Genomic DNA, 57,671 nt, shown 5'->3' on the forward strand with positions numbered 1-57,671 from the left:
GCCTGTACCGCCTCCAAGACCTGCAATTACAACGAATGCATCTATATCGTGGGTTCCTCTCGAATCAATTGTGTTGATAATGCTGTCAATCTCATCAGCAGTTATCTTTGCACCGGTGACATTATCAGTGCCTACACCGTGGCCCTTGACAACCGTCTGTCCGATAAGTATTCTGTCCTTGAGTTCGATATTTCTCAGGCCCATCAGATCTGTTCTTGCAGTATTTACTGCAATACCTCTGAAGCTTCTAACCGGGGCTTTTTTGTCCTGTTCGATGAACATATCGACAATTTTGCCCCCGGCCTGGCCAAATCCTATGAAAAAGACTCTCATTTATTATACACCATCCAGTGAGTGAAGATTATTCCTGTTTCCTTCTCTTCGGGATATAAAAATGTAGTACTCATAACTTCAAAAGCTTTCTTATGCGCCTCCGCCGGAAAATTAAATGTTTTGTTTTGAGCAATGGCGTAATAATGAAAAGGATAAAATCATTTTCAGTAAAAATATAGAACAGAATGAATATCTGCATTATTGGAGGAGGACTTTCCGGGCTTTCTGCGGCATACATGCTGAAGGATTTTGCGGATATTGATATTTTTGAGAAAAATACAGTGCCCGGAGGGTGCCTCTCCTCATCACAGGCAGCAAACGGATATATTGAGGATTTTTATCACCACTGTTTTTCCGGGGATGAAAACCTCATTTCACTTATGGAAAAACTTGGCCTGAAGGGAGATCTCGAATGGCTTAAAGGCAGTACTGGTTATCTGATTGACGGTACAATCCACCCGCTTACAACACCTCTTGACATTCTTAAATACCGGCATCTTTCATTATCTGATAAATTCAGGCTGGGTATGCTCACTCTCAGGGCAGGAAAGATAAGTGCAGAAGATCTTGACAGCATTACTGCGAGGGAGTATATTGAAGAGAAATGCGGCAGATCTGTATATTCCGGTTTCTTTGAACCTCTGCTCAGGAGCAAATTCGGGGATATGTCAGATAAGGTCTCTGCGGCGTGGCTTATCTCAAGAATTGCCATCAGGTCTGATCGCGGAGTTGAGGGTGAGAGGCTTGGCTATCTTAAAGGTGGATATGTAACACTGATAAAGAGGCTTACAGAAGAGATTAAGTCCTCAGGTAAGAGCTGTAATGTTTATACCGGAACATCTGTCAGTTCATTGATGGAGAATACGTCCGGAGGGTGGACTGTAAACGGGAAGGACTATGGTGCTGTTGTATCAACTGTCAGTCCGGCAGAACTGAAGAGGATTGGCGGGCCTGATCTCGGTAATCTCCCGTATCAGGGTGCGGCATGTGTCACAATCGGAATGACGCGTGATGTTCTTGACGGCATATACTGGGTAAATGTCAGGGATAAAGCACCTTACGGTGCTGTAATCGGGCATACAAATTTTGTTGATAAGGATAGGTATGGGGAGCATATAGTGTACCTTGCCTCATACTTCTCAGAAAGACCTGCTCCTGAGATTAAGGATATTATGGTTGGGGATTTCTGCTCAAGGTTTGGCGTAAAGGACTCTGAGATTAACTGGTCTATTATAAAGACTGAACCATATGCCGGGCCTGTCTATGTTACCGGATATCACGATATGATCCCTGGAAATTCTTATGGCAGCCTCTATCCGGCAGGCATGTTTTCAGAATCAAATTACCCTGAAAGGAGTATGGAAGGTTCTGTTGTGGCAGGTTACGATGCAGCAGAGAGAATTATGAGGGATTTCTCTTGAACAGCAGTGTGGAGGTTTCAGCGGTAATTCCGGTATTCAACGATGTTGATTCACTTAAAACCGCAATTCCCGAATCAATAAAAGTCCTTGAAACTGTCTCAGACTCTTTTGAGATAATAGTTGCAGAGGATGGCAGCACAGACGGCAGCCGTGAACTTGTCCTTGAATGGGAGGAGAGGGATAACCGTGTCAGGCTCTTTCACAGTGATGAGAGGCTTGGCAGGGGACGAGCGCTTAACCGTGCCTTTGAAGCGGCGAAGGGTGAGATTGTCTGCTACTATGATGTCGATCTTGCAACTGATATGTCGCACCTGTCTGAACTTATTACCCACATCAGAGACGGTGCAGATGCTGCAACAGGTTCACGCCTCCTTCCGTCAAGTGATATCGTCCGGACAGCCGGACGCGAGGTTGCGAGCCGCGGCTACAATATGATGGTCAGGTTAATTCTCAAAAGCCGGTTGTATGATCACCAGTGCGGATTTAAGGCCTTCAGAAGGGCTCAGATCCTGAAGCTTATTCCGGATATACAATCCGGACACTGGTTCTGGGATACTGAGGCTCTTGTTATTGCACAGAAGAGGGGATACCGTGTTGACGAATTTGCGGTGAAATGGAGAACCGGTTCGGGAACGACTGTCAGGCCCAAAGATGTCTTTTCAATGGGATCTTCCGTCTTAAAACTCTGGTGGCGGCTTTATGCTGAAAAAAATTAGTGCTATTGTAATTCCGACATTATTCGCAGTCGGAATTATAGCCATAATGCTTGCAAGGGTCTGGGACGATCTTATAGTTGCTCTTGAGAATGCAGATCCTGCATATCTTGTAATTTCGGTTGTTATCTGTATTATTGCCTGGTTTGTCCGTGGCTACAGGTACAGGAATATCCTTGAAAATCTCGGTGAGAGGATCACTGTGCTGCTCTCAACCGCATGTATCTTCATATCACAGACTGCCAATCTGATAATCCCTGCAAGGCTTGGCGATCTTGTCCGGCTGCTGATCTTAAAACATGAGAAGGGAACCAATTATCCTACCGGACTTTCATCCCTTGTTGTTGAGCGGTTCTTTGATATTGCTGTTATTGCGCTGCTTGGTGCTGCAACTGTGCCGTTTATCCTCAATATTCCGGACTGGTTTATCACTGTTATATATGTAACTCTGGCGCTCTGTGCGGCATTTGTTCTCTTTTTACTGTTCAGCGGAAATTTTGCTTCTGAGAACAAATATCTGGCACTGCTTATAGGCCTCTTAAATGAGGTCAGGGGTGCGTCTTTAAAACCCGTTTCTCTGATATATCTTGGTTTTATCTCACTGGTCATATGGCTTATGGACAGTCTCATCTGCTATGTGATTGCCCTGATGTTCAACGTCAATATACCATTTCTTGTTGTTATTCTGGCAATTGTCATCGGCAATCTGGTAAAGGCTGTGCCCCTCACTCCCGGAGGTGTGGGCACTTATGAGGTTGCCCTTGCGCTCACTTTTGAGATCTCTGGTGTTGCCCCGGCGGTTGCAACGCTTATTGCAGTCATTGATCATCTGGTTAAGAATCTTGTAACTCTCGGCGGCGGCATAATCTCGATGTATCTCTTTGGTGAATGGTCTGTAAAGCTGTTAAAGAGGGCTTTTTCAAAGGGCATTGATAAAGGTGAGGTTGTTTGACACCGGAATTTCAGATATTTTCGGTTATATCCTGGCTGATTGTCTTAAAGATTATTCAGACCGGGTTATGGCCGGTATTTAAAGGGACTTTTAAGGAGTATGCCTACCCTGTCTCATACCCTCTCTCCCTGATGCTCTTTGCACTATTCTCCTGGTATGCCGGAATTGCCGGAATTCCGGTGCAGGCCGCTGTTATACCCTTCGTTGCTGCGATAGTATATTTTGCATTTAAGGGTGAATACAGCAGAGATGCCTTTGAGGGCGTGCTGAAATGGGACCTTGTATTTCTCATTCTCTTCCTCTTTATGCTTGAGGTAAGGTACTTAAACCCGTCAGTATCATATGCTGAAAAGTTTATGGATCACGCTTTTTTGGCATCCGTTATGAGAAATCCGGTCGTTGTGCCGCTTGATCCCTGGTACGCCGGCGGAAGCCTGAATGTCTATTATTATCTGGGTCACTGGATGATGGGAGCTCTTGGGCTTACGGCTTTTACAAAGTCTGCAATAGTCTTCAATCTGATTTTACCAACTGTCCTTGCCAATGCCGGGCTTTCGCTCTATGCCTTTGGCAGGCTGATGCTGAAGAAGTACTGCTGGCTTCCTCTTGCTGCGCTCTTCCTCGTAAACCCTTCATTTATTCATCTCGCACTTACAGGTTCTGATATAAACGGAATTATGTGGGGGAGCACACGGACTATTGAAGGTGCTATCACTGAATTTCCGATCTTCTCAATGCTCTGGGGCGATCCGCATGCCCATGTCATATCGATAATGAATCAGTGTCTCTTCATCTTCATAATGGCATTCATCCTTAAAAGATGGAGCAGAATGGAATGGATGGAGAAAGTTTTCTGTGGGCTTGCCGCTGCTCTCTCCCTTGGCACTATGCCTCCTGTGAACAGCTGGGATGTGCTCTTCTATGCACCGCTCTTTCTGCTGTTTGCAGGCTATATTCTGTACCGGGATTATTCGTCCGGAGTAAACATCCGGAATGCCCTGTATTTTCTTGTCACTGTTCCGGTAGTCTCGGTTCTGATATATGCCCCGTTTTATCTGATGATGGACAGTGCCGGCATTGAGGGTGTCGGCATAGTGAACACTCCGACAGATATTGTTCCTTTTATGCTGGTCTGGGGAATTTTTATTGTCATACTGTATGCGGAAACAGCCCGTGATATCTGGAAAGAAACCCGGATTCTGATTCTTGCGATTCCGTTTTTATTACTGGGTTATCTCAGTGCAGCGGTTGCTGTTATTCCTGCCTTTGCATTGATTAAAAGAAAGAACAAATCTCCTGCTGATCTCTTTGCGATTGCCGGACTTCTGCTCATCACCCTTGTTGAGATTATTTATCTGAAGGATAATATGGGGGACACTTATTACCGGATGAATACGGTATTTAAGTTTTCAATTGTTGCCTGGCTGATGCTTGCTGTCTCATCCCTGTATTATATTGGTGCGGGGCTTATCCGGCTTTATGAACGGAGAAACGGCGGGCCGGATGCCGGATTCTCAGAAGAGGGCGATCTGCTCTTATGCGGAAGGGATGAGTTATCTCCCTCAGGAGTTCCTGAAGTTCCGGGATTTGGATCTGTGTCTGATTCTGTCTGTTCATCCGGAAGAAGGACTGCTCTGCTGGTAATTGTCCTTGCAGTAATCTTTGCTGTGCCGGTTATACTTCCGGATATGAACTACGGTTACGGCGGAAAGACTCTTGACGGCACTGCGTGGATGAAAGTTCAGCAGCCATACGATTATGACGCTGTTTCCTTCTTAAACGGCCTTGAGGGCAACCTGACAATCGTTGAGGCTGAAGGCGGGGACTATACCTATTATTCAAGAATTTCGTCAATGACCGGAATTCCGTCTGTAATCGGCATGCCCTTCCATGAGCAGATGTGGAGGGGTGATGAAGGCAATGTCGGAGCACGGATGGGTGATGTCAGGAAAATATATGAAAACCCAGCTGATACTGTGGCACTGATGCAGAAATACGGCGCGGGACTATTATACGTTGGAGAGGCAGAGCGGGAAGCCTATGATGTTAATATTCCGGAAGATTCTCTAAGGGTAATCTTTGAAAATGAAGAAGTAACAGTCTATTCTTTATTGTAGGATTTAACCGGATCTGGCTGTGAATTAATATCTGTAATCCGGGTGTGCCTCTTTAGGTTTCACTTCTCATTTTTTTCCTGCCGGTATAGGTGTTTGGCAACCTTTATTTCATCCGGTGGTGAATAATAATAGCTACATCAAGGCTACTGATGAGTGATGAAGGAGTAACACGCTACCTGAATCGTAAATAGGAAATTTTTGTTTCCAATTTATTCTTGCTCCTGAATGAGGTGAGTTATGTCTAAAGTATATGCAAAATTTGAAGCTCCTGAAGAAATTCAGAATAAAGCTCTTGAAGTTCTTGAATTATCAAGAGATACCGGTAAAATCAAGAAAGGATCAAACGAGGCAACAAAAGCTATCGAGAGAGGCATTGCGCAGCTTGTACTTATCGGCGGCGATGTCAAACCTGAGGAGATTGTAATGCACCTGCCGGCAATCTGTGACGAAAAGCAGTGCCCATACGTCATCATCAATAAGCAGAATGATGTCGGTGCAGCAAGCGGCCTCGATGTAGGCTCAGCAGCAGCAGCAATTGTAAAGCCGGGCAAGGCAAAAGAACTTATAGAAGAGCTTGTCGGACAGATCGCCGAACTCAGACAGTGAGGTGAACTGAAATGGCAGACGGAACGCCGGCTGAAGTCATTGAAGTAATCGGTGCAACCGGAATGCATGGTGAAGCCCAGCAGGTTAAGTGCCGCATTCTTGATGGCTCAAACAAGGGAAGGATCATTACCCGCAATACAGTAGGCCCTATACGCGAGGGTGATGTCCTTATGCTCCTTGAAACTGAAAGAGAAGCAAAGAAACTATCGAGGCGGTAAAGATGGTGGACACATATATCTGTTCATTCTGCGGTGAGACTCTCGAACCGGGAACGGGCAAGATGTTCGTAAAGAAGGATGGTAATATTCTCTTCTTCTGCAGTTCAAAGTGCCAGAACAACTTTAAACTGAAGAGAGTTCCACGCCGTGTAACCTGGACAAAGGCAGGTCGCAAGGCTCTCGGAAAGGAGTGATCCCCAATGGATCGTACCTTTCTGATGATTAAGCCTGACGGTGTTCAGCGCGGACTTATCGGTGAAGTAATTGCACGCCTTGAGGCAAAAGGTCTCAAGATGGCAGCAGGCAAGTTTGAAATGCTTCCTGAAGAACGTGTAATGAAACACTATGCAGAGCATGCTGAAAAACCGTTCTTCCCCGGTCTTAAGAGTTATATTATGTCCGGGCCATGCTTCCTTATGGTCTTTGAAGGAAAGGATGTCGTTGCAGTTACACGCAAAATGATTGGCTCCACAAACCCTGCTGAGGCAGAGCCGGGCACAATCCGCGGTGACTTAGCAATGGAGATAGGGATGAATGTCATTCACGGTTCAGACTCCAATGAGACTGCAAAGCGTGAGATTGGAATTCATTTCAGACCGGAAGAAATTATCTCATACGAGAGAGCAGATGAGAAATATCTCTATGAATAATTTTTTTCTTAAGAAATTCTGATTTTTTTTCTTAAGCAATTCTGATTTTCTGAAAGCTGATTTTTAATATCTCTGTTCTGTAATCCGGAGCAGATAGCTTTGATATGGTCTTTTTAGGATCAAAGTGTGCAATTTTAGGACATATGTCCCAAATGTAAATAATCAAAAGATTAGATATACATCTAAATGTGATGCTCCTGCATTTTGGCCTGTCATAAATAATAATTCATGCTCTAATCACGGGACAAAATATGGTTTGTTTCAGTCTTCCGCAGGTGAATTACCGGATGCCGATGGGGGGCGCTCTTAAAATAATCAAAAAAAGTATCTGTGATTCTCCTGTAAAGGAGATGATCAGTAGTGGCCCTGTCAACGGGCCGGTTAATCTTCGTCTGAACGGTACTGATTAAATTGAAGTTTTCATTTCAGACCCCTCTCCCTGCGTAAACAGGGCGGGGTAGTTTACGGGTTATTTCCTTTCAGTCGTATTCACGCCAGGTGAATTTGCACTTTGTGCATTTGAAGAACCGGACCTCGCTCTCATCAGCAGATCTCAACTGGCGAAGCCACCAGAATGCCGTGTTGTGTCCGCACTCCGGGCATCTTGCTGCGATTGTCGGGAGTGTTGCTATCTCATCTTCACTGTCAACGATTACAATCTCCTTCTCTGTCCTTGTTGATGTCTTCATTAACTGTGATTTATCAGCAATATCTTTCTCAAAACCGCATCTGATACATTTCAGCTTTCCGCCGGATGCCTTCATCAGGCTTTTGCACTCTGGACAAAACATCATTGTATAATTTTTTATTTTATCTGTGAATAATCCTTGCTAATCAGACATATTCAGGTTCTTTTTTTTGTAAAATAGCAACCTAAAAACCTTCTCAGATCAAATAATTAATGAATGGAAGCGGCCCTTGTTTTTGCGTCTGCAATATCATTTCTTATATTTCTTATAGTTCCTGAGAGGTTCAGGAAATATCCTGCGATTACAGGCTGGATTTTTATCATCGCCTCCGTTGTAGCCGATATTCCGCATTACATAAATGCCGAAAATAATTTTTTATATCCGGTTATCGGGATACTTGGGATTCCTTTTGCTGTTATTACAGCGGGGGAGCTGTTAAAGGGCAATAAATATGTCCATTATCTCAGCAGAGGCGCGGCAATTGCCTTTCTAATCTATGTGCCTTTTGCCTATATCCAGCCGGTTGGTGATGCCCTCATAAGCATAGTAACATCACAGTGCGTCTTTATTCTGAATGCAATAGGTTTTGATGTCACACAGCTTGCATGGAATCTGGTCTCGCATGACGGATTCAGGGTTGAGATCATCCTTGCCTGCACAGGTCTTCAGGCGATAGCCATTATGCTTGGGCTTGCATTCTGTGTGCCGTCAACAGCCCGTGAGAAGGTTCTCTCTTTTCTGGTTGTCGCGCCTGTAATCTATATCCTGAACCTCTTCAGGAACGTCTTTGTTATTATGGCATATACAGGACAGTGGCTTCAGGTGCTGCCTGAGATTGCATCAAACGGAGAATATGGCTATGAGAGTTTCTTCTGGGCGCATAATGTGATTGCAGAACTGGGTGCACTTGTATTTCTGATAGTCCTTGCCCTTCTTCTCTTCAGGATTAACAGAAATCTGGGTGAATTTTCAGAAGAGATTGTAAGCCTTTATTGTGGTAAAATAAAGGAGTTTACCGGAGGTTTTGGTAGAGGTAAATGATTCTCTGTATGGCGGAGAGATTTGTGCAGACCGCAACAATGATCACTGAAACCCATATAATGCCGGTAAGACCTCCGAGAATAAGGATGATTATTGTCTCAGGCCTTCCAAAGAACCCTACTCCTTCAAGCGGGTCGTTTATCTTCCCGTCCTCTCTCTCCTGAAATCCTGCCTCGGCATAGACAACCGGCTTTATGAATGTATTTATCATTGAGCCGAAGAGGGCAAATGCCGCAACTGCGAAGTCTGCAACCGGAATATACTGCGGGGGCAGGTTCATTATGCCTGAAATTATCGGTATTCCGGAGAGTCCTATTGCAATAATTACAATGCCGTCCACATATTTGTCAACAATCCAGTCGATTACAGCGCCGAACCTGCTCTCTTTTCCCTTTGCCCTTGCAACACTGCCGTCTGTGAGATCGAGCACTGCTGATAATAACAGCATGAGCGCTCCTGCCGGAAACATTCTGTTAAAGAAGAGATAAGCTGCGATAATTCCGGCAATAAGGGAGAGGGCAGTTATCATATTCGGGGAGATGCCCAGTTTTATGAAGATGCCTGCCAGAGGCTCAAGGCATCTTGTAAATTTGGGTCTGAGGGAAGTAATATTCATATCCTGATTATTATTAGTCATTGCAGTGTGAAAAAACCAACTTGACCGGTACTATTAATTTATTTATGCCTTATTGTCATATTCTTTGTTACCTGGATCTGCCGGATATACTGCTGATCCGGGTTATTTATTATGTGTGCTCTGCCATATTGGTTGGGTTATATTCTGATCAATTATTATATGCCTGCCTGTTATTATCATCAAACCTGGTGGTTAAAGGCCATTTAAATAATAATAAATGATAACTGTTTTGACTGCAAAAAGAAGATAAAACAGTAATATCTGATTATCATGTCTGAAAATAAGATGAAACCTCATGTGCTCATAATGTCAGAAATCACTGCTGATGGTAAACTGACCTTAAAGAAGGGCGCTTCAAGCAAGATACTGATGAAGTACATGGATGAGAAGACCGATATCCTGCTTCATAAGACCAGGGCCGAATATGATGCAATTATGGTCGGGTCAAATACAATACGAATTGACAACTCCTTTCTTACAGTGCGGCATGTTGAGGGAAAGAGTCCGGTGAGGGTTATTCCATGCAGCCGGGGTGATCTTCCGGCTGACTCAAATGTCCTCTTAAACGATGCAGAGACGATTGTTGCCGTTACAGAGTCAGCAGATCCTGAAAATATAACATATCTGAAGAGCCGTGGTGTGGAAGTTGTGGTTGCAGGTGGTGTTCATGTCGATTATACTCTCCTCATGGAAATTCTCGCCAGGGATTATGGAATTGAATCCCTGATGGTTGAGGGCGGGCCTACTCTGAACTATTATATGCTTCAGAACCGGCTGGTTGATGAAATAAGGCTGATTCACCTTCCGTTCATTGTAGGTGGATTTGATACTCCTTCGCTTGTGGGCGGCATGCACATTGAATCTGAGGATGAGATGTTCCGGCTTGAACTTAAGAGGCACTATCTATGCGGCACTAATCTTGTTACTGAGTATGATGTCCTGTACCGGTGATCTGAACCCATGTCCTGGTTTGAAGATGAGATGAGAAAGATAGAGAGGAAGAAACTCCGGAAGAACGGGCTGAAGTGGTTTTTAGCCGGAATTCTGATTGCTGTTCTTCTCATCATTGCTCTGGCATTCATTCCGTTTTCTGAGGAGGGCGGCGTTAAAGTTGTCCGGATTGAAGGGACCATTGTTTCGGGGAACAGCTATGGTGGCGGGTATATCGGCAGTGAGTACGCCGGCTCTCAGATCCGCGAGGCAGCGGACAACCCTCTCGTTGATGCAATAGTTCTCAGGGTCAACAGTCCGGGTGGCTCTCCGGCAGGCGCACAGGAGATCATTCAGGATGTCGAGTATGCCAAAGCAAAAAAGCCTGTTGTCGTCTCAATGGGTGATATTGCAACCTCTGCGGCGTACCATATAAGCTCGCACTCTGATCTGATCTATGCAAATCCGGATACAATGACCGGGAGCATAGGTACAATCTGGACATTTCATGACATCAGCGGCTCTCTTGAGAAGGAAGGAGTCAATGTTTCGGTTGTGAAATCCGGTGATCAGAAGGATATAGGATCGGAATTCAGGTCCATGACAGATGAGGAGAGGGATTATGTCCAGAATATCGTTGATGAGAGTTTTGAACTCTTCATTGAGGATGTGATGGTGCAGAGGAATATCACACGCTCTGATATTGAGGAGGCCCAGATTGTCCGTGGTGCGAGGGCAATTGAGCTTGGGCTTGTTGACCGGACAGGCAACCTCTATGCTGCTATGGAAGGGGCAAGGGAACTCAGCAGAGTCGGTTTTACGGGTGAAACTGCCTGAAATCTGAATACTTCTCCGGCATTATATGATGCCGGGATTTTCTGTTTTTTTTCTTAAAAGAGGGTTTTATTTTAGATCTGATTTGTTATTCTTATTGTCTGTTATCAGGCCATATCCAGCGGCTTTGTCTTCATTATCTCCCGGCATACGGTTGTTGCGTAATGTCCGGGCGGGAGGGTGAAGTCAAGCTTCATGCTGTTTTCCAGTAATTCATATGAAATATCTGCTTTTATTGCCGCAGGTCTTGTATTGCCCTTAAAGGAGGTCTCTGTAAATGCAGCCGCAGTTCTGTAGCTTTCCCTGTTTATGCCAAGTTCTGCCATAACTTCTTCAATATAGGTGTCGGTCTCACCGCAGACTCTGTACTCCTCACTGCCGGGCATAAATATTGCCGGCATGCACCGTCCCCTTTTCATATGTACCTTCGCGGTGTTGATATTCTTATCATCTGCAATATCCTCCTTTCCGCCTGTAAAGATGATCCGATCGCCGGTGACAATCTCGTCTAGTCCTGTGCCTGATTCTATTCTGTGAGAGAGTGCCCTGTTGAATATATAGGACTGGCAGGCACTGACAAGCATGGAGAGCAATTTTGGAGGCAGTACCTTCAGTGCGCCCTGATAATCTCCCGGTATCTCTGTGAGGTGATGAAGCATTGCTCTTTCATACCGGAGAAAGACCGGAATTACATTCAGGCCCTCAACAGGGTCGCGGTTTTTGTAATATATATCCCTTGCCTCCCTCGTCTCCTGCCTCTCGTCCGGAAATGACATGCCTACATAGCAGGCTACTGCTGACTCGTAGTTTCCTTTCAGGATCTCAAGCCCTGCAAGATGGGATATTGGCCTCGCTGCTCCGAAGCGCTGTATGCCGTAATAATTTGGAATGATTCCCTTCTCACCGGCAATACGGCACTCTTCAGCCGCCGCTCTCATCTTATCCTCTCCGCAGTCACAGTCGCTTATCGTAATTCCAAAGCTGTTGCCCTTAAGTTCGCCAAGTGATAGCTGTGCATTGGCTCTTCCTACTGGTTTAAGCACCATATCCTTTATGGTTAAGGCTGAGATTCTCTCCTCGTCTATGTTATACAGTGAGATGAGCTGTGTGGTGACGGCATTTTTGTCCTTTGTGCCGGCCCACCCGATTCTCCTGTGGCTGATGCCAAGCCTCTTTGAAATCTCCTTTACAGCTCTCTGAAGCTCCCAGTTTGTCTTCTCAAGCTCGCAGATGAGGTAAGGGCCGCCTGTCATCTTCTTCTCACCGTATATCTCCTTTACAATGAAGTCCTCAGGCGTTTTTCTGAGTATGCCTCCTGTCCCTGAAGAGTCAGTTATGTAATATTCTGTCCCGATTATCTTCTCGGTTTCAAATTCGCTTTTCATCATAGGAGTGAGAGGTCTCCGGTTATCTTATCGAGGTCTTCAGATTTGGCGGGGCCGAGTCCCAGTGCTGTGACTGTTCCCGGCGGAATTTCAGTCATTCCGGCATCGGTGATAATTGCGGCTGAGATTCCTGCCTCTTCCGCAATGGTCTTAAGCTCGTATAACTGCCTCTGGGAGGTTGCCTTGAGGGCTACTTTCTTCATTCCCTCATCATACCATTTCTTCTTTGTAATCTTATCGGCCTTCTCATATGCAATAACTGCGGCGTGTGCAAGCTGGGCGCATTTCTTGCCGCAGCTCATTTTAACGTCACTTCGTATGATCAGGCACTGTTTCCATGCAAATACAGGTTCAGGGGTCATTATGTCATAACTTTTTGGTTTTGTGAATGAAATAGTTACCAGATGGTGCAGTGGCAGATGATCTTTTCATCTCCGGTTTACTGTGCATTTCATCCCACTCAGTTCCCTTTATTGGATTTCCGGAATAAAATATAACCACAGATGTATGATGTGATTGTTGTTGGCGGAGGGCCCTGTGGCAGTGCTGCTGCACGGTTCTGTGCTGAGTCCGGCCTTAAAGTGCTTGTTCTGGAAGAGCATGCATCCATAGGTTACCCTGTGCAGTGTGCAGGACTTTTAAGCTGCAATGCCTTTGATGAATGCCGTGTCACTGAGAGATCAGTCTTTCAGGAAGTGTCAGGTGCAAAGATCGTCTCATCGGGCGGTTCTGTTCTGGAGTTTGACTCCGGAAAAACAAAGGCATATGTTGTTGACAGGGCGGCACTTGACCGTGAGATGGCAGAGAATGCCGCAGATGCCGGAGCAGAGTTCAGGCTTAAGTCATATGTCTGCGGTGCAGAGAACGGCAATGTCTTTGTACGCGGGCAGGCAGGCAGGGAAGAGATCCAGGCAGAGATGATTATTGCCGCCGACGGGCCAAGAAGCGTACTGTCACGTCATTATGGCTTAAAACGGCAGGAGATTATTCTCTCCGGTGCACAGGCTGAAGTCTCCTGTCCGGGCTGTCATAACCTTGTTGAGATATATCCCGGTGCATCTGAGGACTTCTTTGGCTGGGTCATTCCTGCCGGAGAAGGGCGGGCAAGGGTGGGACTCTGTGGTGGAGAGAATGTCCCGCAGAGGTTTTCTGAGTTCATAAAGCGCTTTGGCCCCGGAAATGTGCACCTTGTATCCGGCACAGTTCCGCTTGGTGTAATGCCTAAGACATATCATAACAGGACACTCTTTGTCGGTGATGCCGCAGGTTTTGCCAAGCCAACCTCAGGCGGCGGTATTTATACAGGTGTCAGGTCTGCATTTCATGCTTCTGAGACGGCACTTGAGTGCATAGAGAAGAACAGTTTTTCAGATTCTGATCTTAAAAGATATGAAGACCGGTGGAAGGGCGATTTCGGACGTGAGCTTAAGATTGGTATGATGATGTATAAGATGAGGAGAAATCTTTCAGATGAGAAGATAGACGACATCTGCCGGGTGCTCTCACGGCCGGATATTCAGGCTGACATCATACAGTACGGTGATATGGACAGGCCAGGAGTTATCATCCGGAAAGTGCTCAAAAGACCGGCAGTGATTAAGGCACTTGGTCTTGCGGCCTGTATGGAGATGAAGTCGGTATTCTCATCCTGAATTATTTTTGCTGCCTTTTTTTGTCTCACCGTTTTGGTTTTGGGTTTTTCCGGTAATCTTTCCGGCCGGAGTCAATTACTTTTATCCCGGATAAACTGCAAAAACCGTAATATGACAAGTCAGTTTGGAAAGGGTTTTTTAACCGTAATTATGCTCATCTCAAAACGTCTCAGCCTTCCACCTGCAAGGGCTTGGAACGGTCTTTCTGATCATATGGTGGGGCTGGAGATACCTGAGCAGTTCAGAGGTACTGAGATTGAGGAGATTGTTGTGTCACTGCGGCAGAAGGTTATGTGGCATCAGAACGGTCAGATGGATGCCGATGATCTCGATGGTGTCATCAGGACGATGAGAAGGCTTGTTATTGCGGTTGACAGGGAACTTGGAATAACAGATCCTGATTCCGGAAAATATGACTGAAATCTGATTTTAAAATCCTTTTTTCCGGATTTTTCCGGCACAAAATTTCCCTGAAATATCAGGTGGTTCAGGTGAGCCTGTCTGCCACATATTTCCGGTGTTCTCCTCTGTTGTGATTGAGTGATTATTCCGGCTGAAAAATCAGAAAATATCAATTATAATCTCTTTTTCCGGATAATTGTGATCCCTTTATCTATATATAAAGACAATATAATTACAGCATTTTTGCTCAGCAAATATTACATATTTTAGACGGAAGGTTTTAGATGAATTCAGGAAATCTGTTTTTGAGAATATCAGTTAAAGAGTGCTTTAACACCAGGGGGGAAATTCCGGTTGGCTAAAAATAATTACAATGCATCAAATATTACCGTTCTTGAAGGGCTTGACCCTGTACGGGAACGTCCGGCCATGTATATCGGAAGCACAGACACACGCGGTCTGCACCATCTTATCTATGAGGTGGTTGACAATGCTGTGGATGAAGCGCTCGCCGGCATATGCAATAATATATCTGTCACAATAAACAGCGATGGTTCATGCACTGTTACCGATGACGGAAGAGGTATTCCTGTTGATGTAATGGATGAGCAGGAAGGCAAGAGTGCACTTGAGGTTGTTATGACTGTCCTTCACGCCGGAGGAAAGTTTGATAAGAATACCTACCAGGTCTCAGGAGGTCTTCACGGGGTCGGTGTTTCGGTTGTAAACGCACTCTCCACATTCCTCAATGTTGAGATACACCGTGACGGTTATATTCACGAGATGGGCTTTGAGCGTGGTCTGGTTGCAAAACCTCTATCTTCAAGGGTAAATGCATCAAGCACCGGTCCTGAGCATGGGACAAAGATTACATTCATGCCTGACCCTCTCATCTTTGAGACAGTCACCTTTGACTATGATGTCCTGAGCCACCGGATGCGTGAACTTGCATTTTTAAACAGCGGAATAAGGATTGAAATTGCGGATAAGAGAGATGATTTTGAGGATGTTTTCCATTATGAAGGCGGATTAAAGGAGTTTGTACATCATCTCATATCAGGAAAAGATCCCATCCACAAGGATGTTATTTACCTTCACACCTCTGATGAGCCAAACAAGGTTGAGGTTGAGGTGGCACTCCAGTACTCATCAGCATATTCCGAAACTATTCTTACTTTTGTGAACAGTGTCAACACCCGTGAGGGCGGAACGCATCTTGAGGGCTTAAAAAGTGCTCTTACAAGAGCCATCAACAAAACTGCAAAGGACAACAACCTCCTGAAGGGGATCTCAACACCGCTCAGAGGTGAGGATGTAAGGGAAGGTCTCAATACAGTTATCAGTATCAAGATTGCCGAGCCGCAGTTTGAGGGCCAGACCAAGATGAGGCTTGGGAACAGCAATGTTAAGGGTATTGTTGATTCACTCGTCTATCAGTCACTGATAGAATATTTTGAGGAGAACCCGAAGGTTATCCAGATTATTGTTCAGAAGGCCCTTGGCGCTGCAAAGGCAAGGGAAGCTGCAAGGAAGGCAAGGGAACTTGCCAGAAGAAAGAGTACACTTGAGGGCGGCGGACTTCCGGGAAAGCTTGCAGACTGCTCTGAGAGAGATCCTGCAAAGAGTGAAGTCTATATTGTTGAGGGTGATTCTGCGGGTGGTTCTGCAAAGCAGGGTCGTTCAAGGCTTTTTCAGGCTATTCTGCCTCTCAGGGGTAAAATTCTCAATGTTGAGAAGGCAAGCCCTCATAAAATACTTAAAAATACTGAAATTCAGGCTCTTATATCTGCAATCGGCTGTGGTGTAGGAGAATCCTTTAATGTTGAGAAGGCACGGTATCATCACATCATACTGATGACTGATGCTGATGTTGATGGAGCACATATCTGCACACTTCTGCTGACCTTCTTTTACCGTTATATGCCTGATCTGATTGAGAATGGCTATATCTATATCGCACAGCCACCTCTGTACAGGATTGCGAAGGGAAAGACGGAAAAGTACGCCTTCAGGGAAGAGGAGATGAGAGAGGCTGTTGCAGAATACGGTGACAAGGGCGTTTCAATCCAGCGGTACAAAGGTCTTGGAGAGATGAATGCAGATCAGTTGTGGGACACTACAATGAATCCTGAGACGAGGGTATTAAAACAGGTTGATATCATGGATGCAACATATGCTGATGAGATCTTTTCAAAACTTATGGGGGATGATGTTGATGCCCGCCGTGAATTTATCATGAGACATGCAAAGGAGGTGACAAACCTTGACATCTGAAGATATATCTACGCTTTCATCAGGCAGGCGTATCGTCTCTGTCAATATCGAAGAGGAGATGAAGTCTTCTTATCTTGACTATGCGATGTCAGTCATCATCGGAAGGGCGATTCCGGATGTGAGGGACGGTCTGAAACCTGTCCACCGGAGAACGCTCTTTGCAATGGGTGAGATGGGCAATACCCATGACAAGCCGTATAAAAAGAGTGCCCGTATTGTCGGAGAAGTAATGGGTAAGTACCACCCTCATGGGGACGCTTCCATATATGACACTCTTGTCAAGATGGCCCAGACGTTTTCATACCGCTGCACTCTCGTTGAGGGGCAGGGTAACTTCGGTTCAATTGATGGTGATTCTGCGGCAGCTATGCGTTATACCGAGGCAAGGCTTGACCCTGTATCTGAGGCAATTCTTGAGGATATTGATAAGGATACGGTTAACTTTACACCCAACTTTGATGAGTCCTTAAAAGAGCCGGTTGTTCTTCCGTCAAAGATACCAAATCTTCTTGTAAACGGTTCTGACGGTATTGCTGTCGGTATGGCTACCAAAATGCCGCCGCACAACATAGGTGAGGTCTGCCGTGGAGTATGCAGTGTTATCGACAATCCGGAGATCTCTGTTTCTGAGATCATGGAGCATATTCCCGGGCCGGATTTCCCTACCGGAGGTGTGATTCTTGGGAGAAGCGGCATTGTAAGTGCGTATTCAACCGGAAGAGGCAGGATTAAAGTCCGTGGTGTGGCTGAAGTCGAGGATATGGGGAAGAAGAGCAGGATTATCATCACTGAGATCCCCTATCAGGTCAACAAGGCCAGGCTGATTGAGCATATCGCAGAACTTGTCAAGGATAAGAGAATTGATGGCATATCTGACCTGCGTGATGAGTCTGACAAGGATGGCATAAGGGTTGTCGTTGAGCTTAAATCCGGAATTGTGCCCCTTGTGGTATTAAACCAGCTGTTTAAGCACACACCTCTTGAGAGCACCTTTGGTATCATTAACCTCTCGATTGTCGATAGTAAACCGAGGGTTCTCGGAATAAAAGAGCTTATTGGGGAGTTCATTAAGCACAGAAAGGAGGTTGTATTCCGGAGAACCAGATTTGAGCTTAAGAAAGCTGAAGATCGCCTGCATCTCTTAAAGGGTCTGCTTCTGGCCCTTGATAATATTGACGCGGTTATTGCGGCCATCAGGGCATCCAAAGACAGTGAAGAGGCAAAGGCGGCTCTTGTTGAGAACTTTGGCCTTGATCTGGTTCAGGCTGATGCAATTCTTAAGATGCAGCTCAGAAGGCTTGCGGCACTTGAACATCAGAAGATCCTTGTCGAGAGAGACGGCCTTTTAAATGAGGTTGAGAGGCTCAACCTGATTATCTCTGATGAGGATCATATCCTTGCAAAGATTCGTCAGGAGACTGTGGAGATGGGTGAGAAGTTTTCAGATGAGAGACGGACAATGATCACCCATGATGTGGATGACTTTGATAAGGAGGATCTCATTGAGAATCGGGCAGTTCTGGTCTCACTGACTGGTGAGAACTACATCAAGTCGATGCCTCTTGATACATACAAGGGACAGAAACGCGGCGGAAAGGGCATAATCGGAATGGCATGCAAGGATGAGGATGCTGTAAAGACTGTCTTTGTTGCAAATTCACATGATTATCTCCTCTGTTTCACCTCTGCCGGAAGGGTGTACTGGCTGAAGGTCTATGACATTCCGGAAGCCTCACGTCAGAGCCGGGGCAAGGCCATTGTAAACCTTTTGAATCTTGGTGAGGAGAAGGTCAGTGCCTTAATTCCGGTATCGGAATTTAAGAGTGATGAGTTCTTCCTCTTCTCAACCAAGCACGGCATGGTTGTAAAGATTCCTCAGAATGAATTCTCAAGGCCGAGAACAACCGGCATGAATGCGATTACAATGAGGGATGACGATGAGCTTGTCGGTGTCTTAAAGATGGGTGATGATGGTGAGCTTGTGCTTACATCTGTTCAGGGCCAGACTCTCAGAATGGGTGCAAATACAATTCCTCTCAGACACAGGAATGCTCTTGGTGTGAAGGGTATGAAACTCCGCTTTATGGATGAGTTAAAGGACATCTCTGCGGTTGAGATGGATCATCTGCTGACTGTGACCGAGAAGGGATATGGCAAGAGAACCGACTTTGGTGAGTTCAGGGGACACGGGCGTGCAACAATGGGTGTTAGAAATATCCAGACCGATGTTGCAGGCGGTGTTGTTGCGTCAAGGGCTGTAAGTGATGATGACGAGATCATCCTTATGAGCAGTTCGGGTATTGTTATCCGGACAAAGGTATCAGAGATCTCCATTCAGAAACGCGGGACACGGGGTGTCCGTGTGATGAAGGTTGATTCCGGTGACTCGGTTGTCGGATTTACAGTCCTTGGTTCTGATGGGGATGAAGAGGAGAATGATGGTTTGGATGATTCCGTAAATTCCGGTGATAGTGGCAGCAGTCATTCAGAAGATAACCATGATGCCCCGGTAAAGGAGAATCATAGTTCCGGACAGTCTGAGTTGTTCTGATATTAAGTTTGAATGATTAATTTATTGGGTTAATCAATTCATTTATTTTTCTGCAATTTTTCAGGATTTTCAGAAATTCCGGTAATGACTGATAATTTATAATTGTCATTTATCTTTTTATGTGATTAAATACGTGCCAGTTACTTCTGTATCTGCTTTTTTATCGGAATTTTCTGCTATGCCGGAGTTTCAAAAATTATATATCATACTTATGTTCAAGAAATAATTATGGGGAATTCATTTTTATATGGTTGCATAACTGTGTTACTGCTCATATCTGTTGCTATTTCCGGATGCACAACCGGGCCCGTCTCTTCTTCAGGTGGAGATACAGCTGATAACACAATGACTGATGATAATTCTGCGGGAGTTTCTGCTGAAAGCACTGCTCTGCCGTCTGAGACTCCGGTTAAGATGAACAGTGTTTTTTCAGCAGATAAATCCGCAGAAACTGATGCAGGAACTTCAGCAGAGGAAACTGTGGCTGCTAAGGCAGAATCTGCTGTAAATTCCGGAGTTTCTGCGGTTACAGCAGCGGATTACTATATGTATCCTGATGCCTATGAGAAGTATGACATAGTCTATTTTGATCCATCGTCCGGAAGATCTTTTACAAGATATGATTCTTATACCAATTCATTCATTGAACTTGGTGATTTAAAGACTACTAAACTGTATCCTGTTGTTGATATGAAGAAGGGAAGAACTGTGACAGAGAATGCAGATTCCGGAAGGAAATTTGTAATGCTGGCTGTTAAGATGGCTCTTGAGGGAGATACAATAGAGACATTTATGTCGCCTTCTGCATCTGACTTTACAGTTATTGACGGTTCTGAGACATATGAGGCAAAACTGAATATCTGCCCCCCAATGGGAGCAGTTATTAAAAACAGTCAGGCAGAGGATGAGGAACTTGTCGGAAGTTATGTACTGGAGGATCTCGGTGACATCTATGTCGGGCAGACAATATATGGTAAACTACACAATATGTCAGTTGCCGGTGAGAGAACCGGATGGCTTGTATTTGATGTTCCTGAGTCCTTTAAGCTGAATAAGGATACCTATCTGAAGATGAAGGTTGGGGACAGTGGAGAGGCTTACTGGCATCTCTCATATTTACGGGCTGATGTGTCAGTTAAAAAGAGTCCTTCAACCGGAAATATTGAAGTATTTTTCAAAGGCGGAACTGATGAGAATGTCGTCGGAGGAATTGAGATTGTGGTCACAAAGCCGGACGGCACGGTAAACACAGAATTAAGAAAGATTGAGGCTGACGAATATCATATTCCTGTTGGTACAAAGGTGAGTGCAGAGGCTTCTGAACCGGGAGCCGGGACTGATCACGTTGTTGTCTATCTGATTCGTATGGACGGAGAGAAGTTTGTAAAGTATGAGGAAGATCTTAGTATTGACTCGTCAAGATGAGACCAGATAAGTCCGGATAATACTGGTGTGTGAATCAGATTTCTGGTTCACACTGATTATATGGCTCAAAAAAAACTATTCTTTTGAAAAATCTGTATTTGATGAGTTTGGCAGGATTTGCTGCCGTCCAGTTGCAGCTGGTGAAATCGAGATGAGTACTTAATTAAGATATTCTGTAATATTTTAGGTTGAACTTTATAATTTCGTTTAGTTTTTCTGGAAAAATAAAGGGATTAATTTTTAAAAATTCTTAAAGACTGCCCGTCTTTCCGGCAACATAATACGCAATCTTTGACGCATCACCGATGTCAACGGCTCCGTTGACATTAAAGTCAGCTTTCAGGTCTACCGGGGCTTTATTAATTACCATATAAGAAACTATAGCAGCATCACCGATGTCAACTCTGCCGTTGTGATTGAAATCACCTTTTGGATATACAATAATATATTCTGTTTTTGTCTCAGTGTCACTGCCGGCATTGTCTGTAACCGTCAGACTGACTGTGTAGTTTCCGGGGGATGTATAGTTATGCTCAGGATTCTGAAGTGTGGACGTTTCCCCATCACCAAATGACCAGTTCCATGACACCGGACTTCCGGTTGAGAGGTCAGTGAACTTAACAGTCACAGGCAGTGTCCCGTTAGTCTGATCCACAGTAAAACCGGCAACAGGAGCTATTTCTCCGGAATCCGGAGCAAGTTTTACGGCCCACACATCATAATCGCCATGGTTCCCAAAAACGTTACCATCATCTGATCCTGCATATCCGGCAACGATATAACCGCCATCAGATACCTGGGAAATACTAAAGCCAAAGTCCCAGTTACTTCCACCCAAACATTTCTGCCACTTTAATGTGCCCGATTCAGACAGTCTGACAATCCATATATCATAACAACCATGATTGCCGGAGACGTCACCATCGTTTGAATATGTAGTTCCGGCGACAATATAACCGCCGTCAGACGTCTGGACAATACCTGAGCCATTACTTTCATAACTGCCACCAAGGCACTTCTGCCACTCTAAGGTGCCGTCCCCGGAAAGTTTTACCACCCACATCTCACATCCGTGATTGCCGGAGACGTCACCATCGTCTGAATATGTATATCCGGTGAGAATATAACCGCCATCGGAGGTAAGAGAGATGTCATAACCAACATCCGTCTCACTGCCACCAAGACACTTCTGCCATTTTAAGGTCCCGTTTTCGGACAGTCTGACTACCCATACATCTACTGAGCCATGATTGCCGGAGACATCACCATCGTCTGATTTTGTATAACCGCCGACAATATAGCCACCATCAGAGGTCTGGTGAATACTAAAACTTTCATCATAATTACTGCCACCAAGACACTTCTGCCACTCCAGAGTCCCGTTTTCGGACATTTTAACTACCCACACATCAATCAGCCCATGATTGCCGGAGACATCACCATCATCTGATTTTGTATATCCGGCAACAATATACCCACCATCAGAAGTCCGGGAAATACTCTGGCCACTATCAGTAGAATTACCTCCAAAGCATCTCTGCCACATAAGTGTGCCTTCATCAGACAGTCTGACTACCCACAGGTCCCTGTACCCATGGTTCCCGGAGACATCACCATCCGTTGAGCATGTAAAACCGGTGGCAATATAGCCTCCGTTGGATGTCTGAGAAATACTCCGGCCTTCATCCCAGTTACTGCCACCAAGACACTTCTGCCACAGAAGTGAGCCTGCATCAGACAGTTTAACCACCCACAGGTCTCCTGAACCATGATTGCCTGAGACATCACCATCATCTGATTGTGTATATCCGGTAGCGATATAACCACCATCAGAGGTCAGGGAGACACTATTGGCAGAATCATCATTACTGCCACCAAGACATCTCTGCCATTCAATCGCCGGAGAAGGAGGAGTTTTTGTTACATTAATAGTATTATTTCCGCCAATACTGCAGATGATACCATTCTGTCCGAAGAGTGTCCCGTTCAGAGAATATATCCCTGTTTCGGCACTTTCGGGGGTTTTAAGCTGATAATTAATGCTTAAATTCTCTCCGGAAACCTCAGTCCATTCCCACTGTGCTATATCCTGACCAAAACTGAAACTGTCTGCACTGTCTATGCCCCTGCTTACCATCCACCCTGCCGGCACCTGCTCTTTTAGAACAAGCGGTTTTCCTTCGGCATTTTTTATTGATATTGTGACCTTTGTTTCACCTCCGGAAAAAAGGGCAGATGAATGTATCTCACGTGAAGTACAGACAGGGTCTGTTACCGGAGCAAATACCTGGATGCGGTTATTGTAGGAGTCTGCAACGTAGATATTCCCGGAATTATCTGCACCAATGCCCTCAGGATATCTGAACTGACCATCACCGGTGCCTTCTGACCCCCAGGTACAGATAAAGGTACCATCACTGTCAAACTTCTGGATGCGGTGATTCCTGTGATCTGCAACAAACACATTGCCTGAATTGTCAACAAAAATTTCATCCGGGTTTTTAAACTGACCTTCGCCGGTACCTTCCTGTCCCCATGTGCAGATAAAGGTGCCGTCACTGCCAAACTTCTGGATGCGGTGATTACAGGAGTCAGCAATATATACATTGCCGGAACTATCAGCAGCAGCGCCTCTTGGATAATGAAACTGACCCTCGCCGGTGCCTTCCTGTCCCCACGTGCAGATAAATGTCCCGTCACTGCCAAACTTCTGGATGCGGTGATTGTTGGTGTCTACAACGTATATACTGCCGGAACTGTCAGCAGCAATGCCACGGGGCTGTTCAAACTGGCCATCGCCAGAGCCTTTTATGCCCCATGTACTGATAAAAGTGCCGTCACTGCTGAATTTCTGGATGCGGTAATTGTAGGTGTCTGCAATGTAAATACTGCCGGAACTATCAACAGCAATATTTTCCGGATAATAAAACAGACCATCGCCAGTGCCTTTAGAACCAAATTCACTTATAAATGTGCCATCATTACCAAACTTCTGGATGCGGGAATTTTCGGAGTCTGCAACATATAAACTGCCGGAATTATCAACAGCAATACCTTTTGGACAGTCTAAATAACCTGTCAGAGGCGAAAGAAATATCCCGGAAAGCCAGGTGCCGTCACTGTCAAACTTCTGGATGCGGTGGTTCTCAGTATCTGCAACACAGACATTGCCGGAATTATCAACAGTAATTCCTGACGGGTAATCAAACTGACCATCGCCCTCACCATAAGAGCCCCATTTACTGATAAATGTGCCATTAAGGTCAAATTTCTGGACAAGGAAATTCTCATTGTCCACAACGTACACATTGCCCGAATCATCTGCAGTTATCCCTTCCGGACGACTGAACTGACCATCACCGGTACCTTCCCGGCCCCAGGTGCAGATGAAAGTGCCATTACTGTCAAACTTCTGAACCCGGCAATTGCAGGTATCCGAGACATATACATTTCCGGAATAATCAACAGCAGCACCTCCCGGATAATTAAACTGGCCATCGGCGGTGCCTTTTATACCCCATGTACAGATAAAGGTGCCATCACTGTCAAACTTCTGGATGCGGTGGTTCCAGCAGTCTGCAACGTACACATTGCCGGAACCATCTGCGGCTATCCCTTCCGGACGACTGAACTGGCCATCACCAGCACCTTCTGATCCCCATTTACAGATAAACGTACCATAGCCGTCAAACTTCTGAATGCAGGAATTGTAAGTGTCTGCGACATACACATTGCCGGAATAATCAACAGCAATCCCTTCCGGACGACTGAACTGACCATCACCAGCGCTTTCTGATCCCCATGTACTAACCAAAATGCCATTACTGTCAAATTTCCAGACGCAGTGATTCGGGAAATCTGAAATATACATATTACCGGCAGAATCCACCGCAACACCGGCAGGACTGCCATATGTACCATAAGAACCCCATTTGAACACAAATTCATAATCCGGCGAGTCAGCATTTAAAATACAGAGAGTATCTGCATCAGAAGACTCCGGCCCCTGAGCAGATGCGATACCTAATAAGGCCGATACAGAGATTACAGCCAAAACTATGAGAAAATATTTTAAAGATTTCATACCCAATCCTCCAGACCTGATGGTATGGAAATGCCTCCCATGACTTATTCACAGTGTCCTGCTACAGTCAGTCCTCCAAAGTAATTCCCGGTAATCATCAGTCAGGTCAGATAATATAAATTGTCAGTCCGGACAGGGATAAACCTATCTCCGGGAATTGTTTCCCAACCGGAAATTCAGTGAATATACTCAGTAATTACCCCACCTGTAAGCCCTGGAAAAAAAAGATATTCTTTTTGTGGGTTATGTTGTCTGTTTGGCCTTCGGGGGTATTCGTGGATTTTGTTTTTTTTGTGATCTGTGCGGCCCATATGATTTCTTCAGCCAAAGCAACAGCCCCTGAGCACACGGTAAATCTCACAGATAAGGGATTTTTCCGGCAACATAATACGCAATCTTTGACGCATCACCGATGTCAACGGCTCCGTTGCCATTAAAGTCAGCTTTCAGGTCTACCGGGGCTTTATTAATTACCATATAAGAAACTATAGCAGCATCACCAATGTCAACTCTGCCGTTGTGATTGAAATCACCTTTTGGATACACAAGGACATACTCAGCTTTTGTCTCAGTGTCACTGCCGGCATTGTCTGTAACCGTCAGACTGACTGTGTAGTTTCCGGGGGATGTATAGTTATGCTCAGGATTCTGAAGTGTGGACGTTTCACCGTCACCAAATGACCAGGACCATGACACAGGATTTCCGGTGGACAGGTCACTGAACTTAACAGTCATAGGCAGTGTCCCGTTAGTCTGATCCACAGTAAAACCGGCAGCAAGTACTTCTTCTCCGAACACAGCAGGAAGTTTCACAACCCACATATCATCAAAACCATGGTTGCCGGAAACATCACCGTCATCTGAATCTGTATATCCGGTGACGATAAAGCCACCATCAGAGGTCTGGACAATACTCTTGCCGGAATCATAACTACTGCCACCAAGGCACTTCTGCCAGACAGGGGTACCAGCCCCGGAAAGTTTGACGACCCACATATCACTAAAATTATGCTTGCCGAAGACATCACCGTCGTCTGATTCAGTAGTTCCGGTGACAATATAACCACCCTCAGAGGTCTGGGCAATACTCTTGCCGGAATCATAACTACTGCCACCAAGGCACTTCTGCCAGAGAAGGATACCACCACTATCCAGTTTCACAACCCACATATCTTCATAACCATGATTGCTGGAGACATCACCATCGTCTGAATATGTATCTCCGGTGACGATATAGCCACCCTCAGAGGTCTGGACAATACTCTCGCCTTTATCGTCATTACTGCCACCAAGGCACTTCTGCCAGATAAGGGTACCGCTACTATCCAGTTTCACAACCCACATATCCTGATCACCATGGTAGCCGGATACATCACCATCGTTTGAATATGTATGTCCTGTGATGATATAGCTACCCTCAGAGGTCTGGATAATACTCTTGCCTTTATCGTTATTACTACCTCCAAGGCACTTCTGCCAGACAAGGTTACCACCACTATCCAGTTTCACAACCCACATATCTTCACCACCATGGTTGCCGGATACATCACCATCGTTTGAATATGTATATCCGGTGACGATATAGCCACCCTCAGAGGTCTGGACAATACTCTTGCCTTTATCGTTATTACTGCCTCCAAGGCACTTCTGCCAGACAAGGTTACCTCCACTATCCAGTTTCACGACCCACATATCTTCACCACCATGGTTGCCGGAGACATTACCATCGTTTGACTTAGTAGTTCCGGTGACGATATAGCCACCATCAGAGGTCTGGACAATTCTCTTGCCTATATCGTCATTACTGCCTCCAAGGCACCTCTGCCACTCAGGAGTGCCGTTTTCGAACAGTTTCACGACCCACATATCTTCACCACTATGGTGGCCGGATACATCACCATCGTCTGAATATGTATATCCGGTGACGATATAGCCACCTTCAGAGGTCTGTGAAATACTATAACCCCCATCGTCATTACTGCCTCCAAGGCAATTCTGCCAGTCCACAGGAATATGAATGTCAGGCATCACAAGAGTTATATCCTTATTCGCAGAGTTTGAACCTACAGTCATATCCAAAGATACAATGGGACATATATATTCGGCATCATTAATTACAAACGTGACATCGTGTGGTGCAGAACCTGTTAAATCCTCAACCTTGCCCGTAAAGGTCAGCGAAAAACACTCACCTCCAACTCCGGCACCGCTTAGTTCAATATAATCATAAGCGCCTTTGGTTATCTGATATTTCTCCGGTACACCCTGAACCGGCGTATAATTATTTTTGGTCCCATCCGGTTCGGATATTTTGACAGACAGATTATCAAGAGAACTATTTCCATTAACCACAAATGTACCGCCATCCATAGTCCCGAACGGTGCAGTAAAATCTGTAAGATTTACCCTGAAAGGACCTGTAATACTGATTTTTGCATTCAGAGTAAATGTCAGGGAATTACTATTCTCAATTTCAAGGAAAGATACTGTAACTGTATCCCTGCCGACCGTTGCAGTGGAAGGGCTGACCACAATAAAATTACCAACATTAAATCTGAATTCATCACCGTTATTGGTGTCAAGACGGTTGACAGCAACATCAACAGGTTCATTCTCTGTTCCTGAAGAGTTAACATAGCGGGCTCTAACTGTAACTTCAGTACCTGATGCTATATCGTCTCCGGACGTAAGAGTAATTGTTGTATTTGCACCAGCGTATGATATCACATCTGAAACAAATGCATCTGCGTTGGCCACTTCGTAGTCATCCTCCATATCGGTTGCATATTCAATGTTACTATTTTTTACTATAATCTCAAATTTCTCATTCACTGCAAAGTCACCATCAAATGTGAATCTGAAGTTCTGTGCCTGACCGGAATCATCATTATGAAGTGAAGTTGCACTTCCGTTGAGGATATTGCCACCAATGATTCCTTTTGCAGTATCCACGGAACCGGAATCCGACCTTGTAAAGTTAATACCATAATGTCCGGATGAACCGGCTTTGACATCAACTATGTCTGCTCTGCCATCTTTGTCTCTTAAGCCAAGTGTGACAGATGTACTGGTATTGACAAATCCGCCATCAGCAACTGTAACCCTGACCCTGTTAGAAGCAATGCCAACTGTAAGGTTAGCTGCGGAGGCGGCGTAGTTGGTTACAACAGTATCATTTGTCCTGGCAGCATCCACCACACTGAAGTCTGCTCCGGCAGTTACAAGGTTTGAGAGATTAATCTCAACATAATCGCCGGAATTAAGGTCGCCGACTAAGGTAAAACCCAGATCATTAAATGTCTGGTTGTTCCTGCCTGAAGCCAGGCATGGGACTATAAGGTTCTCAAAATCTGCTTCTACTGGAGCTGCAGGATTATCTTTTATTTCTCTGTTTATGACTTCAGGGCTGGTAACATTAACGCCAGCTGTAATAGATACGCAACCGGCTCCTGTAGGTTTAAACGTAGAATTAACAGTGCAGTTCATTTCAGCAGTACCGGTTGTAACAGCTCCGGCATCAGATGATTTTACACTGATATTTTCAGCGGTTACATTTCCCGGAATTCCATACTGGTCCTCAGTTACAGCCAATGCAGGCACCGCTGCAAAAGTCAGCATAATAATCACAGACAAAAAAAAGATATTTAAAACAGGTTTTTTGAATTTCATATAATTTCTCCATATAATAATAATGATTTAAATTCTGACATTATAATATATTCAGAAAATCAACAGAATATATTAATGTCATACAACTCATTTGTTCAATATATGTACAAATGCTGATTATAGAATAATTTGGGAGAATAAAATAAGAAATATTCACGGCCCCAATTATATATGTTATATGTGGATATATTCAAACATATAATGGATCCCCAGCAATGATTTTTATTTACCGCCATATGATATAATTGTTCCTTTTTGTCGGCACTGTCGGAAAATCCAGTGATGAACAGATAAAGCTTCTGGATTACATACCTTTTCAGCTGAATAAGCTGTGTAGCCTGTTTCATGTTTTCATATAACTGAAAAATCAGTGATGACTGATCATTTTTAAGCATAGATTACTTTATCATCTGATCTAAGCTGACATTGTCTGTTTCAGATATCATATCACTGAAAAATACGATTGTGCCGTTTACCATATATTATTATATCATATCCCGCTCTAACTCAGACTATGCAAAAAGGACATATTGTGGCTATTGTGGTTGTAATTCTTGTAATCATAGCCGGAGGGTACATTATCCTGACAAAGTATCCGGATGCTGCCCGGTTTGGTTCACAGGCAGCTGATTCGGGTGCCTCCGGAAATCCTGTCAGTCCGGCAGGCACAAACACCGTTTACCAGAATTCTGCTGATGCTTCATCAGTGTCCGGCAATACCAATAATGGGGTAGTTCCGGCAGTAACAGGCTATACAACTCCCTGTTATGTGTATGCCGGAGAGGTGGCCGGAACACCATCGATGATTAAGCAGATGGATCTCTTCGGTGAGCCTGTTGACTGGGACGCAGAACCGGGAAATGATGGAATTGTCATTCACTTTACCTTCTATGATGAATATGGCAGAAAGGTCATCTTCAGCGGTTCGTCAATCAGGGCTGAAGTGACTGCATACACTCCGCTGTTTGATAAACTCCAGCGTTCGGTAAGTCCGAGAAAAGTCCTGTACAGGGGATATGCAACAATAACATCATCTGATGAAGGCAGTGACAATCCTTTAAGCGGTCTTAGGATTCCATATAATGAACTTAACACCGGAGAGTATGACCTTGGAATCGGCCAGATTAAGGTGAAGGTGAATATGCCAACCGGAGGAGAGATTACAACGGAAGAGACTTATCTTTATACGAAAAAATAACTCTTTTTATGGAGCACTATATCCTGAATATCGAGACCGCAGGTGAGGGTGACATAATTGATATCACTCCGGATGTGCAAAAACTGCTCTCTGAGAGCAGACTTTCGGATGGCATTGTAAACATCTTCTGTGAAGGCTCAACGGCCGCTATAACAACAATAGAGTACGAGCCCGGAGTCCTTGAAGACCTGAACAGGGCACTCAATGTAATCGCCCCGGCTGATGCTGAATATAAACACGATCTCGCATGGGGTGACGGCAACGGCAGATCGCACGTCCGGGCGGCAATAATCGGTCCGTCACTGACAGTGCCTTTCAGGGATAAGAGTCTTCTCCTCGGCACATGGCAGCAGATTGTTCTCCTTGAACTTGATGTCAGAAATAAGCGGTCAAGAAAAGTCCACTGTACTCTCTTAGGAGATTTAGGTTCTCTCTTTAGAAATTCAGTATAAAAGTCAGCAAAAATTTCAGATCTGCATTTTTGATCTTATACTTTTTATTTTCCGGATCTTTTGGTTAAATCGCCTTAATGGAGGATATATCCATATTCGTGGCTCTTAACTTTATATCCGGATTGAAAAATGTATTGTTTTATTGATGATTATTCAGTCAAGCGGTACTGTCTCAAGCTGTGATACCAGTCCCCAGATTCTTGTTCTTGCATGAACAGGCATATTAGGGTCGTTTGAGATCTCATCGATCATTGAAATTGCTGTTGCAGCGCGAAGGCCGAGAGTCTGTTTCTCATTGGTAAGGACTTTTTTTGTCTCGTCTGCAACCTTTCTGATGTTTCTTGGGATTGTTGAATCCTCTGTTATCTGCTGGAGCATCATTACGCAGTTACTTATGATTTTTTCAGGTTCTGCCATATTATATCACCATCTTATTATTAATTGGTGGTTGAGCATATATAAGATGTAGAGATGGTGCATAAATGAGAAAGCCTGAGGATATTATGGCCGATTACCTTTTGAAAGGTGGTAAAATGCTTGAAAAGACATGCTCTGTCTGTGGTTCGCCTCTTTTTATTGTTAAAGGGGAGACGTTATGTGTAGTCTGTGCGGAAAATCCGCCTGTTGCAGCAGAGCCTCCTGTTGTTCATGAATCTGCAAAGAAAAGTGAGATTGCCAATAATGACAGTGAATATAGTAATGGGTGCATAAGCGCGCCCGATGCCTCTTCCTACGTCAGAAATTCCGTCAGATCTTCTGCCGGAAACATGGCTGAAAATATTCCGGAAGTGAAAGATTTCCACCCGGATTCTCTGTATCTTGATATTGAGGATACAATAAAGGACTTATGTGAACGAATCAGGGATACTGCAAACCCCGGTGACTGTCTTACTTATATGAGATGTATTAAGACCGGAACAGGTGCGCTGAACGAACTGAAAAAGAGATAGTTTTTTTGGCCGGATTATTGCATTGCGGCAGTAATATTCCGGTTTAATACCTGTTTTTTGATATGTCAAGTATTGACCTGGCAATCTTTTCGCCGATACCTGGAACACTTTCCAGCTCGTCCTCTTCGGCATTGAGGATATTCTGAATTGTGCCAAACTTCTCCAACAGTGCTCTTGCATTTTTAAGGCCGACTCCCGGAAATGAAGATATGATATATTCCTGGTTCTCCCTTTTTGACCTATACGCCTTCTGCTGGTGTGCACTGCGGTGGTATGATGTATTGCTGCCTGCCTCCCTTGATGCCATGACATAGAGCATCTCTGCTGTGTCGGATGAATTTTCGGTTCTGAGGACTGATACACCCATGCCGATGGTTATAGCCGAAAGTGCGCCTCTTATTGCATTCGGATTGATATTTCTCTGTGAGTAGAGGTTCTCACCCTCAATTATCAGAACTGGCTTTGTCACTTCCTCTGACATCTTTCTGACCTGCCCTATAAGGTCCCTTTCAACGAGTGTATCGACAAAATCCCTTGCTGTCTTTCTCTCAACGAGTATTTTATCTCCTATTTTATAGTCCCCGTATTCAAGCCTTTCAATGGTGAGGGATGCACCTTTCTTATAGAGATTTTCAACTACTGCTGATGATGTCTCTCTGTCATCCGCAATTATGACCGGGCCGGAGGTTGTGGGTGGAAAGTTCTCAAATGAGGTCTGCCCTGCTGCCTGGACAGCTTCACTGTCAGTCATCTGATCTCTTGGAGTTCCTGCATCTCCTGTGCTGCCTTCACCGGCAAAGTTCAGAAGGCTGCCCTGTATCTCAGGTTTTCTGCCTATATTCTCCTTCAGAAGAGATATCCCCTTCTTCATCGACTTCTCTCTTGAGCCGCTTATGTACCGGAATGTCTCATCGGTTGTGCCTTTGGTTATCAGGACAATTATCTTTCCGCTTCCGTGCCGCCCCGTTCTGCCTTTCCTCTGTATGCTTCTGATCTCAGAGGGTACTGCCTCGTAGAATATGACAAGGTCGGTTGAGGGTACATCAAGCCCTTCCTCACCGACAGATGTTGCCACAAGCACCTTAAACTCTCCTTCCTTAAATTTGCATAATGTCTCGATCTGCTTCTTCTGTGACAGTCCCTTCTCACTGTCCCTTGAAGCCTGACCGATAAATCGTGCACATTCAAAGCCTTCCTTATTGAGTCTTTCAGAGAGGAGGTTTACAGTGTCACGGAAGTTGGCAAATACGAGTATTCTGCTCTCCGGATATTTTTCCAGCTGTGCCTTCACTATCTCAGAGACCATGTCCGGTTTGGGGTGGATCTCCTCCTTCCACCCGTCTGACTCTGCAAGCAGATCCTGAAAGGTGTGGTCTGCTGCAAGCCTTTTTCCGGCTTTGCTCCCGGAGGGTGAGAATGCCTCTCCGGCAAGTTTGTTCAGGTAACCTCTTAGAATTGTGCTGCCCTGTGACTCCCCAAGGGTTATGGCATGCCTGATCTTCATAATTTCGGCATGGATGGATGCTGCAAGGAATGCGTCAGGCTCTCTCTTCTGGATATTCCTCTGAACCTGGGCATTGATGCCGTTTAACTCCTTCATCGAGAGCTTATCCGGGCGGGGGACAGTGTAGCCCATATCTGATAGTGTATTCAGCCTCTCTTCAAGGATGGATTTGAGCATGCCAACAGACTCTCCAAGCTCTTCCGGAAGTTCAACATTTACATATTCAACTTCTCTTTCATGGATGTAGGGTTTAACATCCGGATCATCTTCCGTTCTGCTCTCGACAATTTTTATGGAGAGATTTTCACAGACTTCGTGAACTTTCTCCTCTTTGCTTCCCGGAGATGCGGTCATTGCAAGAATCAGGGGATTTTTTCCGGTCTGCATATAATCTTCCGCAATGAAGGCATAGGCATAGTTTCCGACTGCCCTGTGGCATTCATCCACTATCAGAAGGGTTACGTCCTTCAGTGAGTATCTGCCGGCTATTATATCATTTTTTATGACCTGCGGGGTTGCAAGGATAACCCTTGACTTCTCCCACATCTCCTGCCTCTGCGAGGTTTTTGTCTCACCTGTGAAGAATGCAAATCCGGAGAATTCATCGTCCGGATCTTCAGGTTCGATCAAAAGATCGGTGAACATTCTTCTGTGCTGATCGACAAGCGGTTTTGTCGGTGCCATCATCAGCATCTTTCCGCCCGCAGTCTTAAGCCTTGATGCGGTTGTTAGAAGGGCCACAGCTGTCTTTCCAAGCCCTGTAGGAAGGACAACCATGGTGTTGCCCTCCAGTGCATGCACGGCTATTGATAACTGGTATCTTCTCTCCTCAAGTGAGTCCGGTTTAATCAGCGGGTGGCTTATGTATTTCATCTGGTATCATCACTCGCAGAGTGATTCAAATTTAATTCTGCCTTTGATTAGAGAGTATAATATTGCCGGAACCTCTTTTGCGGGGACTCTTGCCTGTTTCATTGAGTCCCTGTCTCTGAGGGTTACTGTGCCGTCTTCCTTTGTGTCGTAATCCACAGTTACGGCAAATGGAGTGCCTACCTCGTCCTGCCTTCTGTAACGCCTTCCGATTGCGCCATTGTCATCATACTGGGCAAGTATGCCCTCATCGAGAAGTTCTTTTTCGATATCCTTTGCAATCTCATCAAGCCCGTCCCTGGTCATGAGTGGCAGGACTGCGACCTGCACTGGTGCAATTTTTGGAGGGAAATGGAGGACACGCCTGACTTCTCCGTCAACATCCTCTTCCTCGTAGGCATGTTCAAGTACAGAGTAGATTACCCTGTCAATGCCGTAGGATGGTTCTATTACATGCGGCATGACATATTCACCGCGGATCTCAACCTCCTCCTCGACAAGTTCATACATATCTTTGGGGACAAAATACTCCTCGCCGTCTATGACAACTTTTGCACCGTCCCCGTCAGGCACTGCCTCTGCAAGGGCTTCTGAGACTGCCTTTGCCTTGCCTCTGAATAAAGGCCCAAGCCGTCCCATATCTGCCTTTACCCTCTTCTGCATAACTTTTTTCGGCGTTTCGTATGGTATGAATACAGTGAATGTCTCATTGCTCTGTGAAGCGTGGGCACGCAGGTCATAGTCTGTCCGGTCGGCAATACCTACGGTTTCAACCCATCCAAACCTCTCTGAGAATACTTCTGCATCCCAGCAGTCGGTTGCATAGTGTGCTCTCTCGTCCGGAAGGTGCTGTCTGAACCTGACCTTATCCGGTTTTGCACCGCAGGATATGAGGAAGTCGTATGTGAGTGCGATGTAATATGCCACATATTCGTTTGCGACAATTCCTTCCTTTACAGCATCGGCCATTCCTGTAATGGCAGCTTCCTGATCATTCTCCTGCTGCTCTATCCCTCTTAAAGGGACTTTCATATCTGCATATCTGGAGAACTGGGGGTGATCCTTCTTATCCGGATGAACGAATATCTCGGCTTCTGCCTGTGTGAACTCCCTTAACCTTATCATTCCCTGCCTGGGAGATATCTCGTTTCTGTATGACTTTCCGATCTGGACTGCACCAAATGGCAGTTTGTCCCTGTAAAATCTCAGTAGGCGGTTGAAGTCCGTAAATATGCCCTGGGCTGTCTCCGGGCGCATGTATCCTGTTCTCTGTGAACCCGGTCCGATGTTTGTCTGAAACATCAGGTTGAAGTGATAGACTTCTGAACCTGCGAACTTCTCACCGCATGAGGGGCATGGCAGATCTCTTAAGATCTCTGTCAGTTCTTCTATGGGCTTTGTCTCTGCATTGCTTACGCCGTTTGCTTCTGCAACATGGTCAGCCCTGTGATATTCATTGCATGACGGGCACTGCACCATCTTGTCTGCAAATCCCTTTACATGCCCTGATGCGATATATATCGATTCTTCGCCGATTGTGGGGCATTCGATCTCGAAGTAGCCTTCCCGGATGACATAAAAATCACGCCAGACATTTTCCACTTTTCTCTTCATCATTGCGCCGAGAGGGCCGTAGTCTATAAATCCGGCCACTGATCCGTAACATTCGGATGTTGGCCATACAAATCCACGCCTCTTTGCAAGTTCCATTATTTTGTCATAAATGTCGGGCATACTAAAATTACCTGATATGTTCTTAATAATTCTGTCCGGGAATTATAAAACATATATTAAAGTGATGTGTCCGGATAAATAATTTATAATCCGGAAGATTTACTGTTGTCAGTCTCTTTTAATCAACTGAATGGGAGATTTTCCTGTTGATTGTCTGTTCAGATTTAATTCTTCTCCTGTTGTCATGTTTATGTCAAATGAGAACTTATTTATGTGATTGGGATAATTATACAGGTCTATCTGGTGTGGTAATAACATGGCAGCCGTCAGAAGAAAGAAAAAGACAAACTCTACAAACAGGAAGAAGGAGTTATTGGATTTATTTTCAAATATCTCCGGGAAAACTGAAATTGTAGAGCCTATGAAGAAGATTCATGGTACCTTGCGTGATAAAGACGCGATTGAGCGCGAAGTCGCTTTAATTATGCGTGAAATCCTTGATCAGGGTTTTTTCAAGACCAAACTGAAACCAAGGGACCTCGCCTGTCTTGTATGTGGGTACTATGAGGGACGCAACGACACCGAGATTGCACGTGATCTTGGGGATGAAAAACTCTCTAAAACTGTGGCCCGTGCCAGAGTGAGACTAAAACTATTCCGCGATCTTGATTTCAAGATGCCTTTTGAGAGGGCCAAAATGGAAGTGCTTCTCGAATCCGGGCAGACGATGAAGGATATAAGTGCAGAGCTTGGCATCAGCCCGTCAACACTTCGTGAATACAGGCATGTCATTGAACAGGAGAAGGATATTACTCTTGATCCATTCCTTGAGAGGATTAAGGATGTGATGGAGGATCGTGATCTTACTGAGTCAATGACCGGAGGACTTGCAAATGACGGACTTGCGGACGCTATAGACAGGACTGAAGCTGAACTGGCTGATATATCCTGATATTTTTTTAAATTATTCTTAAGCTGTTTTTTTTGCTCCGGAAGTTTCTGCGGGCAAGGTTATTATTGAGAAAGACTGATCTTATCTGTATGAAGATCAAGTGGCTTGGCCATTCGTGCTTTTATCTTGAAGGCACAAAGAAGATTTTGATAGATCCTTTTATGCCGTATGGTGATTTCGGCTGTAAGCCGGATATTGTGGCAGTGACTCACGGGCATGATGACCATCTTGGCGAGGCGCTTTCCTTAAATAAGCTGACAGTCTGCCCGAATGAGCTTGCTAAATATCTCTCTGCACGCGGGCTTGAGACAGAACCGATGAACATAGGAGGCTCAATTGAGGTTCTGGGTATCCGGTTTACAATGGTTCCGGCACTTCACTCGTCATGGTTTGAGATGGGCGGTGAGGGTGCATACGGCGGGCCTGCATCAGGTTTTGTTATTGAGGTGGACGGAGTGAGGGTCTATCATGCCGGAGATACAGGGTTGTTTTCGGATATGAAGCTGATTCATGATCTCTATCACCCGGATGTTGCTCTGCTTCCTATTGGTGACCGGTTTACTATGGGGCCAACAGAAGCTATGATGGCGGCTGAGTTTGTTGGTGCACCGCTTGTAATTCCGATGCACTACAATACTTTCCCACTGATTGAGCAGGATGCAGAAGAGTTTAAGAGGACTATTGAGACGGTTACCAATATGAAGGTCTGTGTCATGATGCCCGGAGATGAGATTGGTCCGGCTGCTTACCTGGATAAAGACTGAATTGTGGTTTGGGTGTAGTTTTTTCCCGGATAATGTGAACTTTTGATCTGCTGTGCCGGATAATATTCCGGTAATGGCGGGAGGTATGAAATTGCCAATGGGATGAGTTGCAGGAATTCATCCTGTTTCAATTCAGAGGCTGATTATCCATGAGCAGAGGGAGCTTAAATGGTCTTTGTTTGTAATATTGGCTGCATTTGTTAATTCCCCTGATTCCAGCTGGGACCACATCTGTTTTGCAACCGTCTCCACTATCGCTGCCCCAGCAAAAAATATTGCAGGTCTTTTTTTCTGATCTGAAAATGCCTTCCTTATTCTGGATATTGCTTCGTTTGCTGTCTTCCAGTGTTCATCAGAACCTGCGGGATCAATTCCTCCTTTTAATTCCCCGAGGCAGAGATACAGTTCTTTTTCAGAGTTTGTGGGTGGATTATCTTTTTTTCCTCTGAAGCTGAAATTTTTATGGTGGCAGTTATACAGGCATACATCCACGTTTTTCCCATTACCCTCCAGAAATGGCACATTTATGTTAAACATTAATGTCCGGCCTGAATCATCTTTCGACCAGGCAAATCCTTTTGCCTTTCTGTAAATATCACTTTGTGAATCAGGAGGATTCCATTTGTTATTGTGGTAGTAATGGTAGTCAATCTCATACAGTTCAAATGCAGATATGAGCATTGATTTAAGATTCCATTCTGACATATTGCCGATTACATTTCTCATATGGCCGCCAAAAGAGTCACCTTCACTCAGTAAATATCTGTATGTCAGTTCATCAGCAAAGTTATCTCCTTTGGGCTCGAGGTATTCGTTAATCAGCATATTTATTGCTTCTTTTGAGTTGATCTCATCAAAATATTTTTCAGCTTTTGCCGAGATCATGGATGCTTTTAATAACGCAGGATATATCTCTTTTAACCTGACTAAATCCTGAGGGCTGTCAGCTTTTCTGGCTTCATTTTTCAGAATATATGCTTTATTTATGTAAGGTTCAGCTTATCTGCCTTTATTCAGTGCCTGGTTAATAAATCCCTCACAGGTTATCTCCGGCTTTGTAATCAAATCGGTCCTCGACTCCAGATGATTCTTAAAAGGCAATTTGTCACTATTTTTCAAAATATTCATTATTTTTCCCAATAATATACGCATTTTCTGATTTCTTCTCTGCCATAATTTCCCATTTGCTGAGAACTATTCCCTTTTCCCCTCTGTAATTTCCTTATTTCCTTCACTTTTAATCCAGCTGCCTCTGCAAATTCTGATAATATTAAATCTACAGGTATTATTACTCCGGCGTATCTGACATTATCATTGACATAATATATTCTTCCTCCGGGTTTTAAGATTCGTGCAAATTCAGAGATAAGGATCGAATGCTCAAAAAAATAATTTTTTATCATTCGGTAAATGCCATTATTATTCAGTTTTTTTTCATTTTTTAATTTCTCTAATATTTTAAGTATTTCCTGGAGTGGCAGGCACGAATTAAAGGAATTTTCAGCATTAATTAATAAATTCTGTCCGTAATTGTCTGCATAAATCTTATTGAAATAGTCGTATTTTTCTTTATTTTCAACGGTACAGGACAATAACTGCTGCCTTAAGTTTTTTATTCTTTCGTCATCTATTCCTAAAAATGTTAATTCAAGAGCATATGTGCGGGTATAGTCATATCTGTTGCAATAAGGGGGGGATGTAATTATCAGATCAACAGATTCATCTTTACAGTTTTGAATCAGTTCAAAGCATGAACCTGTTTTCATTGAGGAAGGTGAATTCTCCTGAGATCTTTTTATTCCCAAAAACTCATATTTTAGTATATCCTCTAAAATCCTGTCTAATTGTTCATAGAGTGCCTCTTCAAAGGTAAAGATCTTTCCTTTGTGAAAAGTGGTTCTGCTTCTGCCGGATCTTTTATCCCACCTGAGGTACTGGCCATCCTTCCTTGTGAAACTGATCTTTTCCAGGATGCAGAAGCAGGCGAATTTTAAGATCTGGTAAATTTCCGGGTTATAATCCTGTGATTTTAGGTATGAGAGATATCCATTAATATTTATTTTTGTATCAGGAGGATAAGCGCCTTTTGTGATGGGTATCTCAGGAATATTTATGGATTTATCAGATGGGTATTCTTTAAAATTTATTCTTTTGATTTTAGATATTGCCTCCCTGAGCTGCCGTGGATCACATTTTTCAGCTGCTTTACGTGAATTAAATACAAATTCACCAATTGGGAGCAGTTCAAAACCAACTGAATGAAATCCCTCCTCGCTGGCAGAAAATAAAGTGGTTCCTGAGCCGGCGAAGGGGTCCAGTATTATCCCCTCTTTGTTAGGGTATTCAGCAATCAGCATAGATGTCAGTTCTGATGAAAAACCTTCTTTATAGCTAAACCATCGGTAAAAAGGTTTATTTTTATTTGCCTGAAAGCTGACGTTTTTTCTTGAGAGTCTGTCATCCTGACATATTATATTCTGATATTTATTTTCAAGTTCTTCACTGTTATCACAGGTGAATACAGACAGGCATTCTTCCACAATATCATTTTGATATATTGATATATCAAGTGAATCCTAGTTTCAATTCTGAGTTCTCTGAATATTAATATTGCATATTCTGGCTGAATGCTGATTAGAAACCTTCAATTAATTTATCTGTCAATTATTCTTTATGGGAGAGGATACCGGAATTTCAGAGAGTAACGAAACTGAGTTTATAATAAGAAATATGCGGCCCGGTGAGGTTTCAACAGCAGTTGGCCGGGCAGCTGAAGAGGGCTGGAATCCCGGACTGTATGACGGTGAATGCCATTATGCCGTTGATCCTGACGGCTGGTTTGTTGCTGAGTCGGAGGGTGTTATTGTTGGAATTGTGCAGTTTTCAAATTATGATGATAACTTCTCATTCGGTGGATTTCTGGTTGTAAAGCCGGAACTGAGAAACCTTGGCATTGGTGATGCACTGCTGAGGAGAGGTCTTTCACATACAAAAGAAAGGATCTGCGGTGCTGACGGTGTTTTTGAGATGCAGGATGTTTATGCCCGTAAATACGGGTTTATCTTTGCTTACCGGAATATCAGGTGGGAAGGAGATATTGAGGGGATAAAGGACCACGGTTTTGTAAGGGCAGCAGAAGTTCCCTTTGAAGAACTCCTTGAATACGATACCCGCCATTTTCCGGCTGAGAGGAGAAGTTTTCTTGAGACGTGGATAAGCCAGCCGGAGAGCACCTGTTTTGTCAGCCGGAATGGTGATGAGATCACAGGCTATGGCATGATTAGAAAGTGTGTCTTGGGATGGAAAATCGGCCCTCTCTTTGCTGAAGATGAAATGATTGCAGAAGATCTCTTTCTTGCACTCTGTGGCTCTGTAGATTCCGGTTCAGTTAAGTCCGGCCCTGTTTACTTTGATACTCCTGAACCCAATGTGAAGGCGGTAGCAATTGCTGAAAAGTATGGTATGGTGGAGGTATTCGGCACCGCAAGGATGTACAGAAATGAAGTGCCGGAGCTTCCCTTAACTAATATATTTGGTGTCACATCCTTTGAGATGGGATGAACATTTACTGCACATATAATTCATTGATGGAATTAACGTCTAAAGTCTGAAAAAAAGGGAATTATTAAGGATAAAAATCACTCTGTGAAGGCAAAGAAATATTAGATTAAGTTATAGCTTACTTTCCGCAGATCTAAAAAACGTTTTAGCATAATTTATTCTGAACTAAATGAAAATTTTCGCTTTAAATCAAAATAGGGCCATTTAGTTTGGTTTTGTCAAATCAGCACTTTTAATTTGAAACATTTCATGCCGTTTTAACCTAACTACTGGCAAACAATATTCTCACTTGTATAATTTGGTTGTGAGAATATGATCATTCCTTTACAACAATGACATATGCTCTCCAGCCTCTGTATTTTTTTGGTACATCGACTTTAGCAGAGTTGCCAAACGGTGTAACTTTCTTTTCATAAACTACTTCCACTTCTTCCTGTAAGGTGAAATTCTTCTCAACAACATCTACTTTTCTCACACTTAAATATATCTATGGATATCCTTAAATACTTTGTGACCGAAATATATAGGATATGTTGATTCCCCACCTGGATTTGAGATACTGGGTACAGTTTACTTTTGGGTTTGGTGAAAAGCAGTGAATAATGAGGATTTTCTCGATTTAATGCCTGAAAAGCTTGATGCGCTACCAATTATCAATTATTTTATTGATAAACTTGAACTTGACGATATTTTGAAATGTGCAATGCCTCATGCAGATCCAAGTAATCATATTATGCCACATATCTCAATTGGCATCGTATTAAGAAATATAATTGCGGGACGACTGGCACTTTATAATTTCAAAGACTGGGTGGATCCATTTGCACCACAACTTTTTCATCTTAATTCGGAACAGGTTGATTACATCAATGATGACAGGGTTGGCAGGGCACTTTAAAAGCTATTTGATGCCGACAGAGCCAGTCTTATGACTGAAATTGTCTTAAAAGCAGTTCGTAAATTCGATATCGAAATGGATCAGTTTCACAATGATTCAACCTCAATAACTTTCTATGGTAACTATGAAGATGCAAACGGGGAAGACCAGCGTGGGAAATCAACACTTAACATTACCCATGGGCATAACAAAGATCACAGACCTGATCTTAAGCAGCTTGTATTTGATCTAACTGTTTCGTCTGACGGAGCTATACCTATACACTATAAAAATTACGATGGTAATCGAACGGACGATACAACACATATTGATACTTGGGATACGCTTAGGAAAATCAAAGGGGATACTGAGTTTATTTACGTGGCGGACAGTAAATTGTGTGTTACTGAAACAATGAAGCATATCGATAAAGAGGGAGGATTCTTTATCACCATTCTGCCGAAAACAAGGTCTGAGGAAAAATGGTTTAGGGATCATGTTGCCGAAAATAAGGTCTCATGGGATGAAATTTGTAAGGTTCAGAATCCAAGGGATAAGAAAGGACAAACCATTACGTGGAAAATGGTAGAATCGCCCATATGCTCAAAAGAGGGATTTAGAATTGTGTGGGCATGGAATTCCAAAAAAGAAGAAATTGACCAAAATCGCCGGCAAAAAAGGATAGATAAAAGTATTTTGGAACTTGAGGAATTGCAAAAGAGATTAGAAAGTAAGCGATGCTGCCTGAAAACAAAACAGGCAGTATCACAAGAAGTAGAGACTATTATAGAAGCAACTGGCACAAAGCGCTGGATTGATGTGGAAATAGATGAAATAAGCAAAATATCCTATAAACAGGAAAAGAGAGGACGGCCAACGAAAGATACCAAATATGTAGCTAATACTAAAGTCCAGTACCAAGTGAAATGGAAAATCAATGACGTAAACGTCAAAACTGATGCACGTAGCGATGGTATGTTTCCTCTAATCACAAATTGTAAAGAGATGACTCACGGGGAGATCCTGGAGAAATATAAATATCAACCAAAAATTGAGAAACGTCATGAACAACTTAAGACTGTATATGGAGTAGCGCCCATCTTCCTGAAAAATATTACCCGTATTGAGGCACTTTTGTTCATTTATTTCGTTGCACATCTGGTTCAGTCATTAATTGAGCGCGAAATAAGGATAAATATGAAAAAATCAGGGATGGAATCAATTCCGATTTATCCCGAAAAGCGGCAATGTGCTTCACCTACTACAGATAGAGTACTGGGCTTATTTGATGACATGAAGTGCCAGCATCTCACTAATGACGGAACATTAGTCAAAACATTCAATCCAAAACTAAACGACATACAAATTACCATCTTAGACCTTCTTAATATGCCCCACTCAACATATTCTCAATATTATTGACTCCTTTTTTCTGAAACTTAGGTAATTCTTTTTTTAGCGAAATGAGATGTGCGGAAAGTAAGTTATAGGTCTTCCAAATCTTCTTTTTTCATGCCTGCCTGTTTTAATATCTCCATTAGCGTACCTTTAGGCAGATCTTTTTTGTGAACCGGAATAACAACTCTCTGGCTGGTTTCAGGATGAATGTATATGTGGTGGCTTCCCTTTACCCTGTCAAGAGTAAAACCTCTCTTTTCAATAAATTTTATTAAATTTTGCGGATTTAAATTTGGAAGTTTCATGCCTGTGCTTTAATCTGAAGATTATATTCAAATATTTCATCATCGGAGGGTATGGGTTCGCCATGCTCAATGAGGCTTTCAATGTACAGCTCAACGGCTTCCCTTACCATTTCTGTAGCTTCCTCTATAGTATCTCCAAATGTTACACATCCCGGAAGTGAGGGTACATATGCTGTGTATCCACCTTCGGGTTCTTTTCTAAGCATAGTTCTAAAATTAAAGTTTTGTTCCATTTTGTGTGCCTTGTTTTAATGTCTGCATAAAGTTATTTAATTATTTGTCATTTGGAGGATTTCTCGTTGTAAGACCGGAACTGAGAAACCTTGGCATTGGTGATGCACTGCTGAGGAGAGGTCTTTCACATACGGAAGAAAGGATCTGCGGTGCTGACGGGGTTTTCGAGATGCAGGATGTTTATGCCCGAAAGTACGGGTTTATCTTTGCTTACCGGAACATCAGGTGGGAAGGTGAGATTGCCGGTGTTAAGGATCACGGTTTTGTAAGGGCGGCAGAAGTTCCCTTTGAAGAACTCCTTGAATACGATACCCGCCATTTTCCGGCTGAGAGGAGAAGTTTTCTTGAGAAGTGGATAAGCCAGCCGGAGAGCACCTGTTTTGTCAGCCGGAATGGTGATGAGATCACAGGTTACGGTATGATTCGGAGATGCGTTTCCGGGTGGAAAATCGGCCCTCTCTTTGCTGAAGATGAAATGATTGCAGAAGATCTCTTTCTTGCACTCTGTGGCTTTGTAGATTCCGGTTCAGTTAAGTCCGGCCCTGTTTATTTTGATACCCCTGAACCCAATGTGAAGGCGGTAGCAATTGCTGAAAAGTATGGTATGGTGGAGGTATTCGGCACTGCAAGGATGTACAGAAATGAAGTGCCAAAGCTTCCCTTAAATAATATATTTGGTGTCACATCCTTTGAGATGGGATGAACTGCTTTTTAGTGCGGATGGATGGTCAGTCAGACTGATTATTCAGGATCTTTTCAATTCTCTCAATTTTTTTATTCATCAATTCAACGGCCTGTCTGAGTGATTTTATTTCCGTTCTGAGCTCAGCAAGCTCATCTTTACTGTTGTATATGGATCCCGTCTCTTTCTTCACCCATTCCCTGATTCTCTCTGTATCTCCCTCATTGAAGATTCCGGTAATTTTTGTATTCATTATTTTGCTCCCGGATATTTCTCTGGATTTAACACTGTTATAGTTTTTCCCGGAAATATTTCATTATGTTCAGTGTTTTGATGATAATTCCTGCCCGGAAATATATCTGCTATACCACGTTTCTGAGTTGTTCCTCAAAACAATAATCCCATATGATCGGCATAAATATAATGAATTTATGCTTGAACTGAAATTTATACGAAACAATCCGGATCTAGTCAGGGCTGATCTCACTAAAAGGGGAGATGAGGAGAAGCTTTTATGGATTGACGATCTGCTTGCAAAGGATATTAAGTCGCGTGAGATGCAGACCGGAATCAATACCATGCGGGCACGGCGCAATGTCATCAGCCGGGAGATTAATGATGCACGGAAAGCAAAGGAAGATTTTTCGGGACTTCTTGAAGAGGCCAAATCCCTGCCTGCCAGAATAAAGGAAGATGAGGCAGAACTTGAGGAGATTAATGCGAAGCTGAAATATTACCGGATGAGAATCCCAAATCTTCTCCATGAGACTGTCCCTGTCGGTGCGGATGACTCTGAGAATGTAGAGGTTAAAAAATGGGGCGAAGCTGCCGTGCCTTCATTTGAGCTTAAAAATCACGGCGAACTTGCGGTGGAGAAGAACCTTGCAGAGTTTGAACGTGCCGCAAGAATTTCCGGCTCCGGATTTTACATGCTCAAGGGAAACCTCGCACTGATGGACCTTGCACTTCAGCGTCTTGCAATCGATCTTCTTACCGGACGCGGCTATACACCCATAATTCCGCCTTACATGATGAACCGTGCCGCATACGAGGGCGTTACAGATCTCGCCGACTTTGAGAATGTGATGTACGCCATTGATGGTGAGGATGAATTCCTCATTGCAACAAGCGAGCACCCGATGGCTGCCATGTATATGGATGAGATCTTTGAGGAGAAGGATCTGCCAATCCGGATGGCTGGTATAAGCCCCTGCTTCAGGCGTGAGATCGGTGCACACGGCCTTGATACAAGGGGCCTTTTCAGGGTGCACCAGTTCAACAAGGTTGAGCAGTTCATCTACTGCAAAGAGGAGGATTCATGGGCAATGCATGAGGAGCTTCTCAAAAATTCTGAGGACCTTTACCAGATGCTCGGACTTCCGTACAGGGTTGTCAATATCTGCACCGGAGATATAGGCACTGTCGCCGCCAAGAAGTATGATATGGAGGTCTGGATGCCGCGTGAGGAGACATACCGTGAGGTTGTATCCTGCTCAAACTGTACGGCATACCAGTCTGTGAGGCTGAACATCAAAGTCAGGGATGCCCATGACTTTGAGACAAAGAACTTTGTTCACACCTTAAACAGCACAGCGGTTGCGACCACACGAACACTTCGTGCAATCATGGAAAATTACCAGGAAGAGGACGGCACGGTTGTTGTGCCTGAGGTCTTAAGGCCGTATATGAACGGCGCTGAGACTCTCTGAAACCTTATTTTTGTTTTGTGTATTCTCAGGAAGAATTATTTATTCCGAAGGGTATAGGGTAACTAAATATATTATATTAAGAATTTGCTGAATTATTCTGCGTAAATATCCGGATATTTTTAAATCATCATGTGAATAATTATCGAAGTCCCGGTAAATCAGTTTAAACTTTGAGGTGTGAATATGAAGACTGAAAAACAGCTTAATGCCCTTATCTATGCCATTGAGAGATATCCGGAGATTGGAAGAACCAAGCTGATGAAATTTGTTTTTTTTGTGGATTTATTCAGATTTAACCAGACCGGAGAGACACTTCTGGAAGATGAATATATTCGTCTCCCAAACGGTCCTGTGCCTGATATTGGTTTTTCATATACAGATAATTCAAATGCATATCTGAGTGTAACCTGTGAGCAGATAGGCCCGGAACACTGTCTTTACCAGTATAAACCAAGAAAAAAATCTGATGTTTCACTATTCTCCGAAGATGACATTAAATTGTTTGATCTGATTATCCAGACACTGAAGAAATACAGTACTCAGTCAGTAAGTGATCTCACTCACAGATTTACTCTCTGGAAAGAAGCAGAAAACAGTGATATTATAACCAAAGAGAAACTCCGGCTTGATGAATATGAATATGATGATCTTGAATCTTTTTTTTATTATACTCGGGCTGCAAAAGATGCCGGAGGGGTAACTGAATATCCGGGAGATGATGCCTGTGATATGGTGTCTGAGGAAATGCTTTACCTTCAGTCTGAATCAATGGGCAGGCCGGATTAATGGATAAAAGAAATCTGGGTGAGGGCGATGTATTTTTCCTTGATTTAACCTGGCACACCGGAATTTCAGAGAGCACTATGAAAGATCCTCATTATATTGCAGTTGTAATGAATCCAAGAAAACTTCTTAACGAAAATCACAGAACAATAATCTGTGTGCCGATGACATCGGTTAAGTCTAAGATGTGGGATGAAGTTAATAACAGGCCACGTATTTACTCACATTATCTGATTAAACCTGAGAAATATCCGGAACTAAAGAATAATACGCTGATAAAGTGTGAGCAGATTTATACAATTAACCGTGAATATTTCTCTGATTATCGTTTTACACTTGATAAACACGACCTTCATGAAGTCAGGAAACGCATGATTAACATAATTGGGTATTGATTTTATGCTTTTATGCTTTTATGTCGTCAGGTGTTAATCCGACAACTATGTAGATAACTCCTGAGGGATCGCAAATAGCTCCCCGGTCACTTTTTGTGTGGATAAACGTCTCTTATTTTCTGTATAATGTCCTAAAATCACAAAGATCTAATATTTTAAAATCCTGCAAACTCAGTATTGTCCCATTTTTTAAACCCGGAATTTATCATATGCCATGCCGGGATTAGCAATATTACTCCGGCATATGCAAATACCGGGCCGGCGGATGTGAGTGCCAGCATAATCAGTGTAGCCGGGCCGATTAAAAGCATATAGAGCAGGAATACCCTGACATTGTAGATGAGTATGCCCGGATTAAGGCCGCAGAGCCTTATCTGAACTGATAGTGCAAAGAATGAGACTGAAAGGCATAGCACGACTGCACCTGGTATGTATCCCGGAATTCCGGATAAAGTTCCGGCAGCCACAAGAAAGATCACCGGAATTATCTGGAGCACTGTGAAGGATTCGGCCTTTGCTTTGATGATGTCCGAAGTCCTGACCGGAAGGAAGATGTATGCTGCAAATGAGTCAAATTCTGTAAGCCACGTGTACATAGTTGAGGATATAACTCCGGTTACAACCGCAAGACTGAATAAGAGGCTCTCCTGTGGGATAATGTCCCCCATGAGTGAGAGAATCAGCCAGATAATCCCTAAAGGGAGCAGAAATGAGAAGAGCGTCTGCCCTATCCCTGCCCCGCTTCTGTACAGGTCAATGAAGTCCTTTGCCACGAGGTTATTCTCCCTTAAAAATCCAAGTTTTTCGGAGATGGGAATAAACCTGTTTTTGTAGTGCTTAACGGAACTGTGGTATTCCGGCGTGAAAAATATCATTGAAATGGTAAACAGGACGATTATCAGAAGGACTGAGACTGCAAGGTTTACAGGTGATAATGAATAAAATACTGCCAGCGGAGGGAAGAGAAAGGAGAATTCTGTGCCTGTGCCAAATATCATAAGTCCGGCAGCAATTGCCATTGCAGCAATCAGCAGAAGAAGAGCTTTTTTGCTCCTTGAATATACCGATGACAGAAGAAATACAAGGCAGAGTCCGGTCAGAAACGAGAGTGTAATTGTCAGGAGGATAAGCAGAGGATAATACAGGTTAATTCCAAGGAATGGCGCTGCGATTAAAAAGCCTAATCCAAACGGAATTACCCAGAGGATGAAGTAATATACAATGTCCTTAACGATGAAGTTTAAGAATATCACCTTCTCAGATATCGGCAGGCTTCGTGCTGAATAGGCAATCAGGCTTGCCTGCCCGAATCTCCGGTTCATAACCTCTTTTCCTAAAAGTCCAAACGATCCAACCATTATTCCGAGAAGTGCGAATTGGGCATGTATTATCAGTGCAAGGGTGTTTATCTCGATTACCTCTCTTACAAGCGGTATCAGAAATGCACCCATAAATGCGATTGCAAATATCATGAACGGAAATAGGGCAAAGTTCAGGCTTCCAAAGAGTGTTGAGTGCATCCGCCACTCTTCCTTAAACATGGCACGAAATAGTTCAGGCATCCTTTTTTTCCCCTATAATTCCTTTCTCCCCAACTTCCCTCTCACCATTTCCTTTTCCCTCCATTATCTCATCTGCAATTTCCTTTTCCACAAGCTCCATGAAAAAGTCATCCAGATGAATGCCTTTTTCCTTTAGTTCAGTCACTTTTCCGGTATGGAGGAGCTTTCCTTTGTGAAGAATTGCAAAATCGGTGCATATCTCCTCCGCAATTTCAAGTATGTGCGTTGAGAGAAAGATTGTCTTGCCGGAATTGGTATAATCTCTTAAAAATCCCTTTACCTTCCTCTGCATGACAGGGTCGAGGTTGATTAATGGTTCGTCTATTAAGGCGAGATCGGGATTATGGAGAAATGCCTGTGCAAACATAAGCTTCTGCCTTGTTCCCCGTGAGAGATCCTTGCATAAGACATCCTTCTTATCCGTAAAATCGAGGTATTCAAACCACCATTCTGATTTCTCCTCAATATTTCCGATTTTACGAATTTTTCCGGCAAATGAGAGATACTCCTCAGCGGTCAGAAAACTCGGCGGTGTCTCCTGTTCCGGTATTATCCCAACCGCAGCCCTGACCTTAACAGGCTCTTTTGCAGGGTCAGTTCCAAGAATCTCTGCCGAGCCGGACGACTCCCTCATCTGTCCGGTGAGCATTCTGATCATTGTCGTCTTTCCTGAGCCGTTTGGGCCTAACAGCCCGAAGAGGCTGCCCTTCTCAACCGAAAGGCTGACTGAATCGACAGCTCTGAGCTCTCCGAAAACTTTTGTAAGGTTTTTTGTCAGAATAACGGATGGCATGATGAAATCTCTTTTTATCTTTTCTTCTATATTCTCCCATCATCATTTGTAACTTTTGTATCCTTTTGCTAAGATGGTGAAATGATTGTATCTGATGGAATTGTATTGGGCAGTATGTTATGTCTTATCCTGAAAAATACATTTTAAATTTTTATTGGATATTACTGTGATACTTTGTATTATTAATTGGTGATAATATGATTGTTGCTGTTATTCACGCTAAAAACGGGAATTAATATCTATTTTACACGCATTAGTTTGAATGTCTCAATTTACTAATAAATTTATTAGTAATAATTTTATTAGTGATTTGTCTGTGCCGCTGTAAGCAGAAGAGAATTCAGGTGCACCTGCCACAATTCCGGGTTTGAATTTAATATATGGATCGCTGTTGGTTGTGTAAGGTATAAGTTATGATGGCACCTTTGTTTTATAAACAATCTACAATATTATCTCTGGCAATATTGGCCGCTACATCCCGCAGGAAAAGAGCAGAGGAAATGAAAAACTAAATGACACAATCCTTAAAAAGTCCGATAAAACTTGAAAAACCTGATATTTCAGCCTTAAAAAGAGAAGGATATACCCCTGCAGATATGCACCTTCATACCTGCTACTCAGACGGACTCACAAAAATTCCGGACCTTATAAGATATGCAGAAAAAAAAGGGATTTCTCTTTCGGTAACTGACCATAATGAGATAGGGGGTGCTTTAAAAGCAGAAAAATATGCGGGTGACACCTTAATAATTCCCGGAATTGAACTTGATACCAAAGAAGGCCCTCATCTTCTCATATATTTTTATACATCAGATGACCTGTCTGATTTTTATAATGATTTCAACAGGGAAAAATCCGAATTAAGTCCGGCTCTCACAAAAAATCTGCCGGTTATGAAATGCCTCACTCTTGCAGAACAATATGACTGTTTAAGAATTGCAGCACACCCCTTTGGATATTACGGAATTAACCGTGGAGTCTTAAAATGTGTTGATAAGAATATGCTCCCCGGAGTTATGGACCACCTGGACGGGATTGAAGCAATCTGTGGCGGAATGATAAGGGGCTTAAATGAAAAATCAATGGACTATGCCCGGAATAATGACATTCCTTTTACCGGCGGTTCGGATGCCCATATCCTCCCTGATGTAGGCAATGTCTTAACAGGTTCATACGGTGAAACGGTTGAGGAGTTCCTGTCCGGAATTGTGAACCGGAAGAACATTGTCATTGGAAAATCAGGTGGTATCCTGAATAAAGGTGCCACAGCCGGTGTAATTGCATGGAGTTTTGTCCCATATACAATATCATACCTCTCTGCACATTATTCTGTTAAAAAAGAGAAATTGCAGGATGTTTTCAGATCAAATAAATAACAACCGGATTCTTCCGGATATTCTGAATGATGCCATAGCTGTCCGGACGTATCTTCCGGGTGAAAAAAGATAATTCTCAGAGAAGGGGTGAAAAAAGCCTTGAAACTGAGAGTTTTAATCTTGTAATTTTTGGCAGTGATAAAATGCGATCTGATGTCAGTTCTGTGCAGTCTGAGAGATCTTTTAAGAAGTATTCCTTTAACTCTCCTGCAATATTTCTGTCATACATTATGGCATTTGTCTCGAAATTGAGCCTGAAACTTCTTACATCCCAGTTTGCACTTCCAACGGATGCAGCGACATCGTCAACGACAATTGTTTTGGCGTGGATAAAGCCATCATTATAGGTATAGGCTTTAACTCCGGCATCAAGTAACTGTTCGATATATGAATATCCTGCCCAGTAAACAAACAGGTGATCAGGTTTTGACGGAATGATTATTCTTACATCTATTCCTGATAAAGCTGCCATTCGCAGGGCATCCATAATGCTCTCATCAGGAATGAAATACGGGGTCTGAATATAGACTGACTCTGTTGCAAGGGTTATCATCTTCAGATAGGATTCTTTTATTGGATTCCAGTAGTTATCAGGACCTCCTGAAACAATCTGAACAGGTACATTGCCACTGTTTTCAGTCTTATCTCCGTTCATCTCCGGGAAATATCTTCCTTTCAGTTCAATCTGTTCATCTTTTGCGGCATAATTCCAGTCAAGAATGAATCTTATCTGCATGGCCATTACTGAGTGGCCTTTGATCTCGACAGCGGTATCTCTCCATGGTGCCCATTCCGGAATACGACCCAGATAATCATCTCCAATGTTAAATCCCCCTATAAATCCTGTTTTACCGTCAATTACTGCAATTTTTCTGTGGTTCCTGTAATTTATCCTGGGGTGTTTTATGGCTACCAGGGATGGGAAGAAGAAGGCATATTTTCCCCCGGCTTTTTTAAATGGTTCATAAAATGTCTTTTTGGGTCCTGCACACCCAAGTCCGTCACCAAGGAACCTGACTGTCACACCTGCCTTTGCACGTTCTGTGAGTGCAGAAAACACTTCCTGCCCGATCTCATCGTCTTTTAAGATATAATACTCCATGTGGATGTGGTCTTCTGCACTCCTGATAGCTTTTAGAAGAGCTGCAAACTTATCATTTCCGTCAACAAAAACATTTACCCTGTTTTTGGTTGTCAATGCAGCCCTGTTGCTCTCCATAAGCATCAGAATCATCCGTTTGTAGGGATCATACAGTGTTTTTTCCACCGGAAGATCTTTTGTAATAAGCTCCTTTTTTTGTGATTCTATTATTTCTGTAATTGCCTGATCTTCCTCTTTTTTTATCCGGAACATTCTTTCACGGTAAAAACTCTGACCGACAAAGAGGTAGAGGACAAATCCTATAACCGGAACGAAAATAAGTGCTAAAAGCCATGCAACTGTGGCAGATGGATTTTTTCTCTCAATAAAAACAACTGCCAGAGCAAAAATCATATTTGCTATAATTATAATTGGTATTATCAGATCCCAGATCAACTGGATAATTTCATTTATTATCATCACCGCCGGTTATATCTATTAAATAACTGATAATTGTGATTTTACTGCAAAGGATATAATATGAGTGAAATTATTTTTCATAACCTGCTGAGACTGTTGCATGCTTATTTTTCAGCTGGCTATGAGCCAGTTATATAATATATCCCGGCTGATTCTGACGGTTATATTGCTCTGTTATCTCACTTTTCTGAATAATACTGCTTTAAGGTAATCCTCTGTATTTTCAAAGAGAGGTTCAGTTTCACAGATCCTTCAAAATAGCATATTACTCCTGTTGTGTTGATTATGGGTGAGAAAAGATCTAAAAAATGAGTTTTAAAAATATTGTCTGACTGGATCAGAAATCAGTCATGATCCTGAACTGGTCGATCTCTTCCTTGTTCATCTCTTCAAGGAACTGCTCTGCCGGGTTCCGGATGTTCTTGGATGCTGTAATTGCCCTTCCGACAACTAAAATATCAGCGCCTGCCTTAAGTGCGTCCTTTACAACATGCTGCCTGACAACGCCTGCGGTTGCGACAGGAAGATTTGATATTAGCGGTAAGGCAGTTGACCTGTTGCTTTTGTAAACTGCCATTTAAGGTGTAGAGGATGAGGGAATGTAGTATTTTCCCATCCCGGCTATCTCATTGATTATAATATTCCAGGAATTCTTCTCTTGATATGCCGGCCTGATTACATATCACCCTTAATGTTGAACCTTTAATTTTACTATGATTGGGAAGTGTGAGCGGAGTTTTTGTACCGTCAGGATTACTCCGTTGCATTGAGATGTGATTTCCTGCCCTGACTGTTACAAACCCGAGTAATTCAAATGTTTTTAGAGCTTTTGCAATTGGTACATCCTGTGGAAACTTCATCAGACTGCAACCTCTGCCACAAAGGTTTCCAGTATCTCCTCATTTTCAAATACCTCACTTCCAAATGATTCTATGTGGTACTCAATCGCAGATTTAACGTCTGAAAGTGCTTCTTCATATGTGTCGCCTTCACCAATTACTACCCCTTTCAGGCCAATGGGGTATGCAATATAACCATCTTCATGTTTTTCAACGATAATTTTTAAGTTCCGCATAATTATGAGTATTTGTTTTTCCGTTATATTAATTCTCATACATTCTGCTAAACAGAGTATAATGCCATTTATGGCGAAATTTGCGGTAAATGGAGCTAAAAAAAGAAGTTCTGAAAAAAATATTGTCTTTCCAGATCAGAAATCAGTCATGATCCTGAACTGGTCGATCTCTTCCTTGTTCATCTCTTCAAGGAACTGCTCTGCCGAGTTCTGGATATTCTTGGATGCTGTAATTGCCCTTCCGACAACTAAAATATCAGCGCCTGCCTTAAGTGCGTCCTTAACAACATGCTGCCTGACACCGCCTGCGGTTGCGACAAGGAGTTTTCCGCCGGCAGCTTCCTTTATTGCCGGAATGTCGCCCCAGTTGTAGTCATCGCCTTCAGCGTCAATTGCACGGTGCATCTCTACAATGCTTGGTATTGCGCCTTCTTTTGCAAGTTTCTCAATGAGAGCTGCCGGCTTATCGACATTGAGCATGTCAATGACTGAGTAGATGCCGGTCTTCTTTGCTTCCTGAATGAACTTGACAATGGTTGGCACAGGTGCAAGTCCGGATACAACAACAGCGTCTGCGGATGCATTTGCTGCCATTCTTGCCTCAAGGTTTCCGGTATCAAGGGTCTTTAAGTCAGCGATGATGAATGCATCAGGTCTGATCTTTCTGATCTCACCTATTACTGAGAGACCGAACTGCTTAATCAGAGGTGTTCCTGCCTCAATTAATACATGGTCATTCTTAGGCACTGATGTTAAGACTCTCTCAACAGACTTCATGTCAACAAGATCCATGGCCACCTGAAGGTATGGCGGGTCCCAGAGCCTGTGTACCTTGAATCCCATAACTGCGTGTCCTGCACGGTCCTTCTCTTTGAGAACTGTCTCTTTGTCAGGGAATCCTGCAAATGCACGGGTGATTGCGAGCTTTGTTGAACCGTAGTTGTAGCGGTAAATCCTGTTGTAGTCCTTTGCATCCGGATGAAGGAATGCACTTACGAGGAGTACAATATCCTCTATGTTATTGTCACCGAATGCGCCCTCTTCAACTGAATCTGCAACAGCCTTTGCAACTGCTGCCTGGACTGCGCCAAACATTGCATTGACCTGTGCTCCTGTCTTAAGTGTTACCTTAGGAATAATGAGTGTTGCAGGCTTTGTTAAGAGATTGGGTCTTATTACTGCCAGAAGTGGTGTATGTCCGGGTGACAGCTGTGACATTGCGTTTGCGAATGCCATGCCGACCGGGCCGGTCTTTTCGCCGGCTAAAAGATCAATATGTGCAAGTTCTGCACCTTCGCCCTCCAGGGCTTCGCCTACTAAATACATTGAATTTCCTACCTGTCTTATATTATGGTTTTTAATGGTAAAAATAGATGCTTAAGTTACAGATGTCTCTGAAGGAATAATTTTTACAAAAGGTGGGGTCGGTGAGATTTGAACTCACGATCGACGGGTCTCTCCGAATATGCATGCTCACACGCTGAAACTCATCAATTGGTTTTTACATCAGCGCTCCAACGGATCATCATCAAATCAGTAGACCCATTGTTCATCACACGCAAAGACCGTTGGAGCCCGTCGCCATGCCGGACTAGGCCACGACCCCTAGTGCCTATACTATAATGACATATGTTCATTTAAAAATTTTGATATGAATCTCCGGCATTTTTATTTTTTTAATCAGCCAATGTAATAAGGTATGGCCAATATCAGTTATGCTAATGGTACTTCATCAATACCTCTCATCGGGGAGACAATAGGCGAAATGCTGGAGAGAATCAGCAATTCCTACCCTGAAACTGAAGCACTCGTGTCGGTTGATCAGAATATCAGATGGACCTACAGTGAATTTTTAGAGAAAGTGGATGAAGTAGCGCTTAGTCTCATGGCCATAGGGGTCAACAAGGGCGACCGTGTCGGTATCTGGGCGCTGAATTATGCAGAATGGATAGTTGTCCAGTTTGCAAGCGCCAGATGCGGCGCAATCATGGTCAATATCAACCCCGCATACCGGACATTTGAGCTTGAATACACGCTCAAGCAGGCTGAGGTGAACACCCTCATACTCCAGGGGAGATTTAAGAGTTCAGATTATGTCGGCATGCTGTATGAGGCCTGTCCTGATGTAATTGAGTCAAGGCCCGGCAAGATAAGCACAGAAAAGTTCCCATTCCTCAGAAATGTCATATTCCTTGGTGATGTTCCGTACAACGGCATGTTCACCTGGGACGAATTCATCGGTAAGGGGAAAAATATCAGCCCTGATGAACTGACTGAGCGCGGTGATTCCCTCTCCTTTGATGACCCAATAAATATCCAGTACACAAGCGGGACAACAGGATATCCTAAAGGTGTCGTCCTCACCCACCACAATGTCTTAAACAACGGTTATACCATAGGTAACGGGATGAAATTCACCGAGAAGGACCGGCTATGTATTCCTGTGCCGTTCTACCACTGCTTTGGAATGGTCCTCTCAAACCTTGCCTGTGTGACGCACGGTTCAACTATGGTTATACCGTCTCCGGCATTTGATCCGGAAGCTGTCTTAAAGGCCATTGACAAAGAGAAATGCACAGCCGTTCACGGTGTTCCGACAATGTTCATCGCCGAACTTAAGCACCCGAATTTCAACAAATACAAGTATGATACCCTCCGTACCGGGATTATGGCCGGATCTCCATGCCCCATTGAGGTAATGAAGGCTGTAAATCAGAAGATGAATATGAGTGACATAGTCATTGTGTACGGCCAGACTGAGACATCTCCCGGAGTTACCATGACAACAACCGAGGATCCTATTGAGATGAGGGTATCAACGGTTGGCAGGACATTCCCGCATGTCGAGATTAAGATTGTTGATCCCGTCACACAGAAGATCGTTCCAAGGGGTGAACCCGGAGAGATCTGTGCAAGGGGTTATGTTGTGATGAAATGCTACTACAACAATCCAAGCGCCACAAGGCATACCATTGACGCGGATAAATGGAATCACACGGGTGACCTTGGCATAATGGATGAGGAAGGTTTTGTCAAGATTGTCGGCAGGTTAAAGGAGATGGTCATACGCGGCGGAGAGAATATCTATCCGCGTGAGATCGAGGAGTTCCTGCATACAAACCCCAAGGTGCTTGATGCCTATGTAATCGGAGTTCCGGATGAGAAATACGGCGAAGAGCTTATGGCCTGGGTTAAACTGCATGAAGGCTTGACAATGACAGGTGAGGAATTAAAGGAGTTCTGCGACGGTCGGATTGCAAGATACAAGATTCCGAAATATGTCAAATTTGTGGATGACTTCCCTATGACAGTCTCAGGAAAGATCAGGAAGGGTGAGATGAGGGAAATCTCGATAACAGAGCTTGGTCTTGAAAAAGAAGCGGATATAAAAACTGCCTGATTTCAGGCAGAAATTACATATTTTTTTTGATTATCAGTATTTATCTGAGCCCGAATTTCCGGCTATTTATCTGACCTTGATACAAGGTTTTTAGCAATCTCAGATGCCTGTCTTAGGGTCTCCTCCTCGCCGGGTATGTATCCGTCAGCCATTAATATCCTGCCATTGCAGATGACGGTATTTACAGCATTTGCTCCGGCTGAGTAGATGATGTTTGAGACCGGATTATAGAGCGGAGTCATGCAGGGTGTTTTTCTGTCCAGCAGCACAATATCCGCATACTGTCCTTCCTCAATCTTTCCGTTTCCAAAGCCAAGCGCTTTTGCACCGGAAGAAGTGATCATATCAAGGGCTTCTCCGGCGGGGAGGATGGTGTCAGAATTCCAGTAAAACTTCTGGAGCAGGGCTGCAAATTTTGCCTCTTCGAGAATGTCAAGGTTGTTGTTTGATGAGCATCCGTCTGTGCCAAGGGTTACATTTACTCCTGAATTCCTGAGGTCTTTGTATGGCATTGCACGGTTGACTGCAAGTTTCATATTGCTTGCAGGGTTGTGGGATACAAAAACTCCTCTCTTTCCGAGAAGACTGCATTCTTCCTCATCAAGCCAGCAGCAGTGTGCAGCAACTGTTCTTTCAGAGAGGCATCCGCATTCATCCAGGAGTTGTGCCGGACGCATTTTGTTTGCTTCAATGCAGTCCTTTACTTCCTGTTCTGTCTCGCTCAGGTGAATATGCAGGTGTATATCCTCCTTCTCTGCAAAACCGGCGCACCATTTCAGTGCATCCTTTGAGACTGTGTAGGGTGCATGAGGGCCGACAGCCGCTTTGATACGTGGGTTGTTGAGCGATTTTATATGTGAAACAAGGTTTTTTGTTGCCTTAATCTCATTCTCCCTCTTCTCAGCGTCACCAAAATCAATGAACCCGTGTGAGAGCACTGCTTTCATTCCGGTCTCATCAACCGCCTTTGCAGCTGACTCCATGAAGAAGTACATGTCATTAAATGCAACCGT

At 43.7% G+C, this 57,671-nt stretch carries 54 protein-coding genes, 1 tRNA gene and 1 pseudogene (2 of these 56 running past the window's edge); 31 read left to right on the forward strand and 25 right to left on the reverse strand.

Annotated elements, in window-relative coordinates; all coding sequences use genetic code 11:
• Positions 1–333, reverse strand: the 5' portion of a protein-coding gene (locus L6E24_RS10915) for a tubulin/FtsZ family protein (protein ID WP_257742007.1). Its footprint begins 840 nt before the window's first position; the window shows 333 of its 1,173 coding nt (coding positions 1–333); it begins with the start codon at positions 331–333; its stop codon lies beyond the left edge, outside the window.
• A 185-nt stretch (positions 334–518) separates the two neighbouring features.
• Between L6E24_RS10915 and L6E24_RS10920 the strand changes: the two genes are divergently transcribed.
• The 9 genes from L6E24_RS10920 to L6E24_RS10960 all read left to right on the forward strand — a co-directional run bounded on the left by L6E24_RS10920 (position 519) and on the right by L6E24_RS10960 (position 7,420).
• On the forward strand, positions 519–1,754 hold the full coding sequence (locus L6E24_RS10920) for an NAD(P)/FAD-dependent oxidoreductase (protein WP_257742008.1): 1,236 nt from the start codon (positions 519–521) through the stop codon (positions 1,752–1,754).
• On the forward strand, positions 1,751–2,470 hold the full coding sequence (locus tag L6E24_RS10925) for a glycosyltransferase (protein WP_257742009.1): 720 nt from the start codon (positions 1,751–1,753) through the stop codon (positions 2,468–2,470). The genes L6E24_RS10920 and L6E24_RS10925 overlap by 4 nt, the downstream gene beginning before the upstream one ends.
• On the forward strand, positions 2,454–3,419 hold the full coding sequence (locus tag L6E24_RS10930) for a lysylphosphatidylglycerol synthase transmembrane domain-containing protein (RefSeq protein WP_257742010.1): 966 nt from the start codon (positions 2,454–2,456) through the stop codon (positions 3,417–3,419). The genes L6E24_RS10925 and L6E24_RS10930 overlap by 17 nt, the downstream gene beginning before the upstream one ends.
• Entirely contained in the window at positions 3,416–5,536 is a 2,121-nt protein-coding gene (locus L6E24_RS10935) for a DUF2298 domain-containing protein (protein ID WP_257742011.1), read from the forward strand. The genes L6E24_RS10930 and L6E24_RS10935 overlap by 4 nt, the downstream gene beginning before the upstream one ends.
• Positions 5,537–5,773: 237 nt before the next feature.
• The gene (gene rpl7ae / locus L6E24_RS10940; protein WP_257742012.1) at positions 5,774–6,142 is read left to right on the forward strand and encodes a 50S ribosomal protein L7Ae; all 369 of its coding nucleotides are present in this window, start codon (positions 5,774–5,776) and stop codon (positions 6,140–6,142) included.
• Between the two features lie 11 nt (positions 6,143–6,153).
• Positions 6,154–6,360, forward strand: coding sequence for a 30S ribosomal protein S28e (locus L6E24_RS10945; RefSeq protein ID WP_257742014.1), 207 nt, complete (start codon positions 6,154–6,156; stop codon positions 6,358–6,360).
• Between the two features lie 2 nt (positions 6,361–6,362).
• Positions 6,363–6,554 carry a 50S ribosomal protein L24e gene (locus L6E24_RS10950; RefSeq protein WP_257742015.1) on the forward strand — a complete coding sequence of 64 codons (192 nt, stop codon included), beginning with the start codon at positions 6,363–6,365 and terminating at the stop codon, positions 6,552–6,554.
• A gap of 6 nt (positions 6,555–6,560) precedes the next feature.
• A complete protein-coding gene (gene ndk / locus L6E24_RS10955; RefSeq protein WP_257742016.1) occupies positions 6,561–7,010 on the forward strand; it encodes a nucleoside-diphosphate kinase in 450 nt (149 codons plus the stop codon).
• A gap of 251 nt (positions 7,011–7,261) precedes the next feature.
• Complete coding sequence (locus L6E24_RS10960; protein WP_257742017.1) at positions 7,262–7,420, forward strand: hypothetical protein; 159 nt, start codon at positions 7,262–7,264, stop codon at positions 7,418–7,420.
• A gap of 69 nt (positions 7,421–7,489) precedes the next feature.
• On the opposite strand, the gene L6E24_RS10965 is transcribed toward L6E24_RS10960, so the two are convergent.
• Positions 7,490–7,804: a transcription factor S gene (locus L6E24_RS10965; protein ID WP_257742018.1), complete on the reverse strand. Its 315-nt coding sequence runs from the start codon at positions 7,802–7,804 to the stop codon at positions 7,490–7,492.
• Positions 7,805–7,915: 111 nt separating this feature from the next.
• Here L6E24_RS10965 and artA point away from each other — a divergent pair, with 111 nt between their 5' ends.
• Positions 7,916–8,740, forward strand: coding sequence for an archaeosortase A (gene artA / locus L6E24_RS10970; protein ID WP_257742019.1), 825 nt, complete (start codon positions 7,916–7,918; stop codon positions 8,738–8,740).
• On the opposite strand, the gene L6E24_RS10975 is transcribed toward artA, so the two are convergent.
• Entirely contained in the window at positions 8,712–9,356 is a 645-nt protein-coding gene (locus L6E24_RS10975; RefSeq protein WP_257742020.1) for a CDP-alcohol phosphatidyltransferase family protein, read from the reverse strand. The genes artA and L6E24_RS10975 overlap by 29 nt on opposite strands.
• 327 nt (positions 9,357–9,683) lie before the next feature.
• Between L6E24_RS10975 and L6E24_RS10980 the strand changes: the two genes are divergently transcribed.
• On the forward strand, positions 9,684–10,328 hold the full coding sequence (locus L6E24_RS10980; protein ID WP_373021010.1) for a RibD family protein: 645 nt from the start codon (positions 9,684–9,686) through the stop codon (positions 10,326–10,328).
• A gap of 9 nt (positions 10,329–10,337) precedes the next feature.
• The gene (gene sppA, locus L6E24_RS10985) at positions 10,338–11,144 is read left to right on the forward strand and encodes a signal peptide peptidase SppA (protein WP_257742022.1); all 807 of its coding nucleotides are present in this window, start codon (positions 10,338–10,340) and stop codon (positions 11,142–11,144) included.
• Positions 11,145–11,248: 104 nt separating this feature from the next.
• Here sppA and truD read toward each other — a convergent pair whose 3' ends face one another.
• Entirely contained in the window at positions 11,249–12,529 is a 1,281-nt protein-coding gene (gene truD, locus L6E24_RS10990) for a tRNA pseudouridine(13) synthase TruD (RefSeq protein WP_257742024.1), read from the reverse strand.
• Complete coding sequence (pth2, locus tag L6E24_RS10995; RefSeq protein ID WP_257742025.1) at positions 12,526–12,888, reverse strand: peptidyl-tRNA hydrolase Pth2; 363 nt, start codon at positions 12,886–12,888, stop codon at positions 12,526–12,528. The genes truD and pth2 overlap by 4 nt, the downstream gene beginning before the upstream one ends.
• Positions 12,889–13,029: 141 nt before the next feature.
• Here pth2 and L6E24_RS11000 point away from each other — a divergent pair, with 141 nt between their 5' ends.
• The 5 genes from L6E24_RS11000 to L6E24_RS11020 all read left to right on the forward strand — a co-directional run bounded on the left by L6E24_RS11000 (position 13,030) and on the right by L6E24_RS11020 (position 20,830).
• Entirely contained in the window at positions 13,030–14,178 is a 1,149-nt protein-coding gene (locus tag L6E24_RS11000) for a geranylgeranyl reductase family protein (protein ID WP_257742026.1), read from the forward strand.
• Positions 14,179–14,289: 111 nt separating this feature from the next.
• Positions 14,290–14,598: a hypothetical protein gene (locus L6E24_RS11005; RefSeq protein WP_257742027.1), complete on the forward strand. Its 309-nt coding sequence runs from the start codon at positions 14,290–14,292 to the stop codon at positions 14,596–14,598.
• A 336-nt stretch (positions 14,599–14,934) separates the two neighbouring features.
• Positions 14,935–16,854: a DNA topoisomerase (ATP-hydrolyzing) subunit B gene (gene gyrB, locus L6E24_RS11010; protein WP_257742028.1), complete on the forward strand. Its 1,920-nt coding sequence runs from the start codon at positions 14,935–14,937 to the stop codon at positions 16,852–16,854.
• Positions 16,844–19,405 (forward strand): DNA gyrase subunit A, encoded by a 2,562-nt coding sequence (gene gyrA, locus L6E24_RS11015; RefSeq protein WP_257742029.1) that lies wholly within the window; start codon positions 16,844–16,846, stop codon positions 19,403–19,405. Before gyrB ends, gyrA begins: the two co-directional genes overlap by 11 nt.
• Before the next feature lie 228 nt (positions 19,406–19,633).
• Positions 19,634–20,830, forward strand: a complete 1,197-nt coding sequence (locus L6E24_RS11020) for a hypothetical protein (protein WP_257742030.1) — start codon at positions 19,634–19,636, stop codon at positions 20,828–20,830.
• Positions 20,831–21,080: 250 nt separating this feature from the next.
• On the opposite strand, the gene L6E24_RS11025 is transcribed toward L6E24_RS11020, so the two are convergent.
• Together L6E24_RS11025 and L6E24_RS11030 are read right to left on the reverse strand one after the other, a co-directional pair.
• Positions 21,081–24,914: a 6-bladed beta-propeller gene (locus tag L6E24_RS11025; RefSeq protein WP_257742031.1), complete on the reverse strand. Its 3,834-nt coding sequence runs from the start codon at positions 24,912–24,914 to the stop codon at positions 21,081–21,083.
• A 357-nt stretch (positions 24,915–25,271) separates the two neighbouring features.
• Positions 25,272–28,505 carry a PKD domain-containing protein gene (locus tag L6E24_RS11030; protein WP_257742032.1) on the reverse strand — a complete coding sequence of 1,078 codons (3,234 nt, stop codon included), beginning with the start codon at positions 28,503–28,505 and terminating at the stop codon, positions 25,272–25,274.
• Positions 28,506–29,097: 592 nt separating this feature from the next.
• Here L6E24_RS11030 and L6E24_RS11035 point away from each other — a divergent pair.
• On the forward strand, positions 29,098–29,781 hold the full coding sequence (locus tag L6E24_RS11035) for a hypothetical protein (RefSeq protein WP_257742033.1): 684 nt from the start codon (positions 29,098–29,100) through the stop codon (positions 29,779–29,781).
• 8 nt (positions 29,782–29,789) lie between these two features.
• Positions 29,790–30,233, forward strand: coding sequence for a secondary thiamine-phosphate synthase enzyme YjbQ (locus L6E24_RS11040; protein ID WP_257742034.1), 444 nt, complete (start codon positions 29,790–29,792; stop codon positions 30,231–30,233).
• Positions 30,234–30,386: 153 nt separating this feature from the next.
• On the opposite strand, the gene L6E24_RS11045 is transcribed toward L6E24_RS11040, so the two are convergent.
• Positions 30,387–30,650, reverse strand: coding sequence for a stationary phase-response protein (locus L6E24_RS11045; RefSeq protein ID WP_257742035.1), 264 nt, complete (start codon positions 30,648–30,650; stop codon positions 30,387–30,389).
• Positions 30,651–30,715: 65 nt separating this feature from the next.
• Here L6E24_RS11045 and L6E24_RS11050 point away from each other — a divergent pair, with 65 nt between their 5' ends.
• Positions 30,716–31,183, forward strand: coding sequence for an Sjogren's syndrome/scleroderma autoantigen 1 family protein (locus tag L6E24_RS11050; protein WP_257742036.1), 468 nt, complete (start codon positions 30,716–30,718; stop codon positions 31,181–31,183).
• A gap of 43 nt (positions 31,184–31,226) precedes the next feature.
• Here L6E24_RS11050 and L6E24_RS11055 read toward each other — a convergent pair whose 3' ends face one another.
• Positions 31,227–33,560 (reverse strand): DEAD/DEAH box helicase, encoded by a 2,334-nt coding sequence (locus L6E24_RS11055; protein ID WP_257742037.1) that lies wholly within the window; start codon positions 33,558–33,560, stop codon positions 31,227–31,229.
• Positions 33,561–33,569: 9 nt separating this feature from the next.
• A complete protein-coding gene (glyS, locus tag L6E24_RS11060) occupies positions 33,570–35,291 on the reverse strand; it encodes a glycine--tRNA ligase (protein ID WP_257742038.1) in 1,722 nt (573 codons plus the stop codon).
• A gap of 256 nt (positions 35,292–35,547) precedes the next feature.
• Between glyS and L6E24_RS11065 the strand changes: the two genes are divergently transcribed.
• Positions 35,548–36,183 carry a helix-turn-helix domain-containing protein gene (locus tag L6E24_RS11065; protein WP_257742039.1) on the forward strand — a complete coding sequence of 212 codons (636 nt, stop codon included), beginning with the start codon at positions 35,548–35,550 and terminating at the stop codon, positions 36,181–36,183.
• 89 nt (positions 36,184–36,272) lie between these two features.
• Complete coding sequence (locus tag L6E24_RS11070) at positions 36,273–36,947, forward strand: metal-dependent hydrolase (protein ID WP_257742040.1); 675 nt, start codon at positions 36,273–36,275, stop codon at positions 36,945–36,947.
• A gap of 132 nt (positions 36,948–37,079) precedes the next feature.
• Here L6E24_RS11070 and L6E24_RS11075 read toward each other — a convergent pair whose 3' ends face one another.
• On the reverse strand, positions 37,080–37,934 hold the full coding sequence (locus L6E24_RS11075) for an AvaI/BsoBI family type II restriction endonuclease (protein ID WP_308219155.1): 855 nt from the start codon (positions 37,932–37,934) through the stop codon (positions 37,080–37,082).
• Between the two features lie 140 nt (positions 37,935–38,074).
• Complete coding sequence (locus L6E24_RS11080; RefSeq protein WP_257742041.1) at positions 38,075–39,487, reverse strand: DNA methyltransferase; 1,413 nt, start codon at positions 39,485–39,487, stop codon at positions 38,075–38,077.
• Positions 39,488–39,620: 133 nt separating this feature from the next.
• Here L6E24_RS11080 and L6E24_RS11085 point away from each other — a divergent pair, with 133 nt between their 5' ends.
• Positions 39,621–40,508 (forward strand): GNAT family N-acetyltransferase, encoded by an 888-nt coding sequence (locus L6E24_RS11085; protein ID WP_257742042.1) that lies wholly within the window; start codon positions 39,621–39,623, stop codon positions 40,506–40,508.
• A 316-nt stretch (positions 40,509–40,824) separates the two neighbouring features.
• On the opposite strand, the gene L6E24_RS11090 is transcribed toward L6E24_RS11085, so the two are convergent.
• Positions 40,825–40,983, reverse strand: coding sequence for a DUF2080 family transposase-associated protein (locus L6E24_RS11090; protein WP_257741832.1), 159 nt, complete (start codon positions 40,981–40,983; stop codon positions 40,825–40,827).
• Between the two features lie 147 nt (positions 40,984–41,130).
• Between L6E24_RS11090 and L6E24_RS11095 the strand changes: the two genes are divergently transcribed.
• Complete coding sequence (locus L6E24_RS11095) at positions 41,131–41,406, forward strand: DUF4277 domain-containing protein (RefSeq protein WP_257742043.1); 276 nt, start codon at positions 41,131–41,133, stop codon at positions 41,404–41,406.
• 30 nt (positions 41,407–41,436) lie between these two features.
• Positions 41,437–42,807, forward strand: coding sequence for an IS1634 family transposase (locus tag L6E24_RS11100; protein WP_257742044.1), 1,371 nt, complete (start codon positions 41,437–41,439; stop codon positions 42,805–42,807).
• Between the two features lie 62 nt (positions 42,808–42,869).
• On the opposite strand, the gene L6E24_RS11105 is transcribed toward L6E24_RS11100, so the two are convergent.
• Together L6E24_RS11105 and L6E24_RS11110 are read right to left on the reverse strand one after the other, a co-directional pair.
• Positions 42,870–43,088: a type II toxin-antitoxin system HicA family toxin gene (locus L6E24_RS11105; RefSeq protein ID WP_257742045.1), complete on the reverse strand. Its 219-nt coding sequence runs from the start codon at positions 43,086–43,088 to the stop codon at positions 42,870–42,872.
• On the reverse strand, positions 43,085–43,321 hold the full coding sequence (locus L6E24_RS11110; protein ID WP_257742046.1) for a type II toxin-antitoxin system HicB family antitoxin: 237 nt from the start codon (positions 43,319–43,321) through the stop codon (positions 43,085–43,087). The genes L6E24_RS11105 and L6E24_RS11110 overlap by 4 nt, the downstream gene beginning before the upstream one ends.
• 44 nt (positions 43,322–43,365) lie before the next feature.
• Here L6E24_RS11110 and L6E24_RS11115 point away from each other — a divergent pair, with 44 nt between their 5' ends.
• A complete protein-coding gene (locus L6E24_RS11115; protein ID WP_257742047.1) occupies positions 43,366–44,025 on the forward strand; it encodes a GNAT family N-acetyltransferase in 660 nt (219 codons plus the stop codon).
• A gap of 25 nt (positions 44,026–44,050) precedes the next feature.
• On the opposite strand, the gene L6E24_RS11120 is transcribed toward L6E24_RS11115, so the two are convergent.
• The gene (locus L6E24_RS11120) at positions 44,051–44,257 is read right to left on the reverse strand and encodes a hypothetical protein (protein ID WP_257742048.1); all 207 of its coding nucleotides are present in this window, start codon (positions 44,255–44,257) and stop codon (positions 44,051–44,053) included.
• Positions 44,258–44,435: 178 nt separating this feature from the next.
• Between L6E24_RS11120 and serS the strand changes: the two genes are divergently transcribed.
• The 3 genes from serS to L6E24_RS11135 all read left to right on the forward strand — a co-directional run bounded on the left by serS (position 44,436) and on the right by L6E24_RS11135 (position 46,891).
• Positions 44,436–45,713 (forward strand): serine--tRNA ligase, encoded by a 1,278-nt coding sequence (gene serS, locus L6E24_RS11125; RefSeq protein ID WP_257742049.1) that lies wholly within the window; start codon positions 44,436–44,438, stop codon positions 45,711–45,713.
• 183 nt (positions 45,714–45,896) lie between these two features.
• On the forward strand, positions 45,897–46,499 hold the full coding sequence (locus L6E24_RS11130) for a Panacea domain-containing protein (protein ID WP_257742050.1): 603 nt from the start codon (positions 45,897–45,899) through the stop codon (positions 46,497–46,499).
• On the forward strand, positions 46,499–46,891 hold the full coding sequence (locus L6E24_RS11135) for a type II toxin-antitoxin system PemK/MazF family toxin (RefSeq protein WP_257742051.1): 393 nt from the start codon (positions 46,499–46,501) through the stop codon (positions 46,889–46,891). Before L6E24_RS11130 ends, L6E24_RS11135 begins: the two co-directional genes overlap by 1 nt.
• A 155-nt stretch (positions 46,892–47,046) precedes the next feature.
• Here the strand turns inward: L6E24_RS11135 and L6E24_RS11140 are convergent, their stop codons facing one another.
• Together L6E24_RS11140 and L6E24_RS11145 are read right to left on the reverse strand one after the other, a co-directional pair.
• Complete coding sequence (locus tag L6E24_RS11140; protein ID WP_257742052.1) at positions 47,047–48,453, reverse strand: hypothetical protein; 1,407 nt, start codon at positions 48,451–48,453, stop codon at positions 47,047–47,049.
• A complete protein-coding gene (locus L6E24_RS11145; RefSeq protein WP_257742053.1) occupies positions 48,446–49,246 on the reverse strand; it encodes an ABC transporter ATP-binding protein in 801 nt (266 codons plus the stop codon). Before L6E24_RS11145 ends, L6E24_RS11140 begins: the two co-directional genes overlap by 8 nt.
• Before the next feature lie 512 nt (positions 49,247–49,758).
• Between L6E24_RS11145 and L6E24_RS11150 the strand changes: the two genes are divergently transcribed.
• Positions 49,759–50,622, forward strand: a complete 864-nt coding sequence (locus L6E24_RS11150) for a PHP-associated domain-containing protein (RefSeq protein ID WP_257742054.1) — start codon at positions 49,759–49,761, stop codon at positions 50,620–50,622.
• A 76-nt stretch (positions 50,623–50,698) separates the two neighbouring features.
• On the opposite strand, the gene cls is transcribed toward L6E24_RS11150, so the two are convergent.
• The 6 genes and pseudogenes from cls to L6E24_RS11180 form a co-directional block, all read right to left on the reverse strand.
• Positions 50,699–52,183 (reverse strand): cardiolipin synthase, encoded by a 1,485-nt coding sequence (cls, locus tag L6E24_RS11155; RefSeq protein ID WP_257742055.1) that lies wholly within the window; start codon positions 52,181–52,183, stop codon positions 50,699–50,701.
• Positions 52,184–52,520: 337 nt separating this feature from the next.
• Positions 52,521–52,709, reverse strand: a pseudogene (locus L6E24_RS11160) (bifunctional 5,6,7,8-tetrahydromethanopterin hydro-lyase/3-hexulose-6-phosphate synthase); the annotation flags it as partial.
• Positions 52,710–52,809: 100 nt separating this feature from the next.
• Positions 52,810–53,043 carry a type II toxin-antitoxin system HicA family toxin gene (locus L6E24_RS11165; protein WP_257742056.1) on the reverse strand — a complete coding sequence of 78 codons (234 nt, stop codon included), beginning with the start codon at positions 53,041–53,043 and terminating at the stop codon, positions 52,810–52,812.
• Positions 53,043–53,258: a type II toxin-antitoxin system HicB family antitoxin gene (locus tag L6E24_RS11170; RefSeq protein WP_257742057.1), complete on the reverse strand. Its 216-nt coding sequence runs from the start codon at positions 53,256–53,258 to the stop codon at positions 53,043–53,045. The genes L6E24_RS11165 and L6E24_RS11170 overlap by 1 nt, the downstream gene beginning before the upstream one ends.
• Before the next feature lie 135 nt (positions 53,259–53,393).
• Positions 53,394–54,584: a bifunctional 5,6,7,8-tetrahydromethanopterin hydro-lyase/3-hexulose-6-phosphate synthase gene (locus tag L6E24_RS11175; RefSeq protein ID WP_257742058.1), complete on the reverse strand. Its 1,191-nt coding sequence runs from the start codon at positions 54,582–54,584 to the stop codon at positions 53,394–53,396.
• Positions 54,585–54,677: 93 nt separating this feature from the next.
• Positions 54,678–54,864 (reverse strand) — tRNA-Trp (locus tag L6E24_RS11180).
• Positions 54,865–54,957: 93 nt separating this feature from the next.
• Here L6E24_RS11180 and L6E24_RS11185 point away from each other — a divergent pair.
• A complete protein-coding gene (locus L6E24_RS11185) occupies positions 54,958–56,658 on the forward strand; it encodes an AMP-binding protein (protein ID WP_257742059.1) in 1,701 nt (566 codons plus the stop codon).
• Positions 56,659–56,720: 62 nt separating this feature from the next.
• Here the strand turns inward: L6E24_RS11185 and L6E24_RS11190 are convergent, their stop codons facing one another.
• Positions 56,721–57,671 carry the 3' portion of an amidohydrolase gene (locus L6E24_RS11190; protein WP_257742060.1) on the reverse strand. It continues 375 nt past the right edge of the window, so 951 of the gene's 1,326 nt are visible here — the last part of the coding sequence; its start codon lies beyond the right edge, outside the window — the gene reads right to left on this strand; the stop codon is at positions 56,721–56,723.

The sequence above is a fragment of the Methanoplanus endosymbiosus genome (assembly GCF_024662215.1).
Classification (GTDB): Archaea; Halobacteriota; Methanomicrobia; order Methanomicrobiales; family Methanomicrobiaceae; genus Methanoplanus; species Methanoplanus endosymbiosus.

Bases quoted from the DNA above. Each gene is read 5' to 3' on its own strand.
- L6E24_RS11175 (WP_257742058.1), bottom strand. From the start codon at position 54,584: ATGTATTTAGTAGGCGAAGCCCTGGAGGGCGAAGGTGCAGAACTTGCA.
- pth2 (WP_257742025.1), bottom strand. From the start codon at position 12,888: ATGACCCCTGAACCTGTATTTGCATGGAAACAGTGCCTGATCATACGA.
- L6E24_RS11025 (WP_257742031.1), bottom strand. From the start codon at position 24,914: ATGAAATCTTTAAAATATTTTCTCATAGTTTTGGCTGTAATCTCTGTA.
- L6E24_RS11055 (WP_257742037.1), bottom strand. From the start codon at position 33,560: ATGAAATACATAAGCCACCCGCTGATTAAACCGGACTCACTTGAGGAG.
- L6E24_RS11065 (WP_257742039.1), top strand. From the start codon at position 35,548: ATGGCAGCCGTCAGAAGAAAGAAAAAGACAAACTCTACAAACAGGAAG.
- L6E24_RS11100 (WP_257742044.1), top strand. From the start codon at position 41,437: ATGACTGAAATTGTCTTAAAAGCAGTTCGTAAATTCGATATCGAAATG.
- L6E24_RS11005 (WP_257742027.1), top strand. From the start codon at position 14,290: ATGACAAGTCAGTTTGGAAAGGGTTTTTTAACCGTAATTATGCTCATC.
- L6E24_RS11170 (WP_257742057.1), bottom strand. From the start codon at position 53,258: ATGCGGAACTTAAAAATTATCGTTGAAAAACATGAAGATGGTTATATT.
- L6E24_RS11105 (WP_257742045.1), bottom strand. From the start codon at position 43,088: ATGAAACTTCCAAATTTAAATCCGCAAAATTTAATAAAATTTATTGAA.
- L6E24_RS11045 (WP_257742035.1), bottom strand. From the start codon at position 30,650: ATGGCAGAACCTGAAAAAATCATAAGTAACTGCGTAATGATGCTCCAG.
- L6E24_RS11035 (WP_257742033.1), top strand. From the start codon at position 29,098: ATGCAAAAAGGACATATTGTGGCTATTGTGGTTGTAATTCTTGTAATC.
- L6E24_RS11140 (WP_257742052.1), bottom strand. From the start codon at position 48,453: ATGCCTGAACTATTTCGTGCCATGTTTAAGGAAGAGTGGCGGATGCAC.
- L6E24_RS10950 (WP_257742015.1), top strand. From the start codon at position 6,363: ATGGTGGACACATATATCTGTTCATTCTGCGGTGAGACTCTCGAACCG.
- L6E24_RS11085 (WP_257742042.1), top strand. From the start codon at position 39,621: ATGGGAGAGGATACCGGAATTTCAGAGAGTAACGAAACTGAGTTTATA.
- L6E24_RS10975 (WP_257742020.1), bottom strand. From the start codon at position 9,356: ATGAATATTACTTCCCTCAGACCCAAATTTACAAGATGCCTTGAGCCT.
- L6E24_RS10945 (WP_257742014.1), top strand. From the start codon at position 6,154: ATGGCAGACGGAACGCCGGCTGAAGTCATTGAAGTAATCGGTGCAACC.
- L6E24_RS10980 (WP_373021010.1), top strand. From the start codon at position 9,684: ATGTCAGAAATCACTGCTGATGGTAAACTGACCTTAAAGAAGGGCGCT.
- artA (WP_257742019.1), top strand. From the start codon at position 7,916: ATGGAAGCGGCCCTTGTTTTTGCGTCTGCAATATCATTTCTTATATTT.
- L6E24_RS11110 (WP_257742046.1), bottom strand. From the start codon at position 43,321: ATGGAACAAAACTTTAATTTTAGAACTATGCTTAGAAAAGAACCCGAA.
- L6E24_RS11150 (WP_257742054.1), top strand. From the start codon at position 49,759: ATGACACAATCCTTAAAAAGTCCGATAAAACTTGAAAAACCTGATATT.
- serS (WP_257742049.1), top strand. From the start codon at position 44,436: ATGCTTGAACTGAAATTTATACGAAACAATCCGGATCTAGTCAGGGCT.
- L6E24_RS11020 (WP_257742030.1), top strand. From the start codon at position 19,634: ATGGGGAATTCATTTTTATATGGTTGCATAACTGTGTTACTGCTCATA.
- sppA (WP_257742022.1), top strand. From the start codon at position 10,338: ATGTCCTGGTTTGAAGATGAGATGAGAAAGATAGAGAGGAAGAAACTC.
- truD (WP_257742024.1), bottom strand. From the start codon at position 12,529: ATGATGAAAAGCGAATTTGAAACCGAGAAGATAATCGGGACAGAATAT.
- L6E24_RS11000 (WP_257742026.1), top strand. From the start codon at position 13,030: ATGTATGATGTGATTGTTGTTGGCGGAGGGCCCTGTGGCAGTGCTGCT.
- L6E24_RS10920 (WP_257742008.1), top strand. From the start codon at position 519: ATGAATATCTGCATTATTGGAGGAGGACTTTCCGGGCTTTCTGCGGCA.
- rpl7ae (WP_257742012.1), top strand. From the start codon at position 5,774: ATGTCTAAAGTATATGCAAAATTTGAAGCTCCTGAAGAAATTCAGAAT.
- L6E24_RS10960 (WP_257742017.1), top strand. From the start codon at position 7,262: ATGGTTTGTTTCAGTCTTCCGCAGGTGAATTACCGGATGCCGATGGGG.
- L6E24_RS11070 (WP_257742040.1), top strand. From the start codon at position 36,273: ATGAAGATCAAGTGGCTTGGCCATTCGTGCTTTTATCTTGAAGGCACA.
- L6E24_RS11120 (WP_257742048.1), bottom strand. From the start codon at position 44,257: ATGAATACAAAAATTACCGGAATCTTCAATGAGGGAGATACAGAGAGA.
- L6E24_RS11135 (WP_257742051.1), top strand. From the start codon at position 46,499: ATGGATAAAAGAAATCTGGGTGAGGGCGATGTATTTTTCCTTGATTTA.
- L6E24_RS10965 (WP_257742018.1), bottom strand. From the start codon at position 7,804: ATGATGTTTTGTCCAGAGTGCAAAAGCCTGATGAAGGCATCCGGCGGA.
- L6E24_RS11130 (WP_257742050.1), top strand. From the start codon at position 45,897: ATGAAGACTGAAAAACAGCTTAATGCCCTTATCTATGCCATTGAGAGA.
- L6E24_RS11095 (WP_257742043.1), top strand. From the start codon at position 41,131: ATGCCTGAAAAGCTTGATGCGCTACCAATTATCAATTATTTTATTGAT.
- L6E24_RS11165 (WP_257742056.1), bottom strand. From the start codon at position 53,043: ATGAAGTTTCCACAGGATGTACCAATTGCAAAAGCTCTAAAAACATTT.
- cls (WP_257742055.1), bottom strand. From the start codon at position 52,183: ATGATAATAAATGAAATTATCCAGTTGATCTGGGATCTGATAATACCA.
- L6E24_RS11050 (WP_257742036.1), top strand. From the start codon at position 30,716: ATGAGAAAGCCTGAGGATATTATGGCCGATTACCTTTTGAAAGGTGGT.
- L6E24_RS11040 (WP_257742034.1), top strand. From the start codon at position 29,790: ATGGAGCACTATATCCTGAATATCGAGACCGCAGGTGAGGGTGACATA.
- ndk (WP_257742016.1), top strand. From the start codon at position 6,561: ATGGATCGTACCTTTCTGATGATTAAGCCTGACGGTGTTCAGCGCGGA.
- glyS (WP_257742038.1), bottom strand. From the start codon at position 35,291: ATGCCCGACATTTATGACAAAATAATGGAACTTGCAAAGAGGCGTGGA.
- L6E24_RS10930 (WP_257742010.1), top strand. From the start codon at position 2,454: ATGCTGAAAAAAATTAGTGCTATTGTAATTCCGACATTATTCGCAGTC.
- L6E24_RS11185 (WP_257742059.1), top strand. From the start codon at position 54,958: ATGGCCAATATCAGTTATGCTAATGGTACTTCATCAATACCTCTCATC.
- L6E24_RS11145 (WP_257742053.1), bottom strand. From the start codon at position 49,246: ATGCCATCCGTTATTCTGACAAAAAACCTTACAAAAGTTTTCGGAGAG.